Consider the following 57,671-nt stretch of genomic DNA (forward strand, 5'->3'; position numbering starts at 1 on the left):
TCTGTCCCAAAGTCTACTCCAATGCAATAATTTGGTTTCATATTTTTAGTATCAAGACCTTTTTAGTTATGCATGATGAGTGATGAATGTTGAGTGTCTGGCATAGTTTACAATTCATAACTCATTGTTCATAACTCATATCTTATCACTCCCCGAGTCTTTTTCAATTAACGCTTTCACTACTTTACAACTCAACTATTTAATAACTATCACTACTTAACAATTAATGATGATGTAAAACGATCTTGTTGTCGTGTTCCACTTTACCAACTCCCCAGATAGCATACCAGGCAATAAAAGCGAAGCATAACATGGGAATAAAGAAGGCTACCGACATACTCGAATGATCTGCTATTACGCCCATAAAAGGTGGGCAAAAAGCACCGCCTGCTACGGCCATTACTAAGAAAGAAGATGCCTTTTTAGTTAGCGAACCCAATCCATGGATACCAAGGGCAAAAATAGTTGGAAACATAACCGACATAAAGAAATAGCAACTAAAAAGCGCTATTACCGAGGTCCAGCCGAGAGCCAATTGCACTAAGATCATTAAAATCGTATTCACTATAGCGTAGCTTGCTAATAAGCGTTTTGGTTTAAAGAATTTCATGAGATATGCACCAGAAATACGACCAATAAAAAACATACCCATGCCTCCTATTGCCAAAATTAAGGATGCTGCTTGCTCCGAATTTTTGGGCATAAACACTTCGCCAAAATACCCTAAGTGTTGCATAATCCCAGCTACAGGCCCCGTTACATTGGGAATCTCTTCGGTGACGTAGTTAATGAAAAAAGAATTAACCCCTGTCTGTGCGGCTACGTATAAAAATTGTGCGATAACTGCCGCGATAAAGGCGGGGTGTCTCAGCAACCGTCCCATTTTCGGATTTTCTTCGGATTCCTCTTCGCTTTTTTCTTCAATATCGGGCAGTTTAATTAACATAAAGATAATAGCCACCACCACCACAATGCAACCGATACCCATGTAGGGTTTTACCAATGAGTCAAACTTCTCTGCTCCATCTTGCTGATCGGCACCAAAAATAAACAATCCGCCCATTAGCGGTCCCAAGATCCAACCTAAGCCATTAAACGACTGCGAAATATTAATTCGTCTGGCAGCAAATTCTTCTTGTTGGGAGCCCAACACCGTAGAGTAAGGATTGGCTGCAGTTTCCAAACAAGCGAGGCCGCAGGCAATCACAAATAAGGATAGCAAAAAAGGAATAAAAGCCTCAAATTTAGCTGCCGGATAAAATAAAAATGCACCAATAGCAAAGAGCGTAAGCCCTAATATAATCCCCTTTTGATAACCATAGCGCTTCATAAATAAGCCTGCTGGCACGGCCATCGCTAAGTAACCGATATACAACGAGAATTGCACAAAGCCCGACTGGGCTTTTGAAACGTGCAAGGTATCCTGAAAATGTTTATCCAATACATCTAGCAAACCATGGGCAAATCCCCATAATAGAAAGAGGCTACAGATGAAAATAAAAGGAACAAGGTAATATTGACCATCTTCAGTCCGAAATAACGATCCTACTTTTCTTTCTTTCATCATTCTTTATTTATAAAGTGGCCCATACCCCGAACATGCCCGATAGTCAGCACCTTCGCTATCCATGCCAAATGCATTCCACGCAGCAGGTCTAAAAATTTTATCTGTATCCACATTATGCATACATACGGGGATGCGAAGCATAGCAGCTAAGGTAATTAAATCTGCGCCGATATGGCCATGGCTTATAGCACCGTGATTAGAGCCCCAAGCGGCCATTACCGCAGGCACATTACGGAATGTTCCTTTTTCGGTTGTCCTAGGGACAAACCACGTCGTTGGCCAAGTTTTATCTGTCCGCTCGTCCAATATGCGATTAACATTTTCGGGAAGCTCCACCGTCCACCCTTCCGCCAATTGCAATACCGGTCCTATGCCTTTAACCAAGTTTAACCTACACATGGTTACCGGCATTGATCCTTCCGTTAAAAGCTTAGAAGAGTAACCTCCACCTCTAAAATAATCCAGATTGGCTGGATACCAAGTGGTTGCCTCCAAGCAATCCGCTACCTCTTGATCCGTAATTTCCCAATGCGGTTTCATGGTTGGTTTTCCCTGTTCTCGCTGTTTACCGGTAGCATCTAAGGCGGCAGCTCCTGAATTAATTAAATGTATAAATCCATCTTTTGCAAGTCCTTCTGGCCGCCATCCTGATACACGTTCTACTGCATCGGGACTCCAATATGTACGTACATCTGCAAATAGCTGCGCTTTGTTGGTAAGCAAGTAATTAAACAACATCGATACCCCATTCAGTGAATCGTTTTCGGTAGCCACGATATATGGTGCTCGTTTACCATTCCAATCAAAAGAAGAATTGAGCAATGCTTCCGCAAAATCGCCATTTGGCAGAAAGTCTGTCCATTGCCGCTGCCCTTGGAAACCAGACACCAGTGCATTGTGGCCATGTGCCTCTTCTGCATATCCCATTTCCTTCAATTTATCGTTACCAATCATCAGATCACGGATAATCATCGCCATCTTTACCACAAAAGCCCAATCGTTGTCTTTCTCTTCACGTGATTTTACTTTATGGGCCTGATTGAAATCTTCTCCTTCTTTACAATGTTCCCTTGTCCAAGCCAAAGCTCGTTCAAATTCTTCCTGATCAAAAATATTCAATTGAATTCGCCGTAACACCTCAGAAGAATCTACATATTCATTACGCATACCCAAGTAGGTTTGGAAAAACTCCGCATCTACAATAGATCCTACAATTCCCATACATACCGAACCGATAGCCAAATAAGATGTACCACGCATGAGGGCTACTGCCAGGCCTGCTCGGGCAAAGGCCAACAGCTTCTCCCGTACATCATCCGGAATGTGCCGATCGCCCATATCCTGTACATCTTCGCCATAAATACCAAATGCGGGTAAGCCCTTTTGATTATGTGCAGCAAGTGTTGCAGCCAGATAAACGGCACCGGGTCGTTCTGTTCCATTAAAGCCCCAAATCGCTTTTGGAATCAACGGATCCATGTCCATCGTTTCCGAACCATAGCACCAGCATGGAGTCACTGAAAGCGATACGCCAACATTTTCGGAAGCAAACTTCTCGGCACAATTAGCTGCCTCTTTCACACCACCGATACAACTATCGGCGATAACACATTGTACAGGCGAGCCATCGGGATAACGGAGTTCAGACTGAAATAAAGCAACGACGTCTTGTGCCATATGCATCGTTGTTTCCTCTAATGATTCACGGATTCCTCCTAAGCGGCCATCAATAATTGGCCTAATTCCTATTTTGGGGTATTTATTCATTTTTTAGATATTTGTTGCTGGTTATTCGTTGTTGGCATCAAGTTAAAGTATCCATACAGTTTTAAGTCATAAGTTTACGTTTTCCGCAACCATTATCTTATTGCTTACCTAGGTCTATACTTACCTTAAATCTTTGACCTTTCTACTTTAGGTGTTAACCCTTTCCGCTACTTATAACGTATCACTAAAAACTTACAACTTAGAAGCTTGCTTCCTTTAAAGAAATGCCCAACACTTTTTGTGCGATCTCATTCAAGTGCTCTTCATTTCCGGTAAAATGAAACACATAGTGATGATGGCTCAGTTTTTCACCCGGTTTCAAAAAGGCGGCAGGGGAAACACTTTCCATTTCATAGAAAGGACCCATTTGGCTGCCATCATCCAGTGGTCCATCATTATAGGCATTCATCGCATCCCCCGTAAACGGATCTTTATCTGGCGTCCACTCTTGATTAAGGTATGTACCTTTAGGGTCGATATCAAAGTATATGAGTGTTAATACCTTCGTATCTGCAGCATAGCTTCCAGCAACCGGTTTTACCCGTTGGGGAGGGATGCCTAATTTACCACGAGATTTGCCATCTGCTTTGAATAGCAACACACCATTTTTATACGTTATGCGGTCCTTTGGTATTTCACCAAAATAATCTGTTGTAGCGACTTTACCTGAAGCCTCCTCATGATAAGGAATAATAATCGTGGTTTTAGGAGAAGGGGTAAACATATCCAAACTCCACAAACAGGGAGCTCCGCTCGTCTTATCCCAAGCACGTTCTCCGTTATTGATTATCGTATTCACCGTTTTAAAGCCAACCGATTTCAGATCACCGGTCAAGGTAATACCCAACTGTTTTTGTATAGCATCATCTTCTAGTATTTCAATCTGTCGTGTCATTTTGATCGCCAGTTGACTACCTGCATAATTGGTTAGTTGTGTAGTTTTACTTAAACTCACCTGCTGTTCAGATGCCTGATCTACCTGCCACGATTCTACATCTATGGCTGCTGGCGTATGCCAGTTAGCATATTCCATCTTGGTTTCCGGTTTGAAGAATAAGGAGAATTTACCTCCTTCAGGACCTAGCCAAAGCCGATCTTCTCCGCCATAGGCATTCATATGGTCATCTTCCTTGTCGAATGCCCCATAATTAATCCAGCCAAAACTCTTCCCTGCTTCTCCGTCAGCCGTACTCGTAAACACCTTAGCCTGATATTTCGGAGAAACCAGCAGCTGACCTTGTCCACTTTTATTTTTCAACACCAGAATACTATCCTTTTCCTTTAAAAAGGATAGGTCATACCCAAAAGAACCTGCAGCATATTGATCCATCTTATTCGTGCTATTTTCGTCTGAACTTGTCGTTTGGTTAGTTCTATTCCCACAGCCATATAGACTTGCGGCCAGACAGGCAGAAACAATTATTTTATAATTCATTTTAATATGGATTAGTTTACTTCTAGCTCATCTTTTGAAGGCAGTTTTGGAAAACGAGCATGTGGTTCCCGTTGGTACCAATAAGCAACCGTAATGATATCTGAATTTTGTGGTAAATACCTTCCTCCCGATCGCCATCCAAGATCTTGAATAGTGACTTTAAGATCATTATCGAATCGAATAGGATCTGGAATATGCCAGCGGTACATACCGAAGCGTTGCTGCACATGATAATGTCCATCTCCACGAATAACCTGATGTAAGCCAGCGTAAGGTGTATTAAACTCAGCATATTCTATAGTTTCTGCACCCGGACCATGCTTTTTAGGACGATCAAAATCATACGACCCGCAGAAGTAATCTTCCGTACCCGTGCCTACAATTGTTGCGTAGTCTTTATCACCGTCCATAAAGAATTTGATTTCGCCTTCACCCCACCATCCATTATTATTTACGCCAATTCCCATATACGTTCCGACATACTGTCCTTTACCATTCACGCCGTCCAATATCGTGTGTAGCGAGGTGGAGTTGTATTTTGTACGTCTATATTGTGCATGAAAATAACCTTCATCTTCTCCCACGTCTGTTAATGTATAATCCACCTGATAATAGAGATTCATTGGTTTATCGTCAATATTTTCTATCGTAATGCGGCATTTTTTACGGAAAGGCATTTGCCAATAACTATTGAATGCGCTTCCCGGATTTACGGTCATGGCCAGCGAGCTCAGCGCCGCATATTCTCCCCAAGCCATTCCAAAGAAAGCGCCTACAGGAGATTCTACAGATGGTTCGGTTTCATCATCCCAATAAAATCGGATAACGGTAAAATTCCAATTTCCGGTTGGCGTCATCCAAATATGTTGGATAGCTCCTGGTCCCTCCATTTCGGCGATGGTAAATGTTTCTCCGGCATTAATGGTAATAAAGGGATTAACCTTCCATCCTTTTCCCAGGTCACGAGCGGCATTGGATGCATTGGCTACATTTCGCTCTCCTTTTTGAGCGACTGGATCAGCCATTCCACCTTTCCCTTTGGCACCAGTAAAATTTTCTGGGCTTATAGAGCGTGTTTTAGCATCCGATAATGTGGAAAGGTTACCCATATTCATGTTGAGGCCGTTAAATCCGCCCTGTTTTTGTGCCGCCGCAAAGAAGCAAACAAAAAACATTGCCATAGCAATTAGCATAGTTTGTTTCATCAGAAAATTTTTGTTAAGGTTCATATATAATTACAGTTATTGGTTTATAGAGAGGTTCCTCTCAAATTACTTTCCATTACAATAGTAAGCTTAATCGATTAAACAAACAAATAAAATTTATTTTTTTGTTTCCTCACAACCAAAAAGTCGCCAGCTTGCCCTATCCCTGATCTTTTTAAAATTCACAATAAAAAAAGGCTGTTCATCTCACCGTGAAACGACCTCTTTATAAAAACTGAGCGACTTTTTAATCCAGCCGCTCAGGCTATCTGTTTTTAGAACTTTTTTTAATGCTATTGTATTGTGATACGCATGGCACCAAGATATACTTGTTTTTTGCATGCAACATTGCCCAGGAGCAACATTAGACTGAAGAAGATATAGAAAAAGCTTTTCCGCATGCTTTCTCCAGCTGATATACTTACTAAGATATTTCTCATAATACGTGATTTATAAATTAATACCCAGGAGCTTGAACAAGATTGGGGTTAATATCCATTTGCGCCTGTGGTACTGGCCACAAATACATTTTCTTATTAAATATTCTATTCTTATAAAAAGTACGCTTAAAGAAAGCATTCGGATTACCGGAATCGTCGCTGCGAACGCTCCCTGTAAAATTCATTCCAAACAGTTGTCTATTCAGTGTTTCCTCACCTATCTTCCACCGACGGATGTCGTTGAAGCGGATACCCTCACAATTAAACTCAATTTGACGCTCCTTTCTGATTGCTTCGCGCATTTGAGCTTGAGACATTCCGGCAGTAAGCGAAGGAATACCCGCTCGCTCTCTAATAAGATTAACATATTTTAAAATATCAGGATTATCGGGATCCGACTCGTTTAGGGCTTCGGCGTAGCTTAAATAGGCTTCTGCCAATCTGTATAATATTCCGGGTTGATAATTGTAACGATTTTCACGGGGAAATACATCAAGACTTACGGCTTTACGAACATTATATCCGTTTTGAGGCGCGTCAAAGGTAAGGCGGGTGTCTCTGCCTCCTTGAACAAATTCAGCTTTTCTTTTGTCAACCCCTAACCATGCCCCATCAAATATTACCGACACATAAAAGCGGGGTTCCCTATTAACATACATATTATAAGTCCCTGCTGTAGTTACCACACCTGTGTTTGGCCCTCCACCAGTCCACTTGGTAGTTCTTATTTCATCCTGTGTGGAGAATCCACTTTCAGTATAACCGGAATTTGGGTCACCGATAGACAATCCGTTTTTCATATAAAACGCATCCACCAGCTCCTGAGTTACGCCCATCCCGCCATTACCGCCAATGCCAATAGGTAGATGGTGAGCCAACCAACTATTTAGGTCTGGGTTATCAGGCCTTCCAAATATAATTTCTTTATTTCCATCTGAGAACTTTCGGAGAGACAAGTTGTAATACGACATAAAGGGATCAATGGAACCATCAGCATTATATTCGTAATATAAGCCATAACCGGCGCTTTCCGCAGCATCTATAAGCTCTTTACAGGCCGCAGCGGCCTTAGCCCATTTTGCAACATCATAAGACTGTTTAAACATATTTTCACCATCTGCATTTTTCCAATTCTGCAAATCGGGATTTCCATTAAACAACGGACTTGCTGCAAAAAGCAATGTTCTGGCTCTAATTGCGAGTGCCATAATGGAGGTGGCTTTTCCCCAATCATGCTGGTCAGAATATACTGCCGGTAACTTACCCGCCACATCCTTTAGTTCAGTATCAATCCAGTCTACAATCACATCATAAGGAGATTGCGTTGTCATCAGCTCAGCAGCACTTGCGTCGACTGCTTCTATAACCCCTGGTTTAAACGGAATGGGACCATAAAGCTCTATCATTAAAGAATAGTAATACGCAATAAGAAAACGTACTTGACCTTTCATCACTTCGACATCTTCGGCGGTCACGCCAGGAAGTGGCTTTACATTTTCAAGAAAAATGAGTCCTGACCTTATTCTCTTTGGCAGCTCTATCCAATAATAGGGATTCCATCCCGATGACGGATTCCAATCGCCTACCGTATACGCGTACACATTTTTCCATCCGAAAGGAGACCACTCCGCAGGTATTGTAATATCATCGCCCATTATATTAAATCCCTGATCTTTAAAATAACCCCACATTGGGCTGGGAACCCCTGAATAAACTCCAGCTAGCCAGTCTTCAGTTCTAATTTTATCATTAAAAATCATTTCCATGGTAAGTTGATCATCCGGCATCTTATCCAGGTATTTTTTGCAGCCAGTAAATGTAAGCAGTGTGGTTGCAACAAGTATTATTATATTCGTTGTTTTCATTATTAATCAATTTAATACGTTACCTTATTTTTTGATATCCTAACATTCGTTAAAACTGAATATTTACGCCTAGCGAGCCAGATTTCATGATAGGATATTTGAGTCCATCTGTTGTCTCCAGTTCCGGATCCCACAGTTTGAACTTAGAAAAGGTAAGGATGTTAGATGCCCTTACAAACACTCTAAAGTTTGTGATTCGCGCTTTCTTACTCCATCTTGAGGGGACGGTAAAGCCTAGTTCGATATTCTTTAATCTCAGAAAGCTCATGTCTTTGAGCCACCAAGTAGAAGCTTGCTCATTATTAGCGTTTACGCCATATGTCAATCTCGGCCAAAACACATCTTGTGACGGGTTATCAACCGTCCATCTATCATCAATATTTGTAAAAATATTTCCCGTGGCCCCTAATGCAGTACCAGGCATCCAGTTTTCACCACTAAGGATCTGCCATGTTCTACCCGCTCCCTGAAAGAAAAAACCCAAATCAACGAAACTATACCTGATGGTAGCACCAAAGCCATAAATTATTTCCGGCATTCTCGTACCACCTATTGCCGTTCTATCCAGCGCATCTATTACACCATCTCCATTTAAATCCCTGTACCTTATGTCGCCGGGTCTCAATACTTCGCTAAAAGTCTGGCCAGGAATTCCCGACTTCAATTTGCCATCCGAATCAAAATCATCAGCAGTAAATAAACCTTCGGAAACCAAGCCAAACAATTGGCCAACAGGGGTTCCTGTACTAGACCGATAGGTTCCCAGAACACCCAAAGGTTCATCGATTTCAATTCTTGTATTATGTGCATACGTATAGTTTGCAAGCATGGAAACGTGCCATTTTTCTGAAAGCCTTCTATCAACGGTAAGAGACATTTCAATTCCCTTATTTTCAACTTTACCATAGTTTGCCCATATCGATTTGATGAATCCAGCAGAACCCGGCACATTGTTGCGTTGCATGAAAATATTCTTTCTATTTTCTTTAAAGAGGTCGACATTGAAGTTAATCGCTCCGTCAAGCAATCCAACCTCCAGACCAAGATCCGTTTTGGCCACTGTTTCCCATGTCAGTTCAGGAACGCCCACATCTCCTTCGGCTCGACCTAGACGATAAATATCGTTATCGACGCCCCACCGATATGATCCGAAATCCGCAATAGTAGAGATATATGCGAAACGACGGCCTCCAATATCGCTATTACCGGCCTTACCCCAAGAGCCCCGTATTTTCAGATTAGAAACAACATCTCTTATAGGCTCCATGAAATGCTCTTGGGAGATAATCCATCCCGCAGCAAAAGCTGGAAAAAATCCAAATCTTTTACCGGGGGCAAAATTTTCTGAACCATTATAACCAAAGTTAGCCTCTGCTATATAACGATGGTCATAGGTGTACGAAAAGCGTCCAGCCACACCTTGATTTCGAAACGGCAAATAACTTCCATCATTAAAATTCCGTTGATTGTATAAAATCATCGAATTGATATCATGCTTTTCATTGAATACGCCAGCATATGAAACCATTCCTTCCAGATACACACTTTGGTTACCCCATTGCGAATTCGTACTATAGCCCAAAAACTCTTGACCATGACTTTCAATCACTAGTATTAAGTTACCATTCTCATCTCTTCCAGACGTTGGAAGATAATAATCGGGATTTTTACTTCTTGAAACTGAATTCGCGGAGAATTTATCGAAAGCGAAAGTCACTTTTGCTTTTAGACCGGGAGTAATACCTTTTAAGTCCTGCTCGACGGCAGTAAGCGACTGTAGCGAATAATTGTTCCATTTCTCATATCCTCTCTGTGTGGCCCAAGCCCAGGGATTTTCGCGAAAACTGATTCTTGGAATTTCTCCACTTGAATATTGAGGAGGGTGGATATATGGCGGAATTCTCGATGCCTGATAGAAAACACCAAAATCCGTCTCATCGCCCGGCGGCCCATTATGCGTTTGCAAGTATCCACCAAGATTAAAGCGAACAAGCGTGGTAGGTGTAACATTGAGATCCACATTTGATCGCACATTATAACGATCTACCTTAACGTCTGAGTTCCATTCCTGCTTGGTATCTCTTTCTATAATCCCATCTTCCGTAAAATATCCCAACTCAAGTGCATAGCGAAGAAAATTATTTCCTCCAGACATATTAAGATTAGTCCTCATGCTACTTGCATGATCCTTCGATACAACATCCCACCAATTTACATCCGGATATAAATCCGGATCCGTCTGATCTCTGTATTTTTGCAGCACGTCATCAGAAATCATCGGTGCCCTTCCTGCGTCCCGATACACTTCATTCATGATTTCGATGTATTTAACCGACCCTACATATTCCGGCAATTTTGCAGGGGATGTATTAGATCTTTCAATCCTAGCACTAACAACTGGTGATCCCATCTTACCTCTCTTTGTCGTAATCATAATTACCCCATTAGCACCTCGTACTCCATAAACTGCACTTGCAGCAGCATCTTTTAGGACAGAAAAAGACTCTATTTCTTCCGGGTCGATATCGTTGAGACTTCTTTCAACCCCGTCTACTAGAACTAGTGGCCTCGAATTGCCTCCAAAAGTACTTACGCCACGTATCCAGAAATCCGAATTGTTGTGCCAGGGATCGCCGGAACGTTGGACAGCTATGACACCGGGAACCATCCCCGCAAGGTTATTACTCAGTGAACGGTTCGGTGTAATTTGTAGCTGGCTGGGTTTCACCGTAGATATTGCTCCAACGACAGATGCCTTCTTTTGTTCTCCATAGCCCACGACAACTACCTGATTCAAATCGGTAATACTATCTCGTAGTACCACATCAATAATATCCTTTGTTCCTACTGCAACTGTCAATTCCTTATATCCTACAGCTGTAAATCCCAAGCGCGCGTTTCTATTCAAGACATCTATTGAATAACTACCTCCGTCTTGTGACAATACCGAATTGCTAGTTCCTAACTCAACTACCGTAACAGCTTCGAGCCGCTCCCCCTTTTCGTTCGAGATACGTCCGACTATTTTTATTCCATCAGTCCTTGCCTTTCCTACAGGCGGTTGTTTTGCATTCCCTTCAAAGAAGAAGAAAAAGATCTGTAACAAGAGAAGAATAAAGAATATTCCTCTCGGTTTTTGTAAGCAATGTTTCATAATTATACTTGATTTTTAAATTGTATTAGTTTTAGATTCTCATTTCTATCTACTTGTACTTATGCTTGTTCGCTGGATAGTCCGTTCAACTATCAGATTCGGACAGTCTTATCCACACCTAAGCTCGATGCCAACCGAACCTGTATTGTTGCCAATAGACACCTCTCCAATTCACAAAAACCGGCAATGCTTATCAATAGGTTGATTTATAAGGTCTTACTAAATCGTTCAAAAACGATTATTTATCAATCAGTCATTTCCACTTCTCTACCTATTTTACTGTAAATCAGCAACCTGTTCCACTTTTAACCGAATATCGTGTTATTTGCATATCTTCAATTGCTCGTGCAAAAGGCGGTACAATGGTTTAAGTAACAGCTTAACATTTGGCAAAGCTTTATGTATCTTACATTCGTGTTGACAATCTATAATTTGGTTTCTGAGGCGATAATTAAGTTTAATCGATTTAAAGATCTTGTTTTAATTTCACATCAATTTATTCCTAATTGTTTGTTTTTTATTTCTGCCAAAATAGGCATCAATTCGTTTCCAAAAACTCCTTTCCGTAATGATCAACAATACGGTTATATGCTTCTGCGGCGGCACCATTTCCCCAATCGTAGATGGTGAATTCACCGATACCCAAGCCATGTGCATCTGTCACTCCTCCATGACCATAGTTTTCCATCATAAAGCCATAATCTTTTTCTCCAAAGAAAGGCCAAGCTTGCTGCCATTGCACCTTGCTCGTTGGATTCTCAGGGCAATACATCATCACAAAGGATGCGCGTAACGCTGCTAAACCTCTTTGCGTGTATTCCTGGTTATCCAGTTGTTTCCCATAATCAAGCAGCAACTCCGCGAACAAACTCTGCCGAGAATCGTTCCACTCCCCATCGGCATTCATCACGCCAAATCCTCCCAGCACAGGAACGTGGATAAACGATGGCTGCCATGCAGCCTGTGCCATCAGCAATTCATCGAGTGTGCGTGTTCCTTGGTTCAGATATTTTTGATTATGGGTAGTTTGGTAACAAGCTAACAGTGCTTGTGCCGTCCAGTACATACCCAATGTATTCTGTTTAAATAGGTTATTTCGTTCGATTTTCCGACCTACCAAATCGGTCTCGCCATAACGGCTGCACGACCAATAGGTTTCAAAATCTTCCCACTGCCCCGCGGGGATTACCTGATCGATTACCGCTTGCATCGCTTTCAAGGCAGCTGTCTTATAGCGTTCCTCCTGGGTTAGTTCATATAACTTCAGCAGGAACGTTACGGACATGGACGTTTCAGGCGACTGATTAAGGTGTTGCATCGGTTGAAACGAGTCAGGCATTAGCCAGCCGGGAAAGAAACCATCTGGCTGCTGCATACTGAGCAATCCGTTTGCATAAGTAGTAGCATAATCCAATAACCTGGAATCTTTTTCCAATTCAGCATACCAAGTTAGCATGAGCCAGCCAGTGTAACTCATATCTAATAGGTGATACGGCGACTCTCGGGCATCGCTGGTATAGGGATTTCTATTGGAATTACCAAAGTAATACATATCCCAACCGCTGGACCGATGGTATCGTTTACCCTGAATTAAGGTATCTTTCATTTCGGTGGCAATCAATCCAGGAAAAAAGCCCTTCGTTTGCGGAAAAGACAAAGCCAATTCTTTGGTTTTCAAAGCGTAGTTCATCAGTTCATCCTGACCGGTACGCCTTGCATAACGGTATACTCCCTGCGCTGAACGCAGCGAATTGAACCATGCTTGATTCCAGATAGAGCGAAATTCTCGTTCGTCGACCTCTCCAGGATAATTCGGACTTTGTGTACTATTGACGATAAATACTGGCGCACCTACTTCTTTTCCTGCTAGATCAAACTCCTGCCATACGGGTTCTTTCCAATTACTGAATGCCCAGTTATACGTGTGCCTAACATAAGGTTCCAAATTACGGTGTTTAAGAGGTTCATTTTGTTTATACAGCGGATTGCCCCATTTTTCCCAGAAAAATGCCAATGCCTGTCGCCAGGGATTGGCGGGCAAACCACTCGTTTTCGCTGTCAACACGTAAAACCCAAATTTGATTTTACCTGGAGGATAAGTTCCTCCTTGCTTTCGGGTGTACAGTACATGTTCTTTTACTGCAGACAGGCTCATGCCCAATGTTAACTTGTTAGCAGGAGCATCCATATCCATGTACCAATCTACCGGTGGCTTTTCGCGCAATAAATCAATATCCGGAATCAACGTAAGTTGTCTCCCTCCGCCGGCCATAATCAATGCAGGAGCCCTAAACACATGCTGCGCTATAATATGCTCTGCTGTAGGTGTGAGATGCGGCGCCCAATGAAACGTGGGCACAAAATTGGGCGTGATATTGACCTGCCAGTCGTCCAATCGTACCGTATCTTTAATATCTACCGAAATCACTACTTTGGTAATATGCTGATTAACCTCCTGATAATCTACCGTTGGTGCATACCCACCGATGCTATCTACCTGTATCGCTGCAATGTATCCCGCCAATTTTTTCGGCATCGTTATCCCATAACATTTGACGTTCAACACTTGAACAAGCATGAGGCAAAAGAACGCTAACTGACTTTTTTTAAACATCTTACCAATTCTATATAACAAATAATCGATCAATCTTTCCAATTACCCATATCCGCCAGTTCGGCCTTCATCAGGAAAACATTATAGGGCATCCACATAGACATCAGGAAATACAGGCTATCGCCGGTTACGGATAATGGATGAAAGTAAGAACCATATAGTTGGGCATAATCCTTTCCGGAAGCTAACTCGTAAGGATCGCTCCAAGGGCCGGTAATTTCTTTCGCAGTACGCATGGTGATATTATACCGATCGGCATTAAAATAGGCAATAATCCATTTTTTATGCGTATTGTTATAGATGAAAGATAGCTCACCTACCTTATCGTCTATCAAGACAGTAGCTTGATGCTCATCGCCTTTTACCCATTGGTTGGCAGCAGCATTCCAGTATTCGTAATTATTCTGAATTTCGATATCCGATTCACGAAAACGGGCCAATCGCGCTGGACTATCTCGCCCCGTTTGTGTACCTATCATATACACATAGCCATCTTTCTTGAAATACCCCACTTGTCCGAAATTACTGGTTGAAGAGAACACCACATTTTCGCATTTTGACCACGTCTGACCATTGTCTATGGACTTGTACATTCCCGAATAGTTGGTAATCCATCCTGTCCATGACTTAATATTAAAATAATGCACATAGTCGACGCCATTTGCTCGGATAGCCGCAGTAGGAATAGAAGTCCAATCACCATTACCTGATTGGTCTTTCGCACCATAGATAATTTCGCGGGCACCCCCGTTGAGACTAGTAGCCATATCATTCAACAGTAGTCCATCCGTCAAATCATCATCTTCCGAAAAGGCTAATACATTGCTTCGCCAACTACCGCCATTTGGTCCAGGACTACCAGCATTGGGTGTAAAATCGCTTCCGTATGTATCCCCGAAAAAAATCCCATATTTCCCAGGACTCATTTCCCATACCACACCAAGATCAGTTCCACCCACATTCCAGTCGGTCACCGTATTGTTTGGGCTTGGGAAGGACTCGCCTGTCATGCCTCTGCCCGTTACACGGGCTATCCTCTTAACGCTCCGGATAAAAAATCCCCAACGATTATCGACGGTCAATATGAGATCTTTAGCTGATTTACCATCTTGATAATAAGCACGCAGTATCAATTGGAACGATTCGGGATCATCGGCCTGAATGGTATAGGTAAATGTGTAGGAAGAGGAAAGCTCCTGTCGGCCTATCTTAACCATATACTGAGCTCCCCCACTTTTCTGTACCATAAGATACGCGATCGCATCCAGCTGCTTGAAGCGCAAAACAGTCGATACTGATTTCGTCTGTTTCGTGGGGATCAGGTTTGTTTCTGAAACGATAATCTCATCTTTGGGTTCTACACCAACCTCGCCATCGCCCTTTCCTTTACTACAAGCGAACAACAGCAGCAGGGAAGTAAGGATAACCAGCTTATACCTATATTTGATGATGATTACCTGTTTCATCTGTAAATAATTATTCGTCTGTTATTATTTTTTTATTGGCACTCATGAAACGCAAAGCATTTTTTAATACATCGGTCAGATGGAGCTTACCATATGTAAAATTTACATTTCCCTATGTGATAAAAATGAAATTTTAAACATGGGCGGTTCATTTCATCCATTACTTAATTTCAATAACCTCTGCTTGAGAATAATATCTTTCCGATCTCCCTTCCATTCTAGCCTCATCCGTTAAATAACCGGATAACTTAACCACAAAGCGATAGGTTTTGGTAGGATCTATTGTGACATCTCGTGTTGTTTCCTCGCCAGCCACGACGATAATTTCGCGATAGATATCATTTTCTACCTTTTGGATATCTACTTCCAATGGTCTTTTAAACTCTGCAGCTATCGCTGTGGGTATCTCCCAAGTTAAGGTTACAACCTTTTCCTGTTTCGTATAATTCAGGTTACTCACTTTGGGCAAACTATAGTTAAGCCCTTTAAAATCAATAATGTCCCTATCGTAACAGCTTACGAGCGATGCAGCGATGAACGCCAATAGGGTAACTCGAACTAAATGTTTCATCTGTAATTCTTTTACAATTAATAACCTACATTCTGCGTATAATTTCCTTTTGCCCAATTCATTTGAGGTTGTGGTATGGGAAAATACTCGTCGCGCCCAGCAGTAAAGCGTGCAATACTCATCCAGGAGAATCTGTTTTTCTCAACGGCAAAATAGTCGTTCATCGTTTTCTCTAAAATCCCCCAACGCTGCAAATCAAAGAAACGGCGCCCTTCGCCCGCCATTTCCAAACGATTTTCCCATTGCATCGCCTTCCATGCGAACTCTTTATCCCAAGTACAATTAACCCCGGGTTTATAGGTTTCTACTTTATAGTTCAATATGGGTTTTCCATCGCTCATGACCAAACGTTTAGTACTATTGGCAGCACGTTCGCGAATTTTATTAATGAGTGGTAACGCATCATTCCAACGGTCGAGTTGAATAAGCACTTCGGCCTTCCATAGCAGTACCTCATCATAGCGAATCATCCGTTTGTTCATGGAGTTGAATTGCCATCCATCGTACAACAAGCAATTGCAATCTGGTGGAACCAATTCTTTAACGGATTTCAGGTAACCGTACTCTGCCGCATTCCGAATCCCGCTCTTTTCGAAAAGTAAATCCGTTTTATACTTCCAGGGCTGTCCTGGAGCAACGGCGGTATGACTAAACCTTGGATCGAATGTATGTTGACCAAAAAATACGGCATCGCCATCGGCATAACTACCTTGATTATAGGTATCAAAGAGCGGCAAACCATCAGCTCCCGTCTTAAATGCGTTTCCCATCGAATAGCTAATCTGATGAAAGCCACAACACTGGAATCCACCCCATTGGAAAGGGTGATTAAGCCCTTCGCTTCGATTAATTTTTCCTCCTGTAGAACTACCATCATCAATCGAATATTGGATTTCCCAAATAGATTCTTTTGTCTTGTTATCAAAATTGATATCAAAATTGTCCGCAAAATCAGCTTGCAGACCAACTTTTCCACCTTCCTGATTGGTTAATTTATCTAAGTAAACAAGGGCTTCCGCCAGTCGATCTTTATTAATGTTCACCACGGCATTCCGATCATCCTGTTCATAGGCCATAAACATCAATGTACGCGCCACCATAGCTGTTGCTGCATTTTTATCCACTCTCCCTTTTTCAGGCTGTGTTTCGGGGAGCAGATTCTCAGCGTCCTTAAAATCTGCCAATATCCGTTCCCATAAATACTGATCATTAGGCTGACTCCTATCCCTATTGGGAATAGCTTCAAATTCAGCCGAAGTTCCCACTACCGTTTCATCAATATAAGGCATATATTTAAAAAACTGTTTAAGCCGGAAATGCGTGAATGTCCGAATGAATTTCATCTCACCAAGGCGAGCATTTTTCTGCGGAAACTCTTCCTCGGAGATAATTTGAAGCCTTTGGATGGCCGTGTTACACCGCTGAATGATCTGGTAGGACACATACCATGGAAAGTCGAGCGGCCAGCCATTGGGATTCACATTTACGAATGTTTCCATAGTAGCCCATCCGTCACCATCCCATGTACCTCCACCCCCCTTATAGGAATCATCAGAACGCAATGAACCCGACCACCATGGTGCAAATGGCGAGTCCCATGATGGGATATCCGTCATCCGCGCATAAGCAGCCGTCACGAATCCTTCCATATCTTCCGGCTTTGTCAACAACGATTCGTCCAATACTTGTTTTGGGGCGATATCAAGAGCATCTGTACATCCCATTAGCCACAACGTGAAGGCAAAGGATAGTAAGGTAAATTTAAGCGATTTCATAATCTTGTATTTAGAAAGTAACGTTAATACCAAAAGTTGCATAAAATGGTGTTAGGTAGCCATAACCAGGCATTTCCGGATCGAAGCTAGTAAAACGATCCTTACCCCATGATTTTTTAAGGGTGAATACATTACGTGCAGAGGCATACAACCTAAGCCGCTGCATTTTCATTTTACTAGCGATGACGGATGGGAAGGTATAGCCCAACTCAATGGTTCGCAGCTTCAGGTACGACCCATCCTCCACAAAGTAACTCGAGAGACGATGTTCCGCATTTGTGGTGGAATTCGTTATTGCCGGAATCTCAGTATTTGGATTATCAAAATACCAAGCATCTAAAATACGCGTTGGGTGATTTTTTTGCGCCGGAACGGTAATATTCCACAAATCAGATTCGCGTTTCCAGACATTATCTACTTTATTGCCAAAAACACCTTGTAAGAACACATTAAGGTCGAAATTATGATAACTGAAATCAAAAGTCATCCCGCCAAAAAAATCTGGGTCTGTGATGCCTATATACGTACGGTCATTCAATTCTTCGATAACGCCATTGCCGTCTAAGTCTTTGTACCGAATCCGTCCGATAGCTTTACCAACCTGTTCAGGAGAGTTATCTACTTCTTCTTGTGTTTTAAATATCCCGTCAGCTACCAAGCCATATAGAATATTAGGCGTACGTCCTAACACCAGGTCGTTAATCCCGTCGCCTGGATATTTGTTGATAACGTTTTCAGGCAGACTCACAATTTTCGTTTTATAGGTACCTAAATTGGCCGAAATACTATACTGGAATGCATGTTTCGGATCGTTACGGTAGGTAATTTCAAATTCGACACCTCGGTTATTCATATCTGCGCCATTGATCCATGGTTCACCACCCTCGCCCATTGCAGCGATATAGGGTGTTTGCACCAAAATATCGGTTGTTTTTTTGAAATAGTAACCCACTGAACCGCTTATCCGATTATCCAAAAAGCCGAAATCAACAGCCACATCGGTTTGCGTAGTAGTTTCCCATTTCAAATCGGGATTTCCCAACCACGTTCTCCGATAACCCGAATATAGTGGTCCGGTTTCATTTCCCTCTATCGGATACGATGTTCCAAAATAATCGGTGGTAAACGGTGTGGACGTATAACCCCGTGGTAAACCTTGTACATTTCCATTGGCACCCCAACCCGCGCGAATCTTTAACTCCGAAAGCCAATCATACTTCTGCATGAAGGATTCGTTCTTTATACGCCACCCTGCCGAAAACGCTGGAAACACACCGTAGCGGTTGTTCGCCCCAAAGAGGGATGAGCCATCACGGCGCAGTGTGGCGGAGAGTAAGTAGGTATTTTTGTAAGCATAATTTGCTTTGCCAAACATCGATAGGTAAACATATTCATCTGCCGAGCTACCCAAGGAATATTTGGTGCCAGTTGTTACGCCGATATGGGCAAAATCGCGGTCTTCCAGGTAAACACCTTCCCTTCTTGCCGAAAATCCCTCTTGTACAAAGCGTGTATATTCTACTCCGGCTACAGCGTCAAGGCTATGATCGCCCTTGCTCATATTGTAAGATAAGGTATTGGTCCACACATAGCTAAGCGGATGGGATTGGCTGTTTCCCACATAATTCTCGCCAGCGCTGTTGCGACCGCCAGTTTCCGACCAAAGCTTGTCCAAGGTACGATTGTATGCGTTACCATAGTCAATGCCGAATTGCGTACGAGCGGATATTCCATTCCAAATTTTGAGATCGGCAAAGATATTTCCAATGACCTTCACATAATGGTTAATGTTGTCTTTACCATCAGTAAGTAACCGCACAGGGTTCGAAAAATCATCAAAACCAGCCGCACCAGCCCATCCACCATTGATATCATGCACAGGAACTGCAGGAGGATCAATCAATGCCCAGCGCATTTCATTGCCTCCCTTATACTGTAAATAGGATACAGCCAAGTTCTCACCTATTTTAAGTCGATTATCAATCAAACTATATTCTGTATTGGCACGAATAGAATACTGCCTGAAAAAGGTATTGATCTGCGTACCCTCATTATTGTAATAGCCCAACGAGAATAGGCTGCGAGATCGTTCCGTTCCGCTGGAAACAGTCAGCTGATGACTGGTCATCATTGCCGACTGCAGTATTTCATCCAGCCAGTCGGTATCAGATCCCTTCACCGTATGCTCTGAATTGAGCCACTCCGCAGGCTTTACCGCGTCTAATACCGGCCTTCCATTGGCATCCCGATGCCAAGTGAAATCATAGGTCGTTGGCAAGGACATGGGCAAACCATATACCGCTTCATCATACGCATATGCCCGAAACATAGCCGTTCCGTATTGCTCTGCATTCATCAAGGTAGGTTTACTCGTAACCGTGCTTAATGCCACACTACCATTATATTCTACAGTGGTTTGACCGTTCTTTCCCTTTTTCGTTTGGATCAATATCACCCCTCCAGATGCCCGTGCTCCGTAAATACTTGCTGATGCCGCATCTTTCAAGACTTGAATGGATTCGATATCCCCAGCATTAATATCCCGAAGATTTAAATTTTCTGTTGGCATACCGTCTAGTACAATCAAAGGTTTGACACCACCCGATAGAGACGAGATACCACGGATCTGTACACCAACACCTTCCGAAGGATCCCCGCCATTGGTAGTAATATGTACTCCGGCTAGTTTTCCCTGAAGCGATTTCATCGCATTTGCTGCCGGATTTTTGGCAATATCGCTTGCGCCTGCCATTACGATTGACCCGGTTAAATCTGCTTTCTTCTGGGTCATATATCCGGTATACACTTCTGCCTCTGCAAGCATATACTGGTCGTCTTCCATTGCCACATCAACGGTGGTCGACGTTTCAACAGGGCGTTCTATCGTCTTTTTTCCCGTATAAGAAAATACGAGTATAGCTTCTTCTGAGGTAATCCGGATTTCATAATTCCCGAGCTGGTTTGTTGTTGTTCCAACCGAAGTGCCTTTTACGCGGACACTAACGCCCGTAAGGGGTTCATTTGTACCTACTTCTGAAACTTTTCCGCGTACTACTCGCTCCTGTAGGGCGGCAAGGGGCTTACAAAACGCCCTAAATTGAACAACAAGACCCAAAAGCAAACAAAGCCATACAATCCTGTTCGTTGCAGTAAAAATAGTTTTCATAACTTAGTTAATTGGTTAACGGTTCTTCTTAAATCCTCTAAATACCTTAAATAATTTTCCTTAAACGATTAAGCATACTCATAATTCTTCTCTCTTATTTATTTCTATACATTCAATAAGCTTAAGAAAAAGGCAAATAATTAGTTTAATCGATTAAGCAAAAACATTACAATTGTTAGCAGAAGCCTGTATACTAAAAATTCATGTTAACAATTTATAATTGGTTTTCGGAACAATATTAAGCTTAATCGATTAAACAAACAAATTTTATTTATTTTTTTTGTTACGGACTTAAGATTGGGTATTTATGATACCAAAACCGCTACCATAGGCCATCCTAAGGATGGCCTAAAAATGATCAAAGATAAGGGGATGATAAAAGGTAATAAAGACTTAAATTCCTGAACCCACTGCCCGATCTAAATGGACATAGCCTCCATCTACATGAATTAACTGCCCGGTGGTATGGGAAGATCTTGGTGATAATAAAAAAATAGCCATCGACGCAATTTCAGCGGTAGTGGTCATACGCTGCTCCAAAGGGATTCTATTTGTTATTTTCTTTAATGTTTCTTCGGGATTTTCTAAGGTTTGAATCCAGCTATCATATTGTGGAGTAGCGCATTCGGCTACAACAATAGCGTTAACCCGAATGCGGTAAGGCAGGAGTTCGACTGCCCATTCACGTGTTAATGCATTCCTTCCACCATTGGAAGCGGCATAGGCCGAAGTTCCCCCCTGCCCCGTTTCGGCAGTTTTGGAACTGATATTCAAAATGACTCCTTGCTGTGCTTTTAATGAAGGTAAGGCATAGTGTGCCATTAAATAATAATGAACCAAGCTATTATGCAAACCATTCATAAAAGCCTCATACCCCCCATGCTCTAAACTAACACCATCATTAAGACCAGCATTATTAACTAAACCGTCTATCTTTCCGAACTGGTCAAGTACTACTTGAACAGCCTGCTGACAGGCCTTCGGATCCGTTAATTCTGCTTCAACAGGAAAAGCAACGCCTCCATTTGCTTTAATTGCCTCTGCTAAGGCCAAATTATCAGGCATTTTACGTCCTACAATAATGGGTATTGCTCCTTCTACGGCTAGCGCTTCCACAATTCCTCTCCCAATACCTTTAGCCCCTCCGGTAACCATAATAACTTTATCTTTTATTAGTAAATCCATTTTTTGGTTATTCGTTGTTCGTTCTTCGTTGTTGGTGCTTATAGCCTATTGCTTACAGCTTATAACCTACAACCTATAAAATCGTTCTGCATTTTTACACCAAATCATTTCTTGTTCATCTACTGATAGTTTTGTCAAGTGCTTATCCAGCAATTCGACAACTTGCTCATATTGCGCAGCGAGCAAGCATACCGGCCAATCGGAACCGAATAGTAAGCGTTCAGGGCCAAAAGTATCCAACAGATGATTGATATAAAACGTAAAATCGCTGGCCTTCCAATGTTTCCAATGGGCTTCTGTAACCATTCCTGAAAGTTTACAGTACAGGTTTGGGTATTTTGCCAAGGTTTTTATTTCCGATGCCCAGGGTTCTGTTTTCTTTTGTACAACATAGGGTTTAGCCAAGTGATCGATTACAAAACGTTGGTGCATGCTGAAATGATCCATAAATTTGATGACCGTATGCAGCTGTTTAGGTTTTACCAGCAGATCATAGGAGAAATCAAACTTATATAATGCCGCTACTCCCCGAATGAACGTAGGGCTTAGCATAAAATGCGGATCCGATTCAGCCTCTAAGATATGCCTAAATCCCTTAAGCCTAGGAAAAAGGCTAAGATGGGCCAATTTCTCTTCAATGTGCACATCTTTTAAATCTACCCACCCTACTACTCCTTTAATAAAAGGATGTTCCTTTGCCAGATCTAGTAAAAAATGAGTTTCAGCAAGCGACTGGTCCGCCTGTACCGCAATGCATCCGGAAACGCCATTAGCTCGCAATAAAGGGGCTAAGTCAGCTGGTAAAAAGCTACGCTGGATGACGGCCATATTACCGGTTATCCAAGTATCCTTTACCGGATCGTAATTCCAAAAATGTTGATGTGCATCAATGCGCTCCATAAGCCTTTACTACTTGTCTGGAAGTTCCCAAACCATCAGCGCCTAATTCAACCACATCACCTGGCTTTAAGTAAACCGGTGGCTTAAAACCTAAACCAACCCCTGCAGGTGTTCCAGTGGAGATGATATCGCCCGGTAAAAGGGTCATAAACTGACTAATATAAGATACGATATACGGAACATTAAATATCAGATTTTTGGTATTACCATCTTGCATGAGCTGGCCATTAACGCTAAGCCATAAACGAACATTATTGATATCTTCTATTTCGTCTTTAGTAGCCAAAAATGGTCCTACGGGTGCAAATGTATCACATCCTTTTCCTTTATCCCAGGTTCCACCGCGCTCTAACTGATATTCTCTTTCAGAAACATCATTATGTAAAACATAACCGGCAACATAATCCATCGCATCACTTTCGCTTACATAACTTGCTTTCTTGGTTATTACGATACCAAACTCCACCTCCCAATCGGTTTTAACAGAACCTTTGGGAAGAATAATATCGTCATTCGGTCCAACCAATGAAGTTGTTGATTTCATAAAAATAATAGGCTCTGCCGGTATCGGTGCATTTGTTTCTGCAGCATGATCCTTATAATTGAGCCCTATACAAACAATTTTAGAGGGACGGGCAACCGGACTGCCTAATCGCGTTCCTTCTGGGATTTCCACTAAAGTCGTTTCATTGGCCTTAACAAACTCCTCTAACCGGGCTAGTCCATTGTCCTCGAAAAATGCTTCATTATAATCGCCGCCTAAAGCTGATACATCAAAATTTTTTCCTTCTAATTGTACACCTATTTGTTCACGGTTAGGCTCACCATAGCGTATTAGTTTCATTTCTTATGCGTTGTGCGTTAATTATTCAACTTAATAAACCCTCCATCTATGGGATAGTCATTTCCGGTTATAAAATTCGCTTCATCGGAGCATAAATATAAGGCTAATTTTGCGATTTCTTCGGGTTTCGCCATGCGTCCAATGGGTTGACTTGCTGCTAATTTAGCAAACATTTCTTCCTCTTTTCCCGGATAATTCTTCGCAATAAAGCCATCGACAAAGGGTGTGTGCACCCGAGCTGGCGAAATGCTATTGCATCGGATTCCGTCACTGATATAGTCTCGCGCTACGGATAAGGTCATAGCGGCAATAGCACCTTTACTCATGGAATAAGCAAAACGATCAGTAATTCCAACCTGCGCTGCAATAGAAGCCAAATTGAGTATAACGCCACGTTGCTGTTTTTTCATCAAGGGAATTACACTAAACAAAGCATTATAGGCTCCCTTTACGTTAATACGATATACGCGCTCAAAATCTTCTTCCAAACAGTTTTCCAAGTTGCCAACGTGTGCAATTCCCGCATTATTGACTAAGATGTCAACCCTACCGATTGCGCGGATAACCGCAAGTACTTCTTTTTGATTACTTACGTCCACTGCATGCGAAAATGCCGTAGCTCCTGTAGCCTGGATTTCGTTAACTACCGATGATGCAGCAGCTTCATTCAACTCCAGTAGATGCACCTCAGCACCTTGCTGTCCAAAGAGTAAGCTAATGGCCTTTCCGATACCACTTCCCCCTCCGGTAATAATTGCTTTTTTTCCCGATAAATCAAACATATGGTTAGTATTTAGTACAAAGTACCCTGTATTTAGTATTTTCTATATAGTTAACACGCATCGCTCATCAGTTTCCTCCCTATTAAAAAGCGCCTCTCTCACAACGGACAACTCGCAACTCACTCACTATAAAGAGACGCCCCGCCTCCACGGAATAAAATCATCTTGGCCTAATTTAACCGCCTTGGGTGTTTGCTTTCCGCTCGCCACGTCGATCACATACGCTAAAATACGTTCTGCCACTTGTTCTATCGTTTCAGTACCCTCAATAATGGTTCCGCAATTGATATCAATAATATCCGGCATTTTTTCATAGGTCTTCGTATTCGTCGAAAGCTTAATCACCGGGACAATAGGGTTACCTGTAGGTGTTCCTAAACCCGTTGTAAACAAGACCATGTTGGCTCCGGCAGCTACTTCTGCTGTTGTGCTTTCTACATCATTTCCTGGCGTGCATAACAAATTTAATCCAGGTTTATTAGCCAGCCCAGGATAGTCTACCACCGACTGAACAGGTGACGTACCCCCCTTTTTAGCAGCTCCGGCAGATTTAATAGCATCGGTAATCAATCCATCCCGAATATTTCCTGGCGAAGGATTGGCATAAAAACCGCTTCCATCTTGTTCTGCTTTCGCATTATATGTCCGCATGAGCTCCATAAAATGTAAAGCGGTCTGTTCATCCACGCAACGATCACTTAATTCTTGCTCCACCCCGCACAGTTCTGGAAATTCAGACAGAATAACGGATCCACCCATCGTCACGACCATATCAGACACGTAGCCCAAGGCGGGATTGGCCGAAATACCTGAAAAACCATCTGAGCCACCACACTCCAAACCAATACATAATTTATCCAAAGTAGCTGGTTCCCGCTCCTGCATATTTGCTTGCACCAATCCAGCAAAGGTATGTTTTAGTGCTTCCTGTAAGAGTACCTTCTCTGAACCCACTTTTTGCTGCTCAAAAATGTACAAAGGTTTATCGAAATTCGGATCGCGCTTGAATAATTCCTTCTTCAAAATGCTTGCCTGCGCATGCTGACAGCCTAGGCTAAGTACCGTTGCTCCAGCAACGTTGGGATGAACAATATAGCCGGCAAGTAAACCGCATAAGGCTTCTGCATCCATACGTGTACCTCCACAACCCATATCGTGATTAAGAAACTTGATTCCGTCAATATGGGCGAACAATTTATGTTCTGGTCGACGCACATGATCCATATGTAAATCAGCCGCCAAAATCTGCTCAACGGAGGCCCCTGCTTGATATAAGGCGATCAATTGATCTACTTCTGGCTCATAGCTTTTAGGTTTTTTAAAGCCCAACTTCTGTTCAAAGGCTTCTTTCATAACAAGCACATTTCGGTTTTCACAAAAAACCAAAGGAATCACCAACCAGTAATTTGCCGTTCCTACCGTTCCATTACTTCGATGATATCCTAAAAAGGTGCGATCTACAAAATGGGAAACATCGGGTTTATGCCAATCTAATTTTCTTCTACCCAACTGAAAATCATTTGCCGCATGATGGATGTTCTCCGTTGTAATGACCTCGCCTCTTAGTAATGATCGATTGGTCTTTCCCACCAATACACCGTACATATAGATTTCAGCCCCTTCTCCCAAAGGTTCGATCGTAAACTTGTGTTTTGCGGAAACCTTTGTCGGTAACACAAAATGTCTTCCCTCAAAATGAATCTCTTCTCCTTCAGCTAAATCCTGCAGTGCTACTAACACATTATCTATAGGATGAATCTGTAAATATTTTTTTATCATGGTCCATATTATCTTTTAAGTTGCCTTTGTGCGTTACGAGCCCTACCGTATTTACAATTCACTGATCACTTATCGACTCTTCTCAATTATAACGCTTTAACTACTCAAAACTATCTGATTTCTACTACCTCATATCTAAAGCTTAAAAATCTCTTTCATCAACAACCACTTTTCACCTGGTTTTGCTTGTGGCAAAGCCTGCTGATACGTCCACATCAATTCTTCCCACTCCTGTATCTTCGGATTTTTTGCATCCATAGTCGCTTTATATGCAAAACTAAAATGATCCTCTACCTGCATCGTCATAAATAAACGGGTACCTAAACGATAAATATGCATGTCGATAATACCCGAATCTAGTATAGATTGTTTTATTTCTGGCCATACCGCTTTATGATAACGCTCGTATTCGTCAATCAGTTTTTCATCATTCTTTAAATCCAGTGTTAATGCATATGTTTTCATTATGATACGTAAAAAGTAAAACAGCGTAAAGCACAAAGCTTAAAGTGTAAAACCAAAGTTACTAAAGAAGTCCTGATCACTATAGTAAACTGTACCGGCACGCACAACTCGTAACACACAATTAAAAAGTCTTAATACTTAACGTATATACCTACATCTTATAACCTCTTAACCCATAATACCCTACCACCACAAAGCACAACAAAGGTAAAATATACGCAATCTGTATGCTGTTAGCAGCAACAGAAACAAGCCCCATCAACAAAGGTATAACTGCTCCTCCAATAATCGACATCACCAAAAAAGAAGCCGCTATTTTGGTTTCTTCGCTTGAAAGTCCATGAATGCCCAGTGAAAATATGGTAGGATACATGATGGACATAAAAAAAGGCACCGCAACCAACGCGTACAAAGCGATTACTCCTGATGAGCTCACCGCAACAACAAGTAGACATGAGCAAATGAAGCCATATACAGCTAACAAAGCTGACGGATGCACATACTTCATTAGAAATGTGCCACTAAAGCGTCCTAACATAAATCCAACCATAGCTACCGAACCAAAAAGATAGGCTGCATTCTTCTCTCCCATATCGGCTACCTGATGGGCATAACGAATGAAAAAACTACCTACCCCTACTTGTGCACCAATATAAAAAAATTGGCTCACTACCGCCCATAAAAAATGTTTATGTTTAAATACGTTTAACGAAAAGTTTACACCTACAGCATGTGTATGATCTGCTTCTTCATTTTCCCCTTCCGGCAATTTTGTTAGCACAAACAACAATAGTAAGACCAATACGACCCCAGCGATAATCAGATAAGGAATTTTAACCGTATTTGCTTCTGACTGTAAATAGGTATTTAATTGCCCTTGTCCCATAGCTGCTAATTCTTCCGGGCTGTGCTCAATTCCAGACAAGATAAATTTCCCCCCTAAAACAGGTGCTACCACCGCACCCAAACCATTAAAGGATTGTGCGAAATTAAGTCGCTGCGTTGCCGTTTCCTTATTACCCAACACCGAGATATACGGGTTGGCTACTGTTTCCAGAAATGTAGCGCCTGCTGCAATGACAAAAATGGCCGACAAGAAGATGAGATAGCTACGTGCTGAGGCCGCGGGAATAACCAGCAAAGCACCTATGGCGTATAAAGCAAGTCCCCATAATATCCCTCTTTTATAACCATAACGCTGCATATATAGTCCGGCTGGAATGGCGACTACAAAATAACTAATGTAGGCCGATGTATCAATTAATGAAGATTGTAAATCATTTAGTGCAAAAGCTTTTCGAAGATGTGGAATTAAAATAGGATTGAGATTATGTAACAAGGCCCATAAAAAAAACAAGGAAGTTACCAAAACCACGGGTATGAGCATGCTCTTTTTTGACATAAAATAATTTGAGGTTCAGTTTTTAAAACAATAATTCCATTTGCATTGGTAAAGCCTAAGACAAATTACGCCATTTCGTGATGGAAATCTCTTGCTCATTTTAGCCAACTATTCAGTTATTTTAGCATATTTAACTTATATTTGCTCAGACAACTGACTATAAGACTTAATAAAGTCTGGTAACATCTTTCAAAATAATAAAAATGGCTATCGCATAAATTACCCAAAGGGGCATAAACACCTTATCTCGGCTGAAGTGGCAACGTCTTTCCGACGCTACACTCGATATGACGAGAAACGTGCTAGTATTTAGGTAAATTCCCGATAGACTTACAATAAAAATAGACGAGTAATTATTTACAGATGAAACCTCAACTACTAAAACTGAGTACGGCCCCAACACAGTCGTTCAGTGTACGGCAAGATTTTGTACCTTACATCAATAATCGATGGCACTACCACGCAGAAGTAGAATTGATTCATTTTTATAGCGGAAAAGGGACTCAATTTATCGGCGACCAAATGAACCACTTTCAGGCGGGAGACATTGTATTAGTAGGCTCTCAACTTCCCCATTATTGGCGCTTTGACGAGCATTACTTCGATGAAAATAACCAAGACCATGCTGATGTCCGTGTTGCGCATTTCAATGAGCACTTTTGGGGAAGGGATTTTTTAGAGCTTCCAGAAAATCTAGCCATTAAACAATTGCTGGAAAAAGCGAAGCGAGGGATTCAAGTAACTGGTCCTGCGAAAGTAACTGTGGCACATTTACTGGAAGAACTACTGCATTCAGAAGGAACGAAACGCATCATTTTTCTCATGGAAGCGCTACGTGCTATTGCTGATAGTTCTTACCAATTAATCTCTTCGATCGGATTCCATCCAAATTTCCAAGATGAAGAAAAACGACGAATTAACAATATATTTGATTATACCCTTGGCAACTTCCGTCAAAAAATAAGTTTAGAAGATATTGCTGTAATTGCTGGCGTAAGTGCTAATTCTTTCTGTCGTTACTTTAAAGCAAAAACAGGAAAAACATACTCCAGGTTTCTTTTAGAAATACGGGTGGGGCATGCCTGTAAACTTTTAATCGAAAATAAAATGAGTGTCAAGCAGCTCTGCTATGAAAGTGGGTTTAATAATTTCGCCAGCTTTCATAAATACTTTAAACAGATTACAGGAAAAAGCCCTTTGGCTTATCAAAGGGCTTTTCTCGAGCGGACATAATTCACAAGGCGCCTGTTTTCGGTAGGCAAAGACAAAGGCAGCTCATCAAGTTACCTTGATCCGTCACATATCCCTCTAAAGTAACCAATCGACTCCGCAATACCTGCTAACGGATCTTTCATATCTTTTTCATATTCCAAACCACAGGTTCCGGTATACTTAATCTTCCGCAATGTCTTTACAAAGGCCAAAACATCGATTACTCCCCGATCCAATTCGCAGGTAGTACCTTCATTTTTTGCTGCAGTAACATTCTTTAAATGCATGTCAAAAATTCGGTCTTTGTATTTATTAATATCATTAATGAGATTTTGGCCATCCCGCGTATTGTGTCCGATGTCCAGGCATAGGCCCATTCTTGGATCCAGGTCTTTCACTAAATTATAGACTACCGTAGCATTGGGATATAACTTATCTTGCGGACCATGATTATGGATAGCAAAGTGAATATCATATTCTTTAGCTTTTTCGGAAACATAGGGCAGATCTTCGTGGTTAGGGATACCAATAAGCAAATTAACGCCTACACGTTTGGCATAATCAAAAGCCTTATCGATTTCTTCTTTTGTTTTCATATAAATGGGACCTACACCATATCCGGTTACGCCAGATGCCTTTAGTTTAGCGTGAAAAGCAGCAATCTGCTCATCCGTACTATTCAAAGGCAAATGAAAATCCTTAATACACAGATAGTGCACATCTACTTTTTTCATCATAGCTAAAGACTCATCCAAATTAAAATGCAGGAAGCTATAACCAGCCATCCCTAATTTAAAAGAATCTTCTTTAGCCGCTGCCTTATCGGTAATCGCTGCATGTAACGCTTGAGGAGCTCCTACCAATGTACTGGCGACAACGCCTAAAGCGCCCTTTTTCAAAAAATTTCTTCTCGTATCCATAATTTATTTTTCTTGTTTTGCTAATTCCAATGCTTTGGTTGTAGTATAGTATTTCGCCAGCATATTGGGCACTTCCCAATCGGGCAGTTGTTTCTTCGTGAGGTAAGAGAGGTAGTTCTGGGTAACCTGACCAAAATGTTGTTCATGTACCGTCTTCAATTCTTCAGGTATGGTAATCTGATAAAATCCAGGCTTTAATTTTTCTATACCAATGCCCTTATACTTGGTGGTAACTTCTGTGATGGCTTGCTTTAAGGTTTCTTCGAAATTGCGATCAGCTGAATTAATCGCTTCTACATAAAGTACGGGTTTATATCCTTGCTCTTGGCCCTGTTTAATAATCAGGTTGGCATGTGTTCCGCGCATAATTGAATAATGGGTATCACCCGTACCCTTTGGCGGCTCAAAATTCCATTTTACAATAATGCGAGCATGTACCCCCTTAATGGTATAATTAATTTCGCCATTTGCGTAAACACCAAGCTCACCCTTATCATTGATATTTGCTTTTAAATTCTCCGGAAAGTCTTCCTCAGTGGCTTTTTTAAATTGAGCAGCCGTTAACCAGGTAGGCCATCTTTTTGCCGCCAATACATCGATGTCTTTTCTATAGTCAATAATCTGCTCCGGAAAACCTTCCCATTGCACGAGGTCTACTAAATGAGAAGTCACATCCACAATCCCTTCGCCCTGTTTGGTCACATCAAAGAACCAAGACGGTCTGGTGAGAGGTTTACCGGCAACTTCTTTAAAAAAGTGATGTACACTTTCTTTCGTAATGGCTGGTTCTGCTGTTGTTCCCTTTTGTAGTTCACCAAAGAGCGCTTTCACTTGCGAAAATTCTTTCTGTAAGGCGGTTGTTACCTCAAAGCGCTCGGTCATGATGTCGTATAAGAGCACATTCTTTTCTTTCGCTTTAGCAAAAGCTTTTTCTAATTTTTGAAATCCTGCCACATCGATTACCACAGGTTTATCAGCCAACACGTTAAACCCAGCATCGATAGATTGGGTAATGTAATCGATCTTACGTTGATTATCGCCCGCCAAAACAACAACATTCCCCTTTTTCTCCTCGATCATCTTCTGAACGTAGTCATCTCCAGTGTAAACTTCTTCCTTCCAGTGTGTCGGATCGGTTGCCCTGGTGTTAAAGCCATCAATCAGGCTCAAATGAGCTTGCAAATCTTTACCATCGTTTGGAGCATAAACATGCACAGTACTGTCCACATTGGGATACATCGATTTTTGTACCAAAGCCGCATGGAAATGCCCTGGATCTAGTGTAATTAAACGGATCGTATTCGCATCGGCTTCTTGTTGGTCTTTAGTCGATTGATTATTACACGCTGCGATTACTCCTCCAAACAGCAGGAATCCAGCTACTTTCATAAATTTGTTTTTAAACATCTGATTTTAATTGTTCTTTATCCTATCAAGTATCAAGACATAAGTATCAAGACTTTTGTACTTTTTGCCGATTGCGCGTGCTTATAGCCTATAGCTTATCGCCTACTGCCTTTTTTACCATCCCTTCGGGAGGCAGGCTTTTTAATTTTTCAACCTTTCACATGTTCCGTACCGTAGGGAAAACGTTGTGGCCTAGACAGCATCGTGTTAGCTTCTTCATCTCCTATGAATTTTTCCGTTTTAGTATCCCACCTGAGTTTCCTACCGAGTTTCATAGCCGTATGGGCTACTAAACAGGCCGACCCAACGTGCTGCGCCACTTCAACAGGACTTATCGTAGGTTTTCCATCTCGAATACACTCTAACCAATTGGTATGCTGTTCTGGACTTTCATACAGATGAATTTCATTAGGCCCGATTTCCGAAGTTAGTATTTTTTTATCACTAGCCGTAAACGCCTCATGGCTTTTTCCATCCGAAGCAGCTGTCGGATCCGATGCCGTCACCCCTACATCACCTCTCGAAACAAATATCCAACCGTCCGTTCCTTCAAAACGGATACCATTGGGAAAAGTATCTTTCACTTCAACCTGTACATTATTCGGATATAAGGCATGAATCTCATATTTGCCATGCACATCCCATAGGCCCGACGTTGGAAACTCGGCCTTTCCTTCTATTTCGATTGGCCCACTCAACTCCGTATCCATACCCCAATGCGCGATATCAAAATGGTGTACACCCCAGCCCGTAATCATGCCTGCACCAAACTGTTCACAACGTAACCATCCTGGCCTATCTCCATTTATCGCCTTTTGGGAATGTACGCGATCTTCAGTATAATACACTTCTGGAGTGGATCCTAACCACATATCGTAATTTAAATTCGGAGGTACCGGCATTTTGGTAGTGTTACCCCCCGGTGGGTCAATAGGCAGTCCGATTTTGACGCTTTTCAGCGTTCCAATTCGTCCATTTCTAACCAATTCGCATGTCCGCTTAAATTGTGGCCACGGATGAATGGATCGTTGTTGAGATCCTAATTGAAATACGACACCAGCTTTTTTTACCGCGTCTGCCATGGTACGGCCTTCCTGAATGGTTAAAGAAGTTGGTTTTTGTAAATAAATATGTTTCCCAGCCAAGGCAGCTTCCATAGCCGGTTGCGCATGCCAATGATCGGGTGTGCTAATCACGACAGCGTCAATATCTCCTGAGGCAATTAAGTCCTTATAATCAGCATAAGTTTTTACCGTTATCGTTTTCCCAAAGTTATCTAAATGTCGCTTCTCAATCCACGCTTTCCCCTGTTTTAGCCGATTACTATCCAAATCGGCCACCGCAGCAACCGTTACATAATCGTGCTTCATTACTTCGGGCAAATCGTGTGTCATCCCGATACGTCCAAAACCGATCTGCCCTACATGTATACGGTTACTTGGTGCATTTTTTCCAAAAACCGAAGCCGGAACGATGGTTGGAAAGGTCGCAGCTGTAAACAAAACAGCCGAACCCTTAACGGATTGCTTAATAAATTTACGGCGAGTCAATTGGTTTGTTTTCATCCTATACGTGTTAAATGGTTAGCCTTTAATTCTTTAGGATACTTTTAATTGCTGTTCACTAAAGGGTCATCCCCCATATGGGCATGGGCTTTATGATAATCTCTTCCTTGTTGATTACCGATTACCCAGATAATACCACCTAAAATATGTTTTTGAAAATCTGGATCATCGTAGTCTTCCTTTTGATGCCCTAGAGAAGTATACCACGATCGGCCTCCATCAAATTCATGACACCATACCGAAGGAAATTTATTGCCAAAGGTTATTGGACGACGCTCGCGTACACGATCAATCGTTGTTAAGTCATTTACAGCAATTACATGTAAATTCACCTCCATTTCTTTCAAATAATAACATTCATCCGTAACTCTTTTCCAAACTTGAGGTAAATGCGCAACGGAAGGATGGTTTCGATCAATCAGATTAACCGAGAATGACTGACCGGGTTCATGCCAATCAAATGTCCCTCCTAACAACTGTTTAAACCACGGCCAATTCCGTTCCGTACCAGCCGCGGAGTGGATGCCGACAAAACCTCCGCCCGCTTGAATGTAACGCATCAACGCTATTCGTTGCGCATCATTGTCGAATACCGTATTGTTTGTATTGGAAAAAATAAGTGCATCGTATTGCTTTAAATTGTCATCCGTAAAATCAGCTGGATCATCACTCACATCGACGACAAAGCCTTTACTGGACGCAAGCGACTGAATGGCTTTTACAGAATTACGAATATTGTCATGCACAAATCCCTTCCCATTCTTGGTATATACCAATATTTTAACCTTTTTCCACTGTATCGTTTGTCCGTAAACAAAAGGCGTGATGCACAATAACGTTAAAAACAGCGTGATTTTTAGAAACAGTTTCATAATAGCACATTAATTAGTTCGTTTTTTATGAACATGCACTCTTCTCTGCATGATAAAAACATGCTGAAACAGCCAGAAAAGCGGCAAAGATTTATCGGAATCATTCGTTTTTCACCATAATAATTACTAAACATTGGCGTTATTTTTGATCGTTCACACGGGTTTTAATCAGTTGGTACTATGTCCAATCATCTATAATGTCCTTTAAGTACCTCTACAATAATAAGGATAGCCTTACATTTTTACAGCACATTTAGGGTTAAAAATTAACGATAACGATGTAGTAAAAAAGCGATTACAAATTTATAGGTGTTTATTGAACACGTTTTAGTTCGAAAAACCAAAATTTAATACCATTTATGCCCAATAAGCCCAGCACGATAAAAGACATAGCTAAGATGCTGAATATTTCCGTTTCGACCGTATCAAAAGCACTGCACAACCATCCTAATATTGGAGCTATTACTAAAGAACGCGTATTATCCACAGCTAAACAACTGAATTACATCCCAAACAAAACAGCTATTCATTTTAAACAACAAAAGACATTTACCTTAGGGATTATTGTACCAACTTTACTTGACCATTTTTATACCATTGCTGTTGATGGTTTTGAAAAAGTTGCATCTAATGCAAAATACACCGTGCTCATTGGTCAAAATCAGGAAAGCTTTCAACGCGAAAAAGAGCTCGTTTCGGTTATGCAAAGTAACCGTATTGATGGTCTACTTATAGCCATTTCCAAAGAAACAGATAACCTCGATCACCTTCGTAGATTAGAGCAATCCGGCATACCAGTGCTATTTTTTGCCCGCAAACCGATTAATGAAGTCTATACCTGTATAAGTAGTGATGTTTATCGGGCAGCCAAAGATGCGGTAGATTTATTTGTGAGCAGGAATCATCGCCGTATTGCTTTCATTAACGGTCCCAGCCATTGGACAACCAGTAGAGATCGTTATCTCGGCTACCGAGATGGACTGTTAAAAAACAAGCTTCCCATCGTCAAAGATTTAATCCGTGAAAGCGATCTTTCTACACCTAACAATTATAAAGCTTTGCGTGAATTGATGCAATTACCAAATCCGCCTAGTGCCATACTGCTGTTTAAAGACTATCTCATGCTCGATGTAATGACCTGCCTGCGCACTGAGTTTCCGGCATATTACCCTTCAACCGAATTGATCGGCTATGGTGCACTACCTTTGTTTAGCCATTTTGAACACCCCCCTCTAGCGTCTCTCAAAGAACAACCTTTCGAAATTGGCGCTAAGGCAGGTTCGCTGTTACTGGAATGGATTGACCATCCACAACAGGAACGAAAGCCTCAGCTTATTTCTTTGCCCTGTAAATTAACTTTATTTTAACGAACTCCTTTTTCAATACCTTAGGGCGAACTTTTTGCGAATTCTTTCCAATATTTTTCTGCCTCGCTGGCCGTTAATGCACCGTCGAAGACAATTAAACGATAATGTAGCGTATATTGTTTATGGGGTAACAACACCCAATCTTTATTTTTGGTAGGTGAAAAATTAAAAAAAACATCTCCTTTTCCATTGGTTCCCGGGGGCCATACCCGAATGGGTTCCGGATGATTGAAATTATTGGGATAAGACAGAAACAGAATCCCTGCATTTGCATTATCTGTCATACCGGAAACGATTGCCCAGCGCTCCAAAGAACCATCAGCGTCTTTTCTGTCTTTACCGCTTGACGTTAATAGCGTACTGTTTTTATCCGTCCACTGACCAGTCGCCCGGAACCCTAATCCCCCATATCGATACTCTTTAAGCGTCACGGTATCGTCACCCACAACCGATAGGGTAGAATTTATCGTACATTCGTACCGCTTATCATCTATCGGCGTAATGTTAACCTCCCAATCTTCATCGATTAGCTGCTGTTCCTTTCCCAATTCTGGAAATATCATATGCGCCTGTTTAACACTGAATCCAATGGTCTTGCCCGAGTCTTTTATGCGGTTAAATTTCACAAAGCGTACCGTTCCCTGCTTGTCACCTAGATTCCAAAGATCGTATACTTTCCCTTTATATTGAACTCTTGTCCACGGATTCCATAATCCGAAATGGTGATAATGATCCGGGGCTTGAATACGCGTTAGCGTTCTTCCTGACAACGTATTTAAGGGATGAATGAAACCAGATCTCCGAAAGGCGCTATCCACACCGGCAGGAGGATACACCTCTTCATACTGATAACCTAACAGGTAATGGCCCTGTTTGTCTATCAATTTTAACACCCCGTTTTCTTTTCTTACTTGCTGTGCAAAGACGCCATTGAACGTTAGCATCAATAACACGATTAGGTAGTTTCTCATGCCATTTCGTTGTTTATAATATATGAAGGTAGTTTTTATCTTATATTCCTGCAAACCTTCTGTGCATTTGTTAATGCACAACTTCCTCTTCTGTCTTTTCCGGTATTTCCTCCAAAGGCGGAATATTGCTTTCCGAGCCTGCATAACCTTGATTTTGGTTAATATGGCCCAAGGTATTGGCATTAATTACCGCAATTGGAATTGGCCAAAGCACATGATAAGGACTCATTTTATAAGTAATTCCGATTACCGTAGTTACCCCTTTATTATAAAAATCTGTTTTTGCCATTACGCGGTCATAGAAATAATTGTTCGTAGAAAAATTATTGAGCGAGTATGTCTTACCATTCTCCGCCGCTTTACCCGTTTTGGCAAAAATATAGGCTATGCGTGTCAGCTCAGTTTTTCTCGGTTCTTCATAATAAAGCTCCCGGGCACGCTCATCCAATATTGTAGCCATATTCACCTGTGCTGCAGTGATCGGTGCAGCGTGAGCGCGCACCCTTACTTTATTCATATCGGCTGCTGCACTTGCTAAATCTCCTTTCCAGAAATAAGCCTCTGCGCGCAAAAGATAAGTTTCTGCCAAACGGAAAATATACCAATCGGTGTTTCCTCCGGTAGGCTGTGTCCGTGTAGGATCTTCAACAAATAATTTATAATGCGGCCAGCTGAACCAGTGCCGTATCGTATCGCTCACCAATAAACCTCCTCTGGCATTTCTATATTCCAAATGTTTACCATAGTAGGGATCGCCCGCCTTTTTGAGATCGGGGTTATTATACACCAGATCTTCCATGCGCATCCAATTTCCAGGAGCATGCCGTAGGTCATCCTTATCGCTCCAAATTCCCTCCTGACTGTAATAGGTAGGACGTAGACGTCCAATACCCCGCCCGTAGGTTTCAACCTGTGGAATTTCCAATTTATCTTTATCAGAGGTGCCGCTTTTGCCGCTAGGTGTAATAACACCTGAGTTAGACCAATAAGGCACCCCATTACGCATACTCTGGATACCTCCATCGACATTCCCTGATAAGTTCAATCGGTCAATAACCAATAGTAATGCTTCCGTATTACTCGCTAGCGATTTATTTTCCGGTCGATGCAAATCCCAAATGACGTTTTTAGACTGGTCTGCAGCATCCTTTCCAAAACGTTCAGTCATCAGACGGTACATGCCTCCATCGATAACCCGACTCGCTGATGCGATAGCATCGTCAAACAAGCCTAATGCTAAATTTACTTTAGTCAACAGATGACTTACGGCGCCTTTTGTCACTTGCCCCTTGTTTACTGCATCTGGTACCCATTGTTCAGCAAATTCCAAATCAGCTTTTATTTTTTGTAAAATCACCTCTCGTTTCGTGGTAAAATAATCCAACTTCGGCTTCTCGATAACGTCGTCTACAAAAGGCACATCTCCAAATTGTTGCGTTAATCGATAATAGTGAAAAGCACGGTGGAAATAGGCTGCTCCCAATAAATGGTTTCGATCTTCTTCCGATGCGTAATCCTTCGGTTGATCGATGTATTTGATGGTGGTGTTCGCATAACGAATGCCTTTATATCCTTCTATCCAATACCAGCCCACCTTATTATAATCCGTATTGTTCAATTGAGCGTCAGGCGTAATAGCTAAATCCAAGTTCTGAGCTGGACCTGGTTTGTCGGTCGTTCCCTCAACAGCTACTTCTGAAAAAATATCTTCTGTCACGATAGGTGGGGCATCGCCGTAAAATTCTTGCCTCAGATTACTATCACAGGCCGCAATAGTAGCCCAAAGGCCGTCCGCTGTATTGAATGTCTTATCTGGTGTATAAAACGATAATGGTTTAGGTTCTAAGTAGTCTCTTTTACAAGCAAAGGGCATCAATAAGAGTGATCCTAATGCAACAAAAAGCAGTTTGTTCTTTTTTATAATGATGTTGTTCATTTTCTTCATTTTTTTTGTACACAATCTATTCAAGTTTCCGACTATTATCAGTCCAGGTACATGATTTTTTAATCATACATACATCAGATCAAAGCGTAACATCAACACCGAAGGTAAATGTCCGTGGCGTTGGACCAACCCCTTGATCAGGATCCCATTCCGGATCCCACAACTGCCAGTCCTTTTTATAAATTGCCGCATTTCTTACATTAAAGAACAGTCTAAGATTATTGACATGATACCGTTGAATCCAATGGCTTGGCACAGTATACGCTAAAGAAACGTTATCTAGACGAATAAAGGATCGATCGCGGTAAACGTTAAAGCCGGTTGCACTACCTTCATTCGAACCAATGCGGGCCCATTCGGTAGATTGGTTTTCAGGAGTCCAATAGGGATAGACATAGGCATTCATCCGATCAGGGAAGCCATTTCGACTTTTCATTTCATTAAAGGTAGCCTTATGCCCCCACAAGGAGTAAATCATAAAAGAAAAGCTGAAGTTTTTAAATAGTTGGAAATCATTACGCATTGACCAACGGTACCGGGGTTCGGTATAGCCCAAAAACTGTTTGTCCGCATTAGTAAACCGCCCATCATCATCCACATCTTCCAAATGATAGTCACCAGGTACCAAATCATAGCGCTTAGCCTGTTCTTCTTCACCCAATTGATAAACACCCAAGGCTTTCCAGTCCCATATCGCATCAATCGCATGACCTACAAACCATTTGTTGGCTACATCGTCCAATTCATTCCCATCGGCGCCATAATCCCGATAGATGTGTTTGATTTTGTTACGATTCAATTGGAAATTAAAAGAAGTACGCCAAGTTAGGTTTTCACGTTGCATATTGGTGGAATTCAACGAAATTTCAAACCCTCGATTTTGAACTTCTCCTAAATTATCCATAATCCAAGTAAATCCACTAACGTCTGGTAAGGTCCGTTTAACTAATAAATCGGTTGAATTCATCTGATAGGCCTCAATGGTTCCACCCAACACATTGTTGAACAAGGAAAAGTCCAAGCCTAAATTGTAAGAGGTATTCCTTTCCCAGCGCAAATTCGCATTTTGCAGACGATCCATATAGAGCTGGCTGACTTGAACGACGGTACCATCGGGTTGAACATAGAGGTATTTACCCGTTGTCAAATCGGCTATGGCATTGTACAAACCATCTGTCCCTAAATCCCGGTTACCATTGCTACCCCAGGATACACGCAGCTTTCCGTAATTAAACCAATCGCTTTTAAAGAAATCTTCATCAGTAAAGACCCAACCCAGTGCCACCGAACCAAAATTAGCCCGAGGATTCTTTTGTCCGAATGCCGAATAACCATCACGTCGGAAGGTACCGGTAAACATGTAACGATCCTTTAGCGAATATACGACCCTGCCCATCAGCGCATCTCCTGTGCTGTATTGATCATTACTGCTGACCACCGGCTTAATACCTGAACCTATACCGTGATAGCCTAACTCATCGGTAGGATCAAAATTCTCGTTAATCATAGTGTTATCCCAACGCTGAAACTTTTCTGCATTAACCAGGAAGGTGACATCAAAATGGTGGATATCGGCCAAGGTTTTCTCCCACTTTAACAGGTTGTCCACCTGCCAATAATAGGTTTCTCTTTGCTGTCTGGATGCTCTTCCTCCGAAGCCCGCCCATTCTTCATGAAGGGCGCTTTGGGCATTATATTTATCCATCAACTCCAACTGTGGTGTAAAATTCAGTTGGTATTGAATGCCAAAAGGCAATTTTACCTTCGCAAAAATGGTACTGTTTAGCGCATTGGTACGGTATAAACGATCGGTATAGAAAGCATCATATCCTAAATTCACACCACCGCTTGCCTCATTGTTTGGTCGCCAAGTTAAGGTTCCGTCATCTTTGTAGCGACTACCCCAGGGAGAAAGGCTCGTTATCGCACTCCAATTATAAGGAATAGCGCTCTCGTTTTTATTAGAAAACTGGGTATTCATTCCAACCGTCAGGAATTTCCCAATGTTTGCTTCTATGTTCACCCGTGTTCGAAGTGTCTTGTATTGATCGCCTACAATCACACCTTCATTGTTCAGATAACCTGCACCCACGTAATAAGAAATGTTCTCATTTTTCCCAGAAACACTTACATTGTAATCTTGCCTTAATCCGTTATGAAAAGCAATATCATACCAATCTACGCTTCGTCCGGCTTTATAATTGGCTATCTCCACAGGCTGCATATTCAATCGCCTTAACCAGGTTTCAACCGGATCTCCATCCGAATCATCATAAGCCATCCAATCGTCAATACTAATACCCGCAGGCAAGCTACGTGGATCGTTGTACTGATAGGGTTGTGCGCCTACTTTGCTTGTCCGGAAATAATCCGAACGCCACGTCGTAAAATTAGAAGCATCGTAAACGCGTTGGTTTACCGCCATCGTTGCTAAACCCGTGCTTACATTTACGTTAATCTGCGGTTTACCGTCTTTACCTTTTTTCGTAGTGACTAAGATAACCCCACTAGCCGACTTTGCTCCAAAAACAGCAGCCGAACTAGCGTCCTTCAACACATCGATATTTTCTATATCACTAGGATTAATATCCTCTAGGGCGCCATAGAAAATCGCTCCATCCAATACAATTAGCGGTGATGTTCCTGCATTTAGGGATGTTCTACCCCTGATTTGTAAATTACCGCCTCCTTTAGCCCGCGCACTGAAACCAATATTAACACCAGCAACATTGCCCCGAAGTACATCCGCCACCTGTGTGGGTTTTTCGTTTTCCAGTTTTTTGGTATTCACACTAGACACGGCACCTGTCAAATCCCGTTTACGAGCCGTACCATAGCCTACTACCACAACCTCATCCAAATCGGCCACATCTGCCACTAACTTTACCTGGATTGGCTGCTTTGTTGACGCGGGAATTTCCTGAGTAACATATCCCACAAAAGAAAAAACTAGCGTAGCATTGGATTTCACATTAGAAAGTACGAATTCTCCCTTTTCATTCGTACTTATTCCGTTGTTGGTTCCTTTTTCCTTAACAGCAACTCCTGGTAAGGGACTCCCATCTTCTTGAGCTACTACTAACCCTTTTACGGTAATACCTTGTTGTGCAAATCCATAAAAAGGCAACAATAATAAAAGCAGTAATAATGGTTTAAATGGTAATTTGACCACTAAATGGCCTACTGTTTTTTGTAGAAATGTTTGCGACATAATTTAGCCTCCTCATTTTACATGGGTAAACACTACCCAATTGGTTATAATTTTCTGTTGGTTATCGGAGGTCTAAAATTAGGGAGACTTTAGAGGTTTTTATCTTTGCTTAGGTCGTTAGCAGAACGTAGATGGCCACAAAATTGCTTTTTTAAGTCATTTCAAACGTTGTACTAAATTTTACCAAAGACGTAAGACACAAGTATCAGGTACAGGACTATAATGATCCTGTACTTGATACTTGTGTCTTGATACTATAAACAGATCGAGCGCCTGCTCTATTAAGGATTTTGCGTTAGTCCCTCCTGCAGTAAAACCTGACTTTCTGGTATAAATTCTACTACCGCCTTATCTTGATAACTAACTTCACGAATGGGATTACTTCCTAACAAATGTGCACCGGGGAAATGACGATCCAGATGCTGCTTATTGCGGAATACATCCATCTTGCGATGTCCTTCATAGGCCAGCTCTAGACGTCTTTCATCCAGTACCACATCCAGCACCGATTTCCCCTTCAGGTTACTTACTTGATATAGACCGGTATTGGGTATGCCTGCGCGCTTTCTTAACACATTAACGTCTTCTAACGCTTCAGCATCATTGCCTAATTTGGCATTAGCCTCCGCCCGATTGAGGTACATCTCTGCCAATCGAGAAACAACCGGCGACCATAAATGGGCTTGTCCTTCTTGCCCTGAACATTTAAGTATATAATATTTGGGAAACCCATTTCGAACAGCTAACTGCTTGTCAATCAACACGCGCTTTGCCTCTCCATCAAGGGAGATAAAGTAATGGTAGCCCCCATGTCCATCCGCTTTTTTATCCAGCACCACAGATTTACCATTTTCTACATAAACATAATCATCACCCTGCTTGGTGACTATTTTCCATTTGTAGGTAGATTGTCCGTCGACATAGATCGCCCAAAGTACGTTTTCTTTTTCTACCACGGGCTCAATAAAATTGTTTCGCACATCTTCGGGATATTCACGCACTAGTTCAAGATAGGGTCTAGATGCATACATCTCTCCCCAGCCAGAACCTAAAATCGTAGCATATAAGGACCCAATGGTACCCCATCCATTATCTGGATAATCTACATTCGGTTTGAATTTAATCGCAAAAATGGTTTCTTTATTACGCTCGGGCTGAATGGTGGCATAACCGGCTAATTCTTCCGTAGGGAGTAAACTGTAGTTCCCCGAATTAATCACACGATTGGCATAATCAATCGATTTATCGTTCTGTTCTTCGTAAAGATACAAGCGAGACAATAAAGCCCAGCAAGCCTCTTTAGAGGCATATACATTTTCCTTCTCGGTCGTAAAAAGATCGACCGCTTTAAGTAAATCTTGTTCCACTTGGTCATAAACTTCGCCCACCGTTGCCCTTTTGGGATGATTAAAGGCATCAACATCCAATTTTATAGGTACACCCGGATTGTCTCTCCCCTGATTGTAAGGACGTCCGAAGATATCGACCAGTTGAAGATGCATCAATGCACGCAAATAATAGTTTTCTGCTAGCAATTGCGCATTGGCCATCGAATCTTGTTGCCTTATGGCATCAATAACCTTATTAGCGCCAACAATAACCTTGTAGGAATTCGTCCAATAGCTCGTCGTTCGTTCATTATTCGGTAAGCGTTGATACGTATAGGTATAAAATAGGTTATCCGTTGTCGTACCACTTACAGAAACATTATCTCCCGCAAATTCATGCAAGATATGCCAATCAGCAACCCAATTTTTCATCATTTCATAATTTCCGGCAGTAGCCGCTTCCAAACCTGTCTGGGTGCCTAATAAATCATCGGCAGTTTTCTTATCGTAAGGTGCTTCATCAACGCTACAGGCACTACAAGCTAGTAAAAATCCTAGTACAAACAGCTTATTATATTTAATCATTTTAAACATTGTCCTTTTCATTTTAGAGGGATAAATTAATTCCGAACGTAAACCTTTTAGGTAGGGGGTAAGGCGATTGGTTATCGCTGGATACACCAAAGCCCGTTCCTTTCTCTGAATAATCCGAACTTGGTGAAAAAACAGATCCATTAATCGCCGCCTCTGGATCAATACCCGAATAGCCTGTAATCGTAAACAAATTATCTATCGAAACATAGGCGCTTAACCCTTTTAAGCCCAACCTTTTGGTAAAGGCCTCTGAAAAATTATAGCCAGCGGTAACATTGCGCAAACGTAAATAACTTGCATCTTCGATATAACGCGAAGAGGTTTTATTCGAATTTGCATTTCCGCCATATACTAACTTGGGGTGGGTAGCATTGGGATTGTCTGGCGTCCAACGCGACCAATCGCTTTTCAACACCTGTTGATTGTAGGTTGGATAGGCTCCATCAGCATCAAAGGTTTCCCGCCCGTAATTATAAACGTCGGCTCCAACCGAGTAAGAGAAGTTTGCGGTTAAATACGCACCTTTATACTTGAAATTGGTTCCAAAACCACCAAAAAAATCAGGTGTAGAAGTGCCTACCCGCTGCAACGTCGCATCGCTATAGCTGCCTGTTAAACTGGTGGCTCCAGTAGTTGGATCGATAACCTCCCATTGCGGACTGCCATCCTCCGGATTCACTCCTGCCCATTTACGCATATACCAAGTGTCAATATCCTGACCTACCTCAATAATACGGAATCCCGAGATTTGCCGACCGTTATACAATTCGGTGATTTTATTACTGTTTTTTCCAATATTTGCATCCACATGCCAACTGATATCCTCTCCTTTTAGGATATCAGCTCCAAGGGTGAACTCGAAGCCTCTATTACGTACCGCCCCAATATTATCCCAATAACCGCTAAATCCAGAAACGGCGGGTAAAGGAACAAAATGCAATAGATCGCTTGTACTTTTATTATACATTTCGAAGGTTCCTTCCAGTCGGCTAAACAGACCAAATTCTATTCCCGCATTGGTGTCATAAGCCCGCTCCCAAGCCAGATTGGTGTTTCCCAACTGATTGGGATAAGCTGCTGGAACACCATTATACTGCGCAGCCAATGAATATAACTCATACTGCGGATAAATTGACAAAGGGGTGTTCCCTACACTACCATGCGCTAATTTTAAACGGAGGTAATCTACCTGATCAACAGCAAAGAAAGACTCCTGATGGATATTCCACGAAGCACTGATGGCATAAAAATTCCCATATTGGCTATCTTCACCGAAGCGAGAAGCTCCATCTCTTCTAAAGGATGCCTGTAAATTGTAACGGCCGTCATAACTATAATTGGCATTCATTAAAACCGATTGAAATCGGTAGTTAAATTTGGTACCGGTTAAACTCAACGGTTCAGAAGCTGCACTAAGTGTTGATGCCCCAGACACAATACCTACACCAATACCATCCATATCGCTATAACGATAATCACTATATTCATAAGCTGCCAATGCGGTTAGCTGATGTTTTCCAAAACTGTGCTGATAGTTTAACATCTGGTTGGTGAAACGCGTAGTACGTTTAGCATTGATTTGCTGGATTTGCCCTTTTGTACTTAAGCCTGCGTTTGATTGCGGATCGGTATACCCTAGGGATTCTGCATTTAAATACGCGATGTTATTCGTCGAAATAAAAGTAAAGTCGTCTGATATTTTGTAATCCAAATCCACATTAGCGATACCATTGAAATTGCTACCATTGGTATAGTTCCATTGCAGATCGTATAAGTAATTGGCTAAATCCCTTCCGTACCAAGTTACTCCGGTTGCCTGGGGGTTGACTGCCGACCCATCTTCATTGTAGGGCTTATCCCAAGGAAGATTACGAAACATGTCATATAAGGTATGTTGGCGGTCGTCGGTCTTGGTATATGTTGCCGATAATTTTGGCTTTATCGTCAACTTTTTACTTAACTGATAATCTACATTCATCCGTCCAGAAAACCGATCATAGGCATAGCCCTTTACAGATCCTTTTTCTTTATAATAGTTCCCACCAATATAGATCTTAGCTTTTTCAGTTGATCCCATATACGAGACATTATAATCTTGTGTTAGGCCATCTTGAGATCCTAGGTCTACCCAATCGGTATTGGTCTTTAGCAGATCTTCATTGAAATAATCCGGTATCGAAGACGGGTTGCTAAACTGTGTATAATAATCGTACAATTGCTGTCCATCCATCACATGAAATTTTCCCGTATTAAATGTCGCAACCCCACCACGAGCATTTGCACTGATCGTACTGGTTCCTTCGCCTTTAGCCGATTTTGTGGTGACTACCATTACACCATTGGCACCACGCGAACCATAAAGGGCGGCGGCGGCTGCATCTTTTAGAACCGAAATACTTTCAATATCCTGCGGATTTAAATTCGGAACACCTTGCCAAATAACCCCATCAACTACCCATAAAGGATCAACAGACGAACTGATAGAACTTTTGCCGCGGATTCGAACGGTTGGCTGAGCGCCAGGCCTACCCGAATTTGTAGCTACATCAACCCCCGCTACCTTACCTTGCATCATATTCGTTACATTTGGTGAGGTTACATCATGTAATTTCTCACTACTCACCGTAGCAATTGAGCCTGTTAAATTTTGGCGTTTCTGGGTTCCATATCCGGTAACCACGACTTCTTCCAAGGCAGACACGTCTTCTTGTAACGCGATGATAATCGGCGACTGCTCCTTTACAGGCACTTCCCTACTCACAAAACCGATATAGGATACAACAAGTACTTTGCTTGTGCCTTTCAACACCAAGCTAAAACTACCCTCGGCGTTTGTTTGTGTACCATTACTGGCCACCCCTTTTTCAATGACAGAAACGCCAGGTAAGGGAGAACCCTCGCTGTCGGTCACTCTTCCTGTAACTTGCTCTTGCCTCGCCATGACGTTCAGACTAAGAAAGCTAAATAAAAGTAATACTAATGATTTGTTCATGTTTGTTTGGATTTGTTACGTCATAAAGATTATTGCGTCAAATACGCATATGTACCATGATCAGCAGTAGCCAATTCTCCTTCTATCGTAGACAATATTATCGTTCTCAGCATAGTAATGCAAATTGTTCGTTCACGAAATCGATTGCGTAAAATTCATTTCCATTACGCAATCGATTGTGCACATGAAACAAAAAAAGGTTGAGATTTTTCTCCCAACCTTAAGCAAAAACAAGACTATTGAATCGCTATTTTAACGGTATTATGCGATAACTATAAGAAAAATCAGCAAAGGGAATCCGATATTGCACTAATGGTTGAGAACCCCAACTATCCATCCCTTGCAATCCGATCTGTTTTAAATCCACATGCATAAAGACAGCATTTTTCTTTACCAATTCACCCGAATGGTACTGTTTTTTTTCTGTTTCCGGATCTAAATCACTCAAATCATAAGGCAATGCTGAAAAATTCAATAAACTATCAACAAATGCAAAGCGTAAACCCTTACCTTTAGCATCTGTTAAATTAACCCAACGTACATCGGTCTTGTTACCGCTTTCCTGTGGACGGGCATAAGGAAAATATTGCTTATCGACCTGCTGTTGATACAGGCCTACCAAAGAAGCCGATTTCCTGTCCCAATAGTTCTCCCATGGGCCCCGACCATAATACGTAATGTTGGTTAACGTGTTATTAACCGTCAAATTATTCCCTGCCCGCATGATTAACTGGTGTTTACCGTTGACTGCTTTAAATTGGTTATGCACGAGAATCGTTCCATCTGGATGAATGGTATATTGCTGGCTCATTTGCGCATCGCCATCCAGTAACTCCTTCTGGATTGTCACCACATAGCTTTTCTCTTCTTGAGCTATAGCTACCTTACCTATCCGGCCTTCTTCATATGCGTTTCGCCAATCTCTGAGTTTGCGGTTATATCCTGCACCAATATCATTATCTGTTGGTGCCCGCCAAAACGCAGGCACAGGTCCTTGGGATAGTAAATTTACTTTCCCCTGGGTGTACCGTGTCATGATGCCCGCTCGCTTATCAAAAGCAACTTCGAAATCTTTCCCTTTGATGAGGATGGAGTCTCCCTTATCGGTTGATGTTAACGGGCCGGCATCTGCCGATTTTATCACAAGAGGCATTGGTTTACTTAAAACAAACTGATCGTAAGCCAATTCGTAACCTTTTTCGAGAAAAGGCTCTTCCTCCTTCAGGACATAGTGAACATTTATAAAATATTCTTTCCCATCCTTAATCCGGGCGGTTTTTATGGGTAATTGAATTTTTACACTATCGCCAGGGTTAACCTCCAATTCGTTCACCGACCCTTTCTGCACCGCTACCCCATCTTCTACAAGTTCCCAGTTCAATTGAATGTTACGCAAATCGCGGAAAAAATAGGTATTCTTTACCCAAAGGCTATAATCGGTCGCATAGCGGCTCTTAATATATTGGTGTACTTTTTTCAATTCAACAGCCATGGGCGTTAAATCCCGATAAGCGGTCACGACACCCTTTACGCAAAAATTATTATCGCTAAAATTTTCGTCTACCGGTCCTTCCAACGGAAAATCGCCACCATAAGCCATAATCCGTTTACCATTTTTAACCGTATCTAAAGCCTGATCGATCCATTCCCATACGTAGCCGCCTTGCAGCGAAGGATTATTTTCAATCACATCCCAATATTCTTTAAAATTGCCCAAGCTATTTCCCATAATATGGGCGTACTCGCTCATGATCACTCCTCTTTTCTGCGGCTTACTTGAAAAGTATTTCAGGTAGTTTGGTGAAGGATATTGCGGAACCAAAATATCGGTATTGTATTCGTCTCCGGCTCGCTCATATTGAACAGGTCGACTATCTTTTTTCTTCAGCCAATCATAGGCTTCATACATATTGATACCGTTCCCTGCCTCATTTCCTAAAGACCAGGTAATGACCGATGGATGATTTTTATCCCTTTCATACATTCGATAAATTCTAGATAAGTGTGTTTTACGCCAGGTGGGATCATTGGCAAAAGTGTATTCCAGATCATAATATCGCCCATGCGACTCAATATTGGCTTCATCTATAACATAAAGGCCATATTCGTCGCAAAGCGCCATCCAATAGGGATCTGGGGGATAATGGGAATGGCGAACGGCATTGATGTTCAACTTTTTCATCATCTCCATATCCTTCCGCATGTCTTCTTTGCTAAGCGTATGGCCTGTCCGCGGATGATGTTCATGGCGATTAACCCCCTTAAAAAACACCCGTTTTCCATTTACTAAAACATCCGCCCCTTTTAATTCAATGCTTTTAAAACCCACTTTAACCGGAACAACCTGTAAAACTTTTCCGGTTTTATCGCTTAAACTTAAATAAAGGGTATACAGGTATGGAATCTCGGCCGACCACTGGTTGATTTGCGGGATATTAGTCTCAAAATGCACTGTTTTCTTATACCGTCCCAATACCGACTGTACACCTTTGCTTTTCTCTTCATAAATCATATGGCCATTTGCATCATATAAAGCGGCAGCGACAGAAAAGGTATCTGGTATACTCGTTAACGTATTGGTATCTACTTTGTAGCTTTGTACCAAAGCATCAATCTTGAGCGTGCCAGTACGATAATTATTGGTAAGACCAGCCTCTGCTTTGAAGTCCCTTATATCCAATTTTGGTGTTGCATATAGATATACCCCACGTTCGATCCCCGAAATACGCCACATATCCTGACATTCCAAATAACTACCGGCACTCCAACGATACACTTGAAGCGCTACCAGGTTTTCACCCGGTTTTACGTATTTGGTGATATCAAATTCTGCGGCCAATTTACTGTCAGTGCTGTAGCCCACCTTACGTCCGTTTATCCAAATAAAAAAGGCCGATTTTACGGCACCTAAATGAATAAAGACCTGCTTATCTTTCCAATCGTTAGGCAAGGTGAATATTTTTCGATACGAACCTACAGGATTGTTATTTTCCGGAATGTCATAGGGTGGGTCAAGCTTTGCCCCGGTTCTTTTTCTACCGGCAAATTCATACGGTTGATTAACGTAAATAGGTTGCCCATAACCATTGGTTTCCCAATTGGCAGGCACTTTAAAATTATCCCAGCGGCTGTCGTCAAAATTACTTTTGTAAAAGTCGATTGGCCGTTTGTGCGGGTCTTGTACCCAATTGAATTTCCACGCCCCATTAAGTGATAAAAAGTTATGTGATTGTTCTTTATCAAATGACTTGGCCGTTTCAAAGCCCTCGAAACCAAAAGCATCTGTCCGCATAGGCATCCTGTTTAGGGCTACTACCTCTGGATCCAGCAATTCTGCTGGTAGCTCCTGCGCTTGGCTTTGAATAAGTAAGAGTGAAAACAAGAGAATTAAATAGTTATTCATGGTGTAAAAAGATTAGGCAACATTGCTGTTAGTTTTCCCAAAACAGCTGCAAGCTATTGAAAAAAACAGCTTGTCACAAACCTAAGGAGAACGCAATCGGTTGTGTTTATTTTTTGAAAATTAATCAATCGATTGCGTTATCAAATCGTTTGCAAAAGTGTACGATTAACACTAGTTTCACCCCCTCAGATATAAAAGCAAACGAACAGAATGAAAAGCCAAGGAACTTTTATACCTCTACTTCTCTAGTACAACTACCACAAAAATTGATGATCATCGGGTTTTTACCCAAAAGGATATAAACAAGTCATGTCGATTGCACTAGGCTTCACTCGATATGGTGCGCAGTATTCTCGTGTTCAGGTAAAATGCTGACAACCATTAAAGATGAGTACAATTTTAATTTTTAAGTATAACTAATCAAAACAAACACATGAACAAAAACACGCAAAAGCATAAGGTTTTTGTGATCTTATGTAGAACTTTTGCACTAGCGGGAACGCTATCATTTAGCCAATTAGCGGCATCCGCCAGTTCAAAAATTCAGCAAACCTCAACACAGCAGCAACATGAATTGCAAATTAAAGGAAAGGTTGTTGATGCCCAAGGTCCTTTACCCGGACTTACGGTTAGTCTCAAAGACAATCCAAAAATCGGCGTCAGTACCGATGCCAACGGTACGTTTACCATTAAAGTTCCACCAAAGAGTATTTTAGTTTTCCAAATGATCGGTTACCAAAAACAAGAAATACCGGTAGATGGTAAACAGACAATCAATGTTACAATGGTTGAAGACAACCAACAGCTTAGTGAAGTAGTTGTTGTCGGTTATGGCACCCAGAAAAAAGCTAATTTAACGGGTGCTGTTGCTACTGTCGATGCCAAGCAATTGGAAAACCGGCCTGTAACCAATCTGACTAATGCGATACAGGGTACGATGCCCGGCGTAACGGTCACACAAAACAATGGTCAACCAGGAAAAGAAGGTAACAGTATTCGTGTACGGGGAATAGGAACCTTAAACAATAGTGACCCTGTGGTCGTTGTTGACGGTGTTATTTCCTCCATGAATAATGTGAATCCAGAAGATGTCGAAAACATCTCCATACTTAAGGATGCAGCATCTGCAGCTATTTATGGATCGCGAGCAGCTAATGGCGTAGTATTAATAACGACCAAGCAGGGAAAAGATGGAAAAACACAAATTAGCTATAACGGCTACGTTGGAAAACAAAGCGCAACAGCTTTACCAGACTACCTGCCATCTTGGGATGCTGCTGCGCTCTATAACCAAGCATTGAAAAACGAAAACAAACCGCTACGCTATACCGATGAGGAAATCCAAAAATTCCGTGATGGAAGTGATCCCTACAATTATCCCAATACCGATTGGCTCGGCTTATTCTACGACGGAACGGGCTTACAGCAAAACCATTATTTGGGTTTGAATGGTGGCACAGATAAACAGCAGTATGCTTTTTCATTAGGTGTTCTGGATCAAGATGGTTTAGTCAAAGGAACGAATACCAAACGATATACCTCCCGACTAAACCTCAATAGCACCGTTAGCAAAAAACTAAAGGTAAATGCCAGCCTAGCTTATACACGCGGAGAAATTGAAGAGCCACAATCCAGTTATGTGGGTGTGCCCGAGTTCTCTCAAATTGTACGTCAGATTAACCGTATTGCACCAATGGTTCCCTACAAAGACCAAAATGGTAATTATGGCTACATCAGTGACGGAAGTCCGATGGCTTGGCTGGAATCCGGCAGTTATAACAGGGAACTTTCGCATTACCTCTTCGGAACGGTTAATGCCGATTGGGAGATCGTCAAAGATCTACATTTTAAACCCATGCTTGCTACCATAGTCACGATCAATAAAAATAAAAAGTTTATCCACGATATACAATACTATGACCGGATAACTGGTGAACCATCGATGTATCAAGGACCAAATAACTTAACCGATCAGAACTACCAAAATGCCGTAACAACGCTACAAGCAACATTGGATTACACCAAATCATTCAATAAACATAATTTTAAAGCTTTAGCGGGTTATTCACAAGAATACACCAAGTATGACTGGGACGAGGGTTATCGCAAAGATTTCCTAAACAACAATCTGGGAGAACTAAATGCCGGTCCTATTGCTGGTCAGCGCGCTACCGGTTATGCTTATGAGCTCGCCTTACAATCGGTCTTTGGAAGATTAAACTATGACTATGACGGAAAATACCTAATAGAAGGAAATTTGCGCTATGATGGGTCTTCTCGCTTTGCCGATGGCAAGCGTTGGGGAGTTTATCCTTCCGTTTCTGCTGGATGGAACATCGATCGGGAAGCGTTCTTTGAACCGTTAAAAAACGTTGTCTCTTCTTTAAAATTGAGGGGGAGTTGGGGTAATCTCGGTAATCAGAATGTAACGAAATTGAACGACGATTATCCCGAAAGCTATCCTTATTATCCTTATATCGCCACTATTAGCTCCGGCCAGGATTATATATTTGGAGGTGCTTCACCCGTTATCGCAACCGGTATATCTCCCGTTAATGGTGCCAATACAGCGATTAGGTGGGAAAAAACAACTGAAACCGGAATAGGTTTTGATGCAGGCTTTCTAAGTGGAAAACTTACTTTAAGTGCCGATTATTTCAACAAAAAAACCAATGACATCTTATTAAGTGTACCCGTAGGTGAGGTATACGGTTTAAATGCTCCGGTTCAAAATGCTGGTGCAGTTCGCAACCGTGGCTTTGAATTTGTTGCGGGCTACCAAAACTCAGCTGGCGATTTTCAGTATAATATCTCCGCAAATGCAGCCTTCATCAAAAATGAAATTACCGACTTAAATGGAACCGGTCCCATTATCGATGGTGGTACATTTAGAGACGTTGGTTATCCCATTAATGCCTTTTATGGCTATATTGCTGAAGGCATATTCCAAAGTCAAGAAGAAGTGGATGCCCATGCTACCCAGTCCGGTGGTGAGATCGGCCCCGGTGATTTAAAATATAAAGATATTAACCAAGACGGTGTGATCAATGGCGATGACCGAACTTATATTGGAACGTATTTCCCTAAAGTTTCCTTTGGTTTAAACCTTGGTGGTTCTTGGAAGGGTATCGACCTTACGCTTTTCTTTCAAGGAGCTGCCGGAGTAGATAATTATATACAAGGCATTATGCTCGGCCAGGTAAGCAGTAGCACCGGTAAGCCTACATCAGCTTTACTCGACTCTTGGACTCCCGAAAATCCAAATGCTTCCATGCCACGTATTTGGAGCACCTATACGCAAAATGATCCCTCGAGGAATCCTTCTTCCTTCTGGGTACAAGATGCTTCATATATCCGGTTGAAAAATTTGCAAATAGGGTATACCTTACCGAAGCATTTAACCGATAGAATAGGCCTTGAACGGATTCGGATTTATTATAGTGGGCAAAATATATTCACCATCAGCAGTTTCTATAACTGGGTTGATCCTGAAAGTCCGCAAGGAGCCAGTGGCTATGACTACCCACAAGTAAAAATTAACACGGTTGGTCTTAATGTTACCTTTTAATCCATTATCCAGAAAATGACAATGAAAACGAAATTCATATATATCGCACTTTCGTCAGCTTTATGGCTGACTTCATGCAGTAAAGATTTTTTAGATCGGGATCCGCTCGACTCCTATACCAATGAGTCGTTATGGAGCTCGGAAAAAGATGTATTAGCAGCTATCAACGGTTGCTATAATAATTGGGAAGATGGTTACGACATCATCTATATGGATGCCGCATCAGACAATGCCTATAACCAATACCCTTGGGAAGGCTATACTACGCTTGGCAATGGCTACGTTACGGCAACAGACCCCGATGCAAGAAATAGATGGAAATATAAAAATATTCAACGGTGCAATTGGGTATTAGAGAATGTAGACCGAGCTCCTGTTAGTGACGAACTCAAACAGCGGGTAAAAGGTGAAGCACGCTTTTTAAGGGCTTACCAGTATTTTATGCTTACGCAGTTATATGGCGACGTACCTTTGGTTACCCAGTCACTCACTACCGAAGAAGCCAATACGATCAGTCGGACACCCAAAGAAGAAGTGCAACAATTTGTGCTCAAAGAACTCGATGAGATTGTCGATTGGCTTCCCGAAAGCTACTCGGGAAATGACGTAGGCCGAATAACTAAAGGTGCTGCTCTAGCGCTTAAAGCTCGGTTAGAGCTTTATCGTGCCGATTATAGCAACTGTATTACAGACTGTGAAAAAATTATGGAATTAGGCTATACGCTCTATCCGAACTATCAAGATCTTTTTAGAATTCAACATGAAAACAATAGTGAAGTCATCTTAGACATTCAATACAAGGAAAATGATTTTGCCAACGAAAACTTACATGTTATGGTCACTTCTTCTTTAGGTGGGTGGGGATCTATCGGGCCGACGCAAGCCTTGGTAGACGACTATGAAATGGCTAATGGTTTAACCATCGATGAAGCCAATTCTGGCTATGACGCAAACGATCCCTATAAAAATCGTGATCCGCGCTTAACGGCAAGTATTGTCTGTCCGGGCGAACCATACGAAGGAAAATTTTATAATTCCATTGACCCTGCCTCATCCGATTATTACTTGGGCGATAATAACTCCAAAACTGGATATTTGGTTAAAAAATTCACTTCTAATCTATCAGACTTCACCGAGTTACAAAATAATGGTTTAAATATGATTGTCATCCGCTATGCAGAAGTATTGCTAAATTACGCTGAGGCAAAGATTGAAAGTGGTTCGATAGATAATACGGTATATGATGCCATTGATGCCATTAGGCAACGGGCAAAAATGCCTAAAGTAGATCGTGCGAAGTATAGCGACCAAAGCTCTATGCGTGAGCTGGTAAGAAGGGAAAGACGGGTAGAACTTGCTTTAGAAGGTTTACGGTGGTTCGACATTGCGCGTTGGAAAAACGCTGAAACGCTTAGAAAAGGTGAAGTTTACGGCGCCCGATTGGGTAAAGTGGACGCCAAAACAGGAAAATTAACCCTTTCTAATGAGCAAATACGTGTTGAAAAGCGTGTTTTCGATCCTGCAAAGAACTATTTATGGCCTGTTCCACAAAAAGAACGCGACATTAATAAAAATCTCACCCAAAATCCTGGCTATTAAGTAGTCATTTCCTCCAATAAAAACGCCCGGTATACTGGGCGTTTTTATTGGAGGATCAAAATTTAGCTAAAAATCTTTCCCAGTAAGCCGATAGGTTTCTCCTGCCTTACAGGTAATGGTCTTTGATTTCCCGCGATAAACTAGGGTTTTCTTTCCAGCTTGATCAGCTGTTATATCAACACGCTTCAATACACCATTTTCCCAGTCGAGAGCAATGGTAAATCCTCCCCTTGCTCTTAATCCTTTAATTGTTCCGCTTCTCCAAGCTTTAGGTAAAGCGGGTAATAATTCGATGGTTCCAGTATGCGATTGCATCAACATTTCGGTAATGCCTGCCGTTGCCCCCATATTCCCATCCAATTGAAATGGTGGATGAGCATCCAGTAGGTTCGCGTAGGAACCAGAACCATCTCCATTATAGCTTGTCGCCTCATCCCCGGCTCCTCCTGCGGGTTTCATGAGCAAATGGTATAATTTTAAAGCACGATCACCATCATTTAAACGTGACCAGAAATTTACCTTCCACGCTAGAGACCATCCCGTTGCCTCATCACCTCGAGCTTCTAAGCTAACTTTTGCAGCCTTAGCCAATGCCGGAGTCTTTAAAGGTGAAATTTGCCTACCTGGATGCAAGGCAAATAAATGCGAGACATGCCGGTGTTTATCGTTCGGATCGTCAACATCCTCTTTCCACTCTTGCAGCTGCCCCCATTTACCAATTTGAGGAGGCAGGATCTTATCTCGAATCCGTGCAGCACTATCGGCAAACATCTGGTCACCAATCACCAGTGCTGCCTGCACACCATTATTTAAAATATCCCAGGCTAGTTGGTGATCCATGGACGCTCCTCCCGAAATACCTCCATGTTCGGGAGAATAGGATGGTGAAGATACTAGATATCCTTTTTCATCGTATGTGAGGTAATCCATCCAAAACCAAGCGGCCTCTTTCATAATCGGATAGGCTGTCTGCATTAAATAGGCCTTATCTGGTTGGTATTCATAATGTTCCCAAACATCCTGTGTCAACCAAGCTGCCCCGCCAGGAAAAAAGCCCCAAGGCAAGCCCCAGTTCACGGCCGTATAACCCCAAGCATTATTCATGGTATTAACCATCCAGCCACGGGTATGAAAAAAGTTTTGTGCACTAATCCGACCAGGAGGCACCAAACTTTTAATATAGTCGATCAGCGGTTCATGGCACTCCGCTAAATTGGTCACTTCAGCTGGCCAATAGAGCATCTGTTCGTTGATATTGGTATGATAGTCGGCTGCCCAGGGTGGGTTAACACTATTGTTCCACTTTCCTTGCAAATGCATGGGCATGGTACCTGGCCGTGATGCTGCAATCATGAGGTAACGACCATATTGGAAATACAAAGCTTCAAAACCAACATCTTCTGCCCCTTCAAAAAAAGCTTTTTGCCGCTCATTTGTGGGATGTACGCGATTAGATTTACCTGTAATGTTAAAGGAAACACGATTAAATAGTTTGGTATAATCCGTCTCATGTTCCTTCAATAGGGACTGATATCCCAGCTGTACGGCCTTATCCAAGCGCTGGGTTACCGCACCATGGTAATCAGCCCCTTTATAGCTAGGATATTCCAGGATATAATCCGTAGCAGCAGTATGAAGAATAACCAAAGATGTAGCGCCCTCTACGGTAACTTCACCATTTGCGTACGTTACCCGACCATCTGTAATGACATGATAAGCCATTTCAAAGGCCTGTTTATTATTTGGCACATGACCGATGAAGGAATAGCGATTATTGGAAAAGCTTTCCTTATTTTTCTTTTGTGGCGTACGGTAGCTTATGGCATAATTTTCTGGTTTAGATGACTCAAACCGGTAAACCATGACTCCTGTAGGATAATTACCGAAAAACGTACGGGTATAGCGGTCTCTTCCATGGGTATAACTTACTTGGCCAAGTGCTTTTGCAATATCCAATTCCCGTTTATAATTGGAAACCGGAATGTCACCGTGGCCAACGTTGATATACAGATCACCCATCGTTTGCTGTGCCCCATAATCACCCCATTCCGTGCTATCCCCTGCTTGTTTTGCTGGAGCAACACCAGTCATGTATTTTTCCACCATTGCATTTGCTGCTTCCAATTTACCCGATTTGATCAGCGAACGTACTTCCTCCAAATGCTTCCAGGCATCGGGCCGGTTACCATAATTATATTTCGGATTTGCTCCCGGACCGCCAGACCATAATGAGCCTTCCGAAAACTGAATCTGTTCGGTACCTATACCGCCAAAAAACATGGCCCCCATATAACCATTACCTATAGGAAGTGCTTCGCGCATCCAATCTTTCGCC

34 protein-coding genes (2 of these 34 cut by a window edge) are annotated in these 57,671 nt (G+C 41.9%); 4 read left to right on the forward strand and 30 right to left on the reverse strand.

What is annotated here, in order from left to right; translation table 11 throughout:
* From ABD930_RS16970 to fucP (ABD930_RS17060), 19 genes are all read right to left on the reverse strand, one after another.
* A protein-coding gene (locus ABD930_RS16970) for a ribulokinase (protein ID WP_345233378.1) crosses the window boundary here: on the reverse strand, positions 1-41 show its start. It extends 1,630 nt beyond the left edge of the window; 41 of the gene's 1,671 nt are visible here — the first part of the coding sequence; the start codon lies at positions 39-41; its stop codon lies off the left edge, out of view.
* Positions 42-223: 182 nt separating this feature from the next.
* On the reverse strand, positions 224-1,567 hold the full coding sequence (gene fucP, locus ABD930_RS16975) for an L-fucose:H+ symporter permease (RefSeq protein ID WP_345233380.1): 1,344 nt from the start codon (positions 1,565-1,567) through the stop codon (positions 224-226).
* 3 nt (positions 1,568-1,570) lie between these two features.
* Positions 1,571-3,334 carry an L-fucose isomerase gene (locus ABD930_RS16980; RefSeq protein ID WP_345233382.1) on the reverse strand — a complete coding sequence of 588 codons (1,764 nt, stop codon included), beginning with the start codon at positions 3,332-3,334 and terminating at the stop codon, positions 1,571-1,573.
* A 199-nt stretch (positions 3,335-3,533) separates the two neighbouring features.
* A complete protein-coding gene (locus tag ABD930_RS16985; RefSeq protein ID WP_345233384.1) occupies positions 3,534-4,769 on the reverse strand; it encodes a DUF6786 family protein in 1,236 nt (411 codons plus the stop codon).
* An 11-nt stretch (positions 4,770-4,780) separates the two neighbouring features.
* Positions 4,781-5,974, reverse strand: a complete 1,194-nt coding sequence (locus ABD930_RS16990) for a glycoside hydrolase family 172 protein (protein ID WP_345233386.1) — start codon at positions 5,972-5,974, stop codon at positions 4,781-4,783.
* Between the two features lie 457 nt (positions 5,975-6,431).
* A complete protein-coding gene (locus tag ABD930_RS16995; RefSeq protein WP_345233388.1) occupies positions 6,432-8,279 on the reverse strand; it encodes a RagB/SusD family nutrient uptake outer membrane protein in 1,848 nt (615 codons plus the stop codon).
* Positions 8,280-8,328: 49 nt separating this feature from the next.
* Positions 8,329-11,433 (reverse strand): SusC/RagA family TonB-linked outer membrane protein, encoded by a 3,105-nt coding sequence (locus ABD930_RS17000; RefSeq protein ID WP_345233390.1) that lies wholly within the window; start codon positions 11,431-11,433, stop codon positions 8,329-8,331.
* A 538-nt stretch (positions 11,434-11,971) separates the two neighbouring features.
* Entirely contained in the window at positions 11,972-13,969 is a 1,998-nt protein-coding gene (locus tag ABD930_RS17005) for a hypothetical protein (RefSeq protein ID WP_345233391.1), read from the reverse strand.
* A gap of 107 nt (positions 13,970-14,076) precedes the next feature.
* Positions 14,077-15,513: a glycoside hydrolase family 183 protein gene (locus tag ABD930_RS17010; protein WP_345233393.1), complete on the reverse strand. Its 1,437-nt coding sequence runs from the start codon at positions 15,511-15,513 to the stop codon at positions 14,077-14,079.
* 160 nt (positions 15,514-15,673) lie between these two features.
* Entirely contained in the window at positions 15,674-16,084 is a 411-nt protein-coding gene (locus ABD930_RS17015; protein WP_345233395.1) for a DUF4945 domain-containing protein, read from the reverse strand.
* Positions 16,085-16,101: 17 nt separating this feature from the next.
* A complete protein-coding gene (locus ABD930_RS17020) occupies positions 16,102-17,859 on the reverse strand; it encodes a RagB/SusD family nutrient uptake outer membrane protein (RefSeq protein ID WP_345233397.1) in 1,758 nt (585 codons plus the stop codon).
* Positions 17,860-17,869: 10 nt separating this feature from the next.
* Positions 17,870-21,025, reverse strand: a complete 3,156-nt coding sequence (locus ABD930_RS17025; protein ID WP_345233399.1) for a SusC/RagA family TonB-linked outer membrane protein — start codon at positions 21,023-21,025, stop codon at positions 17,870-17,872.
* A gap of 393 nt (positions 21,026-21,418) precedes the next feature.
* Positions 21,419-22,210, reverse strand: a complete 792-nt coding sequence (locus ABD930_RS17030) for an L-fucose dehydrogenase (protein WP_345233401.1) — start codon at positions 22,208-22,210, stop codon at positions 21,419-21,421.
* Between the two features lie 66 nt (positions 22,211-22,276).
* Positions 22,277-23,110, reverse strand: a complete 834-nt coding sequence (locus ABD930_RS17035; protein WP_345233404.1) for an amidohydrolase family protein — start codon at positions 23,108-23,110, stop codon at positions 22,277-22,279.
* On the reverse strand, positions 23,097-23,954 hold the full coding sequence (locus ABD930_RS17040; protein ID WP_345233406.1) for a fumarylacetoacetate hydrolase family protein: 858 nt from the start codon (positions 23,952-23,954) through the stop codon (positions 23,097-23,099). Before ABD930_RS17040 ends, ABD930_RS17035 begins: the two co-directional genes overlap by 14 nt.
* 17 nt (positions 23,955-23,971) lie before the next feature.
* Positions 23,972-24,736, reverse strand: a complete 765-nt coding sequence (locus ABD930_RS17045) for an SDR family NAD(P)-dependent oxidoreductase (RefSeq protein ID WP_345233408.1) — start codon at positions 24,734-24,736, stop codon at positions 23,972-23,974.
* 126 nt (positions 24,737-24,862) lie between these two features.
* A complete protein-coding gene (locus ABD930_RS17050) occupies positions 24,863-26,515 on the reverse strand; it encodes a UxaA family hydrolase (protein WP_345233411.1) in 1,653 nt (550 codons plus the stop codon).
* Positions 26,516-26,650: 135 nt separating this feature from the next.
* Positions 26,651-26,980 (reverse strand): L-rhamnose mutarotase, encoded by a 330-nt coding sequence (locus ABD930_RS17055; protein ID WP_345233413.1) that lies wholly within the window; start codon positions 26,978-26,980, stop codon positions 26,651-26,653.
* Positions 26,981-27,131: 151 nt separating this feature from the next.
* Positions 27,132-28,382, reverse strand: coding sequence for an L-fucose:H+ symporter permease (gene fucP / locus ABD930_RS17060; RefSeq protein WP_345233415.1), 1,251 nt, complete (start codon positions 28,380-28,382; stop codon positions 27,132-27,134).
* A gap of 363 nt (positions 28,383-28,745) precedes the next feature.
* Here fucP (ABD930_RS17060) and ABD930_RS17065 point away from each other — a divergent pair, with 363 nt between their 5' ends.
* Positions 28,746-29,615: an AraC family transcriptional regulator gene (locus tag ABD930_RS17065; RefSeq protein WP_345233417.1), complete on the forward strand. Its 870-nt coding sequence runs from the start codon at positions 28,746-28,748 to the stop codon at positions 29,613-29,615.
* A 50-nt stretch (positions 29,616-29,665) separates the two neighbouring features.
* Here the strand turns inward: ABD930_RS17065 and ABD930_RS17070 are convergent, their stop codons facing one another.
* The 4 genes from ABD930_RS17070 to ABD930_RS17085 all read right to left on the reverse strand — a co-directional run bounded on the left by ABD930_RS17070 (position 29,666) and on the right by ABD930_RS17085 (position 34,358).
* On the reverse strand, positions 29,666-30,514 hold the full coding sequence (locus ABD930_RS17070) for a sugar phosphate isomerase/epimerase family protein (RefSeq protein ID WP_345233419.1): 849 nt from the start codon (positions 30,512-30,514) through the stop codon (positions 29,666-29,668).
* Positions 30,515-30,517: 3 nt separating this feature from the next.
* Positions 30,518-31,903: a putative oxidoreductase C-terminal domain-containing protein gene (locus ABD930_RS17075; RefSeq protein WP_345233421.1), complete on the reverse strand. Its 1,386-nt coding sequence runs from the start codon at positions 31,901-31,903 to the stop codon at positions 30,518-30,520.
* A gap of 167 nt (positions 31,904-32,070) precedes the next feature.
* A complete protein-coding gene (locus tag ABD930_RS17080; protein ID WP_345233423.1) occupies positions 32,071-33,486 on the reverse strand; it encodes a Gfo/Idh/MocA family protein in 1,416 nt (471 codons plus the stop codon).
* Positions 33,487-33,530: 44 nt separating this feature from the next.
* On the reverse strand, positions 33,531-34,358 hold the full coding sequence (locus ABD930_RS17085; RefSeq protein WP_345233425.1) for a ThuA domain-containing protein: 828 nt from the start codon (positions 34,356-34,358) through the stop codon (positions 33,531-33,533).
* A gap of 359 nt (positions 34,359-34,717) precedes the next feature.
* Here ABD930_RS17085 and ABD930_RS17090 point away from each other — a divergent pair, with 359 nt between their 5' ends.
* Entirely contained in the window at positions 34,718-35,725 is a 1,008-nt protein-coding gene (locus tag ABD930_RS17090; protein WP_345233428.1) for a LacI family DNA-binding transcriptional regulator, read from the forward strand.
* A gap of 20 nt (positions 35,726-35,745) precedes the next feature.
* On the opposite strand, the gene ABD930_RS17095 is transcribed toward ABD930_RS17090, so the two are convergent.
* The 6 genes from ABD930_RS17095 to lacZ all read right to left on the reverse strand — a co-directional run bounded on the left by ABD930_RS17095 (position 35,746) and on the right by lacZ (position 50,169).
* Positions 35,746-36,696: a DUF6807 domain-containing protein gene (locus tag ABD930_RS17095; RefSeq protein ID WP_345233430.1), complete on the reverse strand. Its 951-nt coding sequence runs from the start codon at positions 36,694-36,696 to the stop codon at positions 35,746-35,748.
* Positions 36,697-36,766: 70 nt separating this feature from the next.
* Entirely contained in the window at positions 36,767-38,632 is a 1,866-nt protein-coding gene (locus ABD930_RS17100; RefSeq protein ID WP_345233432.1) for a RagB/SusD family nutrient uptake outer membrane protein, read from the reverse strand.
* An 88-nt stretch (positions 38,633-38,720) separates the two neighbouring features.
* The gene (locus ABD930_RS17105) at positions 38,721-41,852 is read right to left on the reverse strand and encodes a SusC/RagA family TonB-linked outer membrane protein (protein WP_345233434.1); all 3,132 of its coding nucleotides are present in this window, start codon (positions 41,850-41,852) and stop codon (positions 38,721-38,723) included.
* Positions 41,853-42,133: 281 nt separating this feature from the next.
* On the reverse strand, positions 42,134-43,765 hold the full coding sequence (locus ABD930_RS17110; protein WP_345233436.1) for a RagB/SusD family nutrient uptake outer membrane protein: 1,632 nt from the start codon (positions 43,763-43,765) through the stop codon (positions 42,134-42,136).
* A gap of 22 nt (positions 43,766-43,787) precedes the next feature.
* On the reverse strand, positions 43,788-46,766 hold the full coding sequence (locus tag ABD930_RS17115) for a SusC/RagA family TonB-linked outer membrane protein (RefSeq protein WP_345233438.1): 2,979 nt from the start codon (positions 46,764-46,766) through the stop codon (positions 43,788-43,790).
* A gap of 247 nt (positions 46,767-47,013) precedes the next feature.
* Positions 47,014-50,169 carry a beta-galactosidase, LacZ type gene (gene lacZ, locus ABD930_RS17120; protein WP_345233440.1) on the reverse strand — a complete coding sequence of 1,052 codons (3,156 nt, stop codon included), beginning with the start codon at positions 50,167-50,169 and terminating at the stop codon, positions 47,014-47,016.
* 433 nt (positions 50,170-50,602) lie between these two features.
* Here lacZ and ABD930_RS17125 point away from each other — a divergent pair, with 433 nt between their 5' ends.
* Positions 50,603-53,737: a SusC/RagA family TonB-linked outer membrane protein gene (locus tag ABD930_RS17125; protein ID WP_345233442.1), complete on the forward strand. Its 3,135-nt coding sequence runs from the start codon at positions 50,603-50,605 to the stop codon at positions 53,735-53,737.
* A gap of 21 nt (positions 53,738-53,758) precedes the next feature.
* Positions 53,759-55,336 carry a RagB/SusD family nutrient uptake outer membrane protein gene (locus tag ABD930_RS17130; RefSeq protein WP_345233444.1) on the forward strand — a complete coding sequence of 526 codons (1,578 nt, stop codon included), beginning with the start codon at positions 53,759-53,761 and terminating at the stop codon, positions 55,334-55,336.
* A 66-nt stretch (positions 55,337-55,402) separates the two neighbouring features.
* On the opposite strand, the gene ABD930_RS17135 is transcribed toward ABD930_RS17130, so the two are convergent.
* A protein-coding gene (locus ABD930_RS17135; protein ID WP_345233446.1) for a glycoside hydrolase family 95 protein crosses the window boundary here: on the reverse strand, positions 55,403-57,671 show its 3' portion. Its footprint extends 104 nt past the window's final position; the window shows 2,269 of its 2,373 coding nt (coding positions 105-2,373); the start codon falls outside the window, past its right edge; it ends in the stop codon at positions 55,403-55,405.

It is taken from the genome of Olivibacter ginsenosidimutans, assembly GCF_039542865.1.
In the GTDB taxonomy this organism is placed as follows: Bacteria; Bacteroidota; Bacteroidia; order Sphingobacteriales; family Sphingobacteriaceae; genus Olivibacter; species Olivibacter ginsenosidimutans.

What these genes read in the sequence shown, in the direction of transcription:
- ABD930_RS17040 (WP_345233406.1), bottom strand. Translation starts at nt 23,954, where the DNA reads ATGAAACTAATACGCTATGGTGAGCCTAACCGTGAACAAATAGGTGTA.
- ABD930_RS17025 (WP_345233399.1), bottom strand. Translation starts at nt 21,025, where the DNA reads ATGAAAACTATTTTTACTGCAACGAACAGGATTGTATGGCTTTGTTTG.
- ABD930_RS17010 (WP_345233393.1), bottom strand. Translation starts at nt 15,513, where the DNA reads ATGAAACAGGTAATCATCATCAAATATAGGTATAAGCTGGTTATCCTT.
- ABD930_RS17100 (WP_345233432.1), bottom strand. Translation starts at nt 38,632, where the DNA reads ATGAACAACATCATTATAAAAAAGAACAAACTGCTTTTTGTTGCATTA.
- fucP (WP_345233415.1), bottom strand. Translation starts at nt 28,382, where the DNA reads ATGTCAAAAAAGAGCATGCTCATACCCGTGGTTTTGGTAACTTCCTTG.
- ABD930_RS17130 (WP_345233444.1), top strand. Translation starts at nt 53,759, where the DNA reads ATGAAAACGAAATTCATATATATCGCACTTTCGTCAGCTTTATGGCTG.
- ABD930_RS17030 (WP_345233401.1), bottom strand. Translation starts at nt 22,210, where the DNA reads ATGGATTTACTAATAAAAGATAAAGTTATTATGGTTACCGGAGGGGCT.
- ABD930_RS17110 (WP_345233436.1), bottom strand. Translation starts at nt 43,765, where the DNA reads ATGATTAAATATAATAAGCTGTTTGTACTAGGATTTTTACTAGCTTGT.
- ABD930_RS17065 (WP_345233417.1), top strand. Translation starts at nt 28,746, where the DNA reads ATGAAACCTCAACTACTAAAACTGAGTACGGCCCCAACACAGTCGTTC.
- ABD930_RS17125 (WP_345233442.1), top strand. Translation starts at nt 50,603, where the DNA reads ATGAACAAAAACACGCAAAAGCATAAGGTTTTTGTGATCTTATGTAGA.
- ABD930_RS16985 (WP_345233384.1), bottom strand. Translation starts at nt 4,769, where the DNA reads ATGAATTATAAAATAATTGTTTCTGCCTGTCTGGCCGCAAGTCTATAT.
- ABD930_RS16980 (WP_345233382.1), bottom strand. Translation starts at nt 3,334, where the DNA reads ATGAATAAATACCCCAAAATAGGAATTAGGCCAATTATTGATGGCCGC.
- ABD930_RS17095 (WP_345233430.1), bottom strand. Translation starts at nt 36,696, where the DNA reads ATGAGAAACTACCTAATCGTGTTATTGATGCTAACGTTCAATGGCGTC.
- fucP (WP_345233380.1), bottom strand. Translation starts at nt 1,567, where the DNA reads ATGATGAAAGAAAGAAAAGTAGGATCGTTATTTCGGACTGAAGATGGT.
- ABD930_RS17045 (WP_345233408.1), bottom strand. Translation starts at nt 24,736, where the DNA reads ATGTTTGATTTATCGGGAAAAAAAGCAATTATTACCGGAGGGGGAAGT.
- ABD930_RS17080 (WP_345233423.1), bottom strand. Translation starts at nt 33,486, where the DNA reads ATGAAAACAAACCAATTGACTCGCCGTAAATTTATTAAGCAATCCGTT.
- ABD930_RS17000 (WP_345233390.1), bottom strand. Translation starts at nt 11,433, where the DNA reads ATGAAACATTGCTTACAAAAACCGAGAGGAATATTCTTTATTCTTCTC.
- ABD930_RS17070 (WP_345233419.1), bottom strand. Translation starts at nt 30,514, where the DNA reads ATGGATACGAGAAGAAATTTTTTGAAAAAGGGCGCTTTAGGCGTTGTC.
- ABD930_RS17015 (WP_345233395.1), bottom strand. Translation starts at nt 16,084, where the DNA reads ATGAAACATTTAGTTCGAGTTACCCTATTGGCGTTCATCGCTGCATCG.
- ABD930_RS16990 (WP_345233386.1), bottom strand. Translation starts at nt 5,974, where the DNA reads ATGAAACAAACTATGCTAATTGCTATGGCAATGTTTTTTGTTTGCTTC.
- lacZ (WP_345233440.1), bottom strand. Translation starts at nt 50,169, where the DNA reads ATGAATAACTATTTAATTCTCTTGTTTTCACTCTTACTTATTCAAAGC.
- ABD930_RS16995 (WP_345233388.1), bottom strand. Translation starts at nt 8,279, where the DNA reads ATGAAAACAACGAATATAATAATACTTGTTGCAACCACACTGCTTACA.
- ABD930_RS17050 (WP_345233411.1), bottom strand. Translation starts at nt 26,515, where the DNA reads ATGATAAAAAAATATTTACAGATTCATCCTATAGATAATGTGTTAGTA.
- ABD930_RS17085 (WP_345233425.1), bottom strand. Translation starts at nt 34,358, where the DNA reads ATGAAACTGTTTCTAAAAATCACGCTGTTTTTAACGTTATTGTGCATC.
- ABD930_RS17090 (WP_345233428.1), top strand. Translation starts at nt 34,718, where the DNA reads ATGCCCAATAAGCCCAGCACGATAAAAGACATAGCTAAGATGCTGAAT.
- ABD930_RS17035 (WP_345233404.1), bottom strand. Translation starts at nt 23,110, where the DNA reads ATGGAGCGCATTGATGCACATCAACATTTTTGGAATTACGATCCGGTA.
- ABD930_RS17075 (WP_345233421.1), bottom strand. Translation starts at nt 31,903, where the DNA reads ATGAAAGTAGCTGGATTCCTGCTGTTTGGAGGAGTAATCGCAGCGTGT.
- ABD930_RS17115 (WP_345233438.1), bottom strand. Translation starts at nt 46,766, where the DNA reads ATGAACAAATCATTAGTATTACTTTTATTTAGCTTTCTTAGTCTGAAC.
- ABD930_RS17020 (WP_345233397.1), bottom strand. Translation starts at nt 17,859, where the DNA reads ATGAAATCGCTTAAATTTACCTTACTATCCTTTGCCTTCACGTTGTGG.
- ABD930_RS17005 (WP_345233391.1), bottom strand. Translation starts at nt 13,969, where the DNA reads ATGCCGAAAAAATTGGCGGGATACATTGCAGCGATACAGGTAGATAGC.
- ABD930_RS17055 (WP_345233413.1), bottom strand. Translation starts at nt 26,980, where the DNA reads ATGAAAACATATGCATTAACACTGGATTTAAAGAATGATGAAAAACTG.
- ABD930_RS17105 (WP_345233434.1), bottom strand. Translation starts at nt 41,852, where the DNA reads ATGTCGCAAACATTTCTACAAAAAACAGTAGGCCATTTAGTGGTCAAA.